Source organism: Burkholderia sp. Ax-1719 (assembly GCF_011753055.1).
Classification (GTDB): domain Bacteria; phylum Pseudomonadota; class Gammaproteobacteria; order Burkholderiales; family Burkholderiaceae; genus Paraburkholderia.
This window is the reverse complement of sequence record NZ_VWWJ01000021.1, coordinates 1-56905: the sequence shown is the minus strand read 5'-3', so window position 1 is coordinate 56905 and position 56905 is coordinate 1. Positions and strand designations below refer to the sequence as shown.

52 protein-coding genes and 5 tRNA genes (1 of these 57 cut by a window edge) are annotated in these 56905 nt (G+C 63.7%); 32 read left to right on the top strand and 25 right to left on the bottom strand.

Annotation, left to right across the window (positions count from 1 at the left end; genetic code table 11):
* Positions 1-349: the 3' portion of an outer membrane lipoprotein chaperone LolA gene (gene lolA / locus F3J17_RS27500; RefSeq protein WP_240161179.1), read on the top strand. The gene continues 332 nt to the left of window position 1, outside the view; 349 of the gene's 681 nt are visible here — the last part of the coding sequence; its start codon lies off the left edge, out of view; its stop codon occupies positions 347-349.
* Between the two features lie 80 nt (positions 350-429).
* On the opposite strand, the gene F3J17_RS27495 is transcribed toward lolA, so the two are convergent.
* Positions 430-1500 carry an MBL fold metallo-hydrolase gene (locus F3J17_RS27495; protein ID WP_167066620.1) on the bottom strand — a complete coding sequence of 357 codons (1071 nt, stop codon included), beginning with the start codon at positions 1498-1500 and terminating at the stop codon, positions 430-432.
* A 225-nt stretch (positions 1501-1725) separates the two neighbouring features.
* On the opposite strand from F3J17_RS27495, the gene F3J17_RS27490 reads away from it, so the two are divergent.
* From F3J17_RS27490 to bioB, 10 genes are all read left to right on the top strand, one after another.
* Entirely contained in the window at positions 1726-2145 is a 420-nt protein-coding gene (locus F3J17_RS27490; protein ID WP_167066842.1) for a MerR family DNA-binding transcriptional regulator, read from the top strand.
* Positions 2146-2171: 26 nt separating this feature from the next.
* The gene (gene aceK, locus F3J17_RS27485; RefSeq protein ID WP_167066617.1) at positions 2172-3986 is read left to right on the top strand and encodes a bifunctional isocitrate dehydrogenase kinase/phosphatase; all 1815 of its coding nucleotides are present in this window, start codon (positions 2172-2174) and stop codon (positions 3984-3986) included.
* A gap of 15 nt (positions 3987-4001) precedes the next feature.
* Entirely contained in the window at positions 4002-5216 is a 1215-nt protein-coding gene (locus F3J17_RS27480) for an acetyl-CoA C-acetyltransferase (RefSeq protein ID WP_167066614.1), read from the top strand.
* Between the two features lie 94 nt (positions 5217-5310).
* Positions 5311-5988: an SDR family oxidoreductase gene (locus F3J17_RS27475; RefSeq protein WP_167066611.1), complete on the top strand. Its 678-nt coding sequence runs from the start codon at positions 5311-5313 to the stop codon at positions 5986-5988.
* Positions 5989-6076: 88 nt separating this feature from the next.
* Positions 6077-6532, top strand: a complete 456-nt coding sequence (locus tag F3J17_RS27470) for a YchJ family protein (protein ID WP_167066609.1) — start codon at positions 6077-6079, stop codon at positions 6530-6532.
* 518 nt (positions 6533-7050) lie between these two features.
* The gene (locus F3J17_RS27465; protein ID WP_345891261.1) at positions 7051-8409 is read left to right on the top strand and encodes a prolyl oligopeptidase family serine peptidase; all 1359 of its coding nucleotides are present in this window, start codon (positions 7051-7053) and stop codon (positions 8407-8409) included.
* A gap of 384 nt (positions 8410-8793) precedes the next feature.
* Entirely contained in the window at positions 8794-10131 is a 1338-nt protein-coding gene (gene bioA, locus F3J17_RS27460) for an adenosylmethionine--8-amino-7-oxononanoate transaminase (RefSeq protein WP_205194992.1), read from the top strand.
* Positions 10131-11324 (top strand): 8-amino-7-oxononanoate synthase, encoded by a 1194-nt coding sequence (gene bioF, locus F3J17_RS27455; RefSeq protein WP_167066600.1) that lies wholly within the window; start codon positions 10131-10133, stop codon positions 11322-11324. Before bioA ends, bioF begins: the two co-directional genes overlap by 1 nt.
* On the top strand, positions 11324-12061 hold the full coding sequence (gene bioD / locus F3J17_RS27450; protein WP_167066597.1) for a dethiobiotin synthase: 738 nt from the start codon (positions 11324-11326) through the stop codon (positions 12059-12061). The genes bioF and bioD overlap by 1 nt, the downstream gene beginning before the upstream one ends.
* A gap of 41 nt (positions 12062-12102) precedes the next feature.
* Positions 12103-13188, top strand: a complete 1086-nt coding sequence (bioB, locus tag F3J17_RS27445) for a biotin synthase BioB (protein ID WP_167066594.1) — start codon at positions 12103-12105, stop codon at positions 13186-13188.
* A 99-nt stretch (positions 13189-13287) separates the two neighbouring features.
* On the opposite strand, the gene cytX is transcribed toward bioB, so the two are convergent.
* Positions 13288-14595, bottom strand: coding sequence for a putative hydroxymethylpyrimidine transporter CytX (gene cytX / locus F3J17_RS27440; RefSeq protein ID WP_167066591.1), 1308 nt, complete (start codon positions 14593-14595; stop codon positions 13288-13290).
* 255 nt (positions 14596-14850) lie between these two features.
* Here cytX and F3J17_RS27435 point away from each other — a divergent pair, with 255 nt between their 5' ends.
* The 3 genes from F3J17_RS27435 (at position 14851) to F3J17_RS27425 (ending at position 17812) form a co-directional block, all read left to right on the top strand.
* A complete protein-coding gene (locus tag F3J17_RS27435; protein WP_167066588.1) occupies positions 14851-16191 on the top strand; it encodes a replication-associated recombination protein A in 1341 nt (446 codons plus the stop codon).
* Positions 16192-16290: 99 nt separating this feature from the next.
* Positions 16291-17583 carry a serine--tRNA ligase gene (gene serS / locus F3J17_RS27430; protein WP_167066585.1) on the top strand — a complete coding sequence of 431 codons (1293 nt, stop codon included), beginning with the start codon at positions 16291-16293 and terminating at the stop codon, positions 17581-17583.
* Between the two features lie 138 nt (positions 17584-17721).
* Positions 17722-17812, top strand: a tRNA-Ser gene (locus F3J17_RS27425).
* 59 nt (positions 17813-17871) lie between these two features.
* Here F3J17_RS27425 and F3J17_RS27420 read toward each other — a convergent pair.
* A complete protein-coding gene (locus F3J17_RS27420) occupies positions 17872-18702 on the bottom strand; it encodes a hypothetical protein (protein WP_240161178.1) in 831 nt (276 codons plus the stop codon).
* Between the two features lie 216 nt (positions 18703-18918).
* On the opposite strand from F3J17_RS27420, the gene map reads away from it, so the two are divergent.
* The 7 genes from map to waaC all read left to right on the top strand — a co-directional run bounded on the left by map (position 18919) and on the right by waaC (position 24657).
* A complete protein-coding gene (gene map / locus F3J17_RS27415) occupies positions 18919-19704 on the top strand; it encodes a type I methionyl aminopeptidase (RefSeq protein ID WP_167066582.1) in 786 nt (261 codons plus the stop codon).
* A gap of 154 nt (positions 19705-19858) precedes the next feature.
* Positions 19859-20395 carry a GNAT family N-acetyltransferase gene (locus F3J17_RS27410; RefSeq protein WP_167066579.1) on the top strand — a complete coding sequence of 179 codons (537 nt, stop codon included), beginning with the start codon at positions 19859-19861 and terminating at the stop codon, positions 20393-20395.
* Between the two features lie 208 nt (positions 20396-20603).
* Positions 20604-21461, top strand: coding sequence for a septum site-determining protein MinC (gene minC, locus F3J17_RS27405; RefSeq protein ID WP_167066576.1), 858 nt, complete (start codon positions 20604-20606; stop codon positions 21459-21461).
* A gap of 98 nt (positions 21462-21559) precedes the next feature.
* Positions 21560-22375 (top strand): septum site-determining protein MinD, encoded by an 816-nt coding sequence (minD, locus tag F3J17_RS27400; RefSeq protein WP_027817436.1) that lies wholly within the window; start codon positions 21560-21562, stop codon positions 22373-22375.
* 14 nt (positions 22376-22389) lie between these two features.
* The gene (minE, locus tag F3J17_RS27395) at positions 22390-22644 is read left to right on the top strand and encodes a cell division topological specificity factor MinE (RefSeq protein ID WP_027795398.1); all 255 of its coding nucleotides are present in this window, start codon (positions 22390-22392) and stop codon (positions 22642-22644) included.
* A gap of 254 nt (positions 22645-22898) precedes the next feature.
* Positions 22899-23216, top strand: a complete 318-nt coding sequence (locus F3J17_RS27390) for a YXWGXW repeat-containing protein (RefSeq protein ID WP_167066573.1) — start codon at positions 22899-22901, stop codon at positions 23214-23216.
* Positions 23217-23652: 436 nt separating this feature from the next.
* On the top strand, positions 23653-24657 hold the full coding sequence (gene waaC / locus F3J17_RS27385; RefSeq protein ID WP_167066570.1) for a lipopolysaccharide heptosyltransferase I: 1005 nt from the start codon (positions 23653-23655) through the stop codon (positions 24655-24657).
* A 542-nt stretch (positions 24658-25199) separates the two neighbouring features.
* On the opposite strand, the gene F3J17_RS27380 is transcribed toward waaC, so the two are convergent.
* The 4 genes from F3J17_RS27380 to F3J17_RS27365 form a co-directional block, all read right to left on the bottom strand.
* A complete protein-coding gene (locus F3J17_RS27380) occupies positions 25200-25379 on the bottom strand; it encodes a hypothetical protein (RefSeq protein WP_167066567.1) in 180 nt (59 codons plus the stop codon).
* 152 nt (positions 25380-25531) lie between these two features.
* Positions 25532-26848, bottom strand: coding sequence for an MFS transporter (locus F3J17_RS27375; protein WP_167066564.1), 1317 nt, complete (start codon positions 26846-26848; stop codon positions 25532-25534).
* Positions 26849-27226: 378 nt separating this feature from the next.
* Entirely contained in the window at positions 27227-27733 is a 507-nt protein-coding gene (locus F3J17_RS27370) for an energy transducer TonB (RefSeq protein WP_345891260.1), read from the bottom strand.
* Positions 27734-27917: 184 nt separating this feature from the next.
* Positions 27918-28130 (bottom strand): hypothetical protein, encoded by a 213-nt coding sequence (locus F3J17_RS27365; RefSeq protein WP_167066558.1) that lies wholly within the window; start codon positions 28128-28130, stop codon positions 27918-27920.
* A 233-nt stretch (positions 28131-28363) separates the two neighbouring features.
* Between F3J17_RS27365 and F3J17_RS27360 the strand changes: the two genes are divergently transcribed.
* Positions 28364-28732, top strand: coding sequence for an outer membrane protein assembly factor BamE (locus F3J17_RS27360; protein ID WP_205194987.1), 369 nt, complete (start codon positions 28364-28366; stop codon positions 28730-28732).
* A 216-nt stretch (positions 28733-28948) separates the two neighbouring features.
* On the opposite strand, the gene F3J17_RS27355 is transcribed toward F3J17_RS27360, so the two are convergent.
* From F3J17_RS27355 to rph, 4 genes are all read right to left on the bottom strand, one after another.
* Positions 28949-29038 (bottom strand) — tRNA-Ser (locus tag F3J17_RS27355).
* A 90-nt stretch (positions 29039-29128) separates the two neighbouring features.
* A complete protein-coding gene (hemW, locus tag F3J17_RS27350) occupies positions 29129-30346 on the bottom strand; it encodes a radical SAM family heme chaperone HemW (protein WP_167066555.1) in 1218 nt (405 codons plus the stop codon).
* Complete coding sequence (rdgB, locus tag F3J17_RS27345; RefSeq protein ID WP_167066553.1) at positions 30343-31008, bottom strand: RdgB/HAM1 family non-canonical purine NTP pyrophosphatase; 666 nt, start codon at positions 31006-31008, stop codon at positions 30343-30345. The genes hemW and rdgB overlap by 4 nt, the downstream gene beginning before the upstream one ends.
* Positions 31008-31742: a ribonuclease PH gene (rph, locus tag F3J17_RS27340; protein ID WP_167066550.1), complete on the bottom strand. Its 735-nt coding sequence runs from the start codon at positions 31740-31742 to the stop codon at positions 31008-31010. The genes rdgB and rph overlap by 1 nt, the downstream gene beginning before the upstream one ends.
* A 312-nt stretch (positions 31743-32054) precedes the next feature.
* Between rph and F3J17_RS27335 the strand changes: the two genes are divergently transcribed.
* The 5 genes from F3J17_RS27335 (at position 32055) to F3J17_RS27315 (ending at position 37097) form a co-directional block, all read left to right on the top strand.
* On the top strand, positions 32055-32990 hold the full coding sequence (locus F3J17_RS27335) for a YicC/YloC family endoribonuclease (RefSeq protein ID WP_167066547.1): 936 nt from the start codon (positions 32055-32057) through the stop codon (positions 32988-32990).
* A gap of 86 nt (positions 32991-33076) precedes the next feature.
* Positions 33077-33790, top strand: coding sequence for a guanylate kinase (gmk, locus tag F3J17_RS27330; protein ID WP_167066543.1), 714 nt, complete (start codon positions 33077-33079; stop codon positions 33788-33790).
* A gap of 39 nt (positions 33791-33829) precedes the next feature.
* Positions 33830-34033 carry a DNA-directed RNA polymerase subunit omega gene (gene rpoZ / locus F3J17_RS27325; RefSeq protein ID WP_027817423.1) on the top strand — a complete coding sequence of 68 codons (204 nt, stop codon included), beginning with the start codon at positions 33830-33832 and terminating at the stop codon, positions 34031-34033.
* A gap of 112 nt (positions 34034-34145) precedes the next feature.
* The gene (locus F3J17_RS27320; RefSeq protein WP_167066540.1) at positions 34146-36512 is read left to right on the top strand and encodes a bifunctional (p)ppGpp synthetase/guanosine-3',5'-bis(diphosphate) 3'-pyrophosphohydrolase; all 2367 of its coding nucleotides are present in this window, start codon (positions 34146-34148) and stop codon (positions 36510-36512) included.
* Positions 36513-36608: 96 nt separating this feature from the next.
* Positions 36609-37097, top strand: coding sequence for a phage protein NinX family protein (locus F3J17_RS27315; protein ID WP_167066537.1), 489 nt, complete (start codon positions 36609-36611; stop codon positions 37095-37097).
* A 78-nt stretch (positions 37098-37175) separates the two neighbouring features.
* Here F3J17_RS27315 and F3J17_RS27310 read toward each other — a convergent pair.
* A tRNA-Arg gene (locus F3J17_RS27310) sits at positions 37176-37252 on the bottom strand.
* A gap of 75 nt (positions 37253-37327) precedes the next feature.
* Positions 37328-37404: transfer RNA gene (locus F3J17_RS27305), tRNA-Arg, on the bottom strand.
* Positions 37405-37593: 189 nt separating this feature from the next.
* On the opposite strand from F3J17_RS27305, the gene greB reads away from it, so the two are divergent.
* Positions 37594-38157, top strand: coding sequence for a transcription elongation factor GreB (gene greB, locus F3J17_RS27300; protein ID WP_167066535.1), 564 nt, complete (start codon positions 37594-37596; stop codon positions 38155-38157).
* 114 nt (positions 38158-38271) lie between these two features.
* Here greB and F3J17_RS27295 read toward each other — a convergent pair whose 3' ends face one another.
* A complete protein-coding gene (locus F3J17_RS27295; RefSeq protein WP_167066532.1) occupies positions 38272-39420 on the bottom strand; it encodes a porin in 1149 nt (382 codons plus the stop codon).
* A gap of 545 nt (positions 39421-39965) precedes the next feature.
* Positions 39966-40163 carry a hypothetical protein gene (locus tag F3J17_RS27290; RefSeq protein ID WP_167066530.1) on the bottom strand — a complete coding sequence of 66 codons (198 nt, stop codon included), beginning with the start codon at positions 40161-40163 and terminating at the stop codon, positions 39966-39968.
* 400 nt (positions 40164-40563) lie between these two features.
* On the opposite strand from F3J17_RS27290, the gene F3J17_RS27285 reads away from it, so the two are divergent.
* Complete coding sequence (locus F3J17_RS27285) at positions 40564-40767, top strand: cold-shock protein (RefSeq protein ID WP_027817418.1); 204 nt, start codon at positions 40564-40566, stop codon at positions 40765-40767.
* A 326-nt stretch (positions 40768-41093) separates the two neighbouring features.
* Positions 41094-42257: an exonuclease domain-containing protein gene (locus F3J17_RS27280; RefSeq protein ID WP_167066527.1), complete on the top strand. Its 1164-nt coding sequence runs from the start codon at positions 41094-41096 to the stop codon at positions 42255-42257.
* Between the two features lie 19 nt (positions 42258-42276).
* Here F3J17_RS27280 and F3J17_RS27275 read toward each other — a convergent pair whose 3' ends face one another.
* A complete protein-coding gene (locus F3J17_RS27275; protein WP_167066524.1) occupies positions 42277-42867 on the bottom strand; it encodes a chorismate mutase in 591 nt (196 codons plus the stop codon).
* Positions 42868-43154: 287 nt separating this feature from the next.
* Positions 43155-43304 carry a hypothetical protein gene (locus tag F3J17_RS27270; RefSeq protein ID WP_167066521.1) on the bottom strand — a complete coding sequence of 50 codons (150 nt, stop codon included), beginning with the start codon at positions 43302-43304 and terminating at the stop codon, positions 43155-43157.
* Positions 43305-43962: 658 nt separating this feature from the next.
* Between F3J17_RS27270 and F3J17_RS27265 the strand changes: the two genes are divergently transcribed.
* Complete coding sequence (locus F3J17_RS27265) at positions 43963-45807, top strand: tetratricopeptide repeat protein (protein WP_240161177.1); 1845 nt, start codon at positions 43963-43965, stop codon at positions 45805-45807.
* Positions 45808-45858: 51 nt separating this feature from the next.
* Here the strand turns inward: F3J17_RS27265 and F3J17_RS27260 are convergent.
* From F3J17_RS27260 to pepN, 3 genes are all read right to left on the bottom strand, one after another.
* A tRNA-Thr gene (locus F3J17_RS27260) sits at positions 45859-45934 on the bottom strand.
* Positions 45935-45999: 65 nt separating this feature from the next.
* Complete coding sequence (locus F3J17_RS27255) at positions 46000-47016, bottom strand: class 1 fructose-bisphosphatase (RefSeq protein ID WP_167066516.1); 1017 nt, start codon at positions 47014-47016, stop codon at positions 46000-46002.
* Positions 47017-47246: 230 nt separating this feature from the next.
* Positions 47247-49937, bottom strand: a complete 2691-nt coding sequence (gene pepN, locus F3J17_RS27250) for an aminopeptidase N (RefSeq protein WP_167066513.1) — start codon at positions 49935-49937, stop codon at positions 47247-47249.
* Positions 49938-50285: 348 nt separating this feature from the next.
* Here pepN and F3J17_RS27245 point away from each other — a divergent pair, with 348 nt between their 5' ends.
* Positions 50286-50996, top strand: a complete 711-nt coding sequence (locus F3J17_RS27245) for a DUF4136 domain-containing protein (RefSeq protein ID WP_167066510.1) — start codon at positions 50286-50288, stop codon at positions 50994-50996.
* Positions 50997-51081: 85 nt separating this feature from the next.
* Here F3J17_RS27245 and guaD read toward each other — a convergent pair whose 3' ends face one another.
* The 5 genes from guaD to F3J17_RS27220 form a co-directional block, all read right to left on the bottom strand.
* Positions 51082-52383: a guanine deaminase gene (gene guaD / locus F3J17_RS27240; protein ID WP_167066507.1), complete on the bottom strand. Its 1302-nt coding sequence runs from the start codon at positions 52381-52383 to the stop codon at positions 51082-51084.
* A 189-nt stretch (positions 52384-52572) separates the two neighbouring features.
* On the bottom strand, positions 52573-53607 hold the full coding sequence (locus F3J17_RS27235; RefSeq protein ID WP_167066504.1) for an adenosine deaminase: 1035 nt from the start codon (positions 53605-53607) through the stop codon (positions 52573-52575).
* A 33-nt stretch (positions 53608-53640) separates the two neighbouring features.
* Entirely contained in the window at positions 53641-54741 is a 1101-nt protein-coding gene (xdhC, locus tag F3J17_RS27230; protein ID WP_167066501.1) for a xanthine dehydrogenase accessory protein XdhC, read from the bottom strand.
* A gap of 472 nt (positions 54742-55213) precedes the next feature.
* The gene (locus F3J17_RS27225; protein WP_167066498.1) at positions 55214-55744 is read right to left on the bottom strand and encodes a disulfide bond formation protein B; all 531 of its coding nucleotides are present in this window, start codon (positions 55742-55744) and stop codon (positions 55214-55216) included.
* A 136-nt stretch (positions 55745-55880) separates the two neighbouring features.
* Positions 55881-56905 (bottom strand): amidase (locus F3J17_RS27220; RefSeq protein ID WP_167066495.1); only part of this gene is annotated, 1025 nt, incomplete at its 5' end.

The window sequence follows — 56905 nt, the reverse complement described above, 5'->3', positions numbered from 1 at the left end:
CCTGAACCAGGTCACCGAGCGCAAGCTGGGCGGCGCACTGGGCGCAAGCCCGGCGGCGATCCTGTTCGGCAGCAACGATCTGGACAAGAACTTCACGCTCTCGGACGCGGGCGTGAAGAACGGCATCGACTGGCTGCAACTGGTTCCGAAGTCGAAGGATACGCAGTTCAAGAGCGTGGGCATCGGCTTCAAGGACGGCAATCTGGAAGCGATGGAACTGCATGACGTGTTCGGCAACGTCACGCTGCTGACTTTCTCGAACATCGAGAAAAACCCGTCGCTGCCGGCGTCGACGTTCAAGTTCGTGCGGCCCAAGGGCGCGGATCTGATCACGGGCGGCGCGAACTGATTCGCGTCCTGGCCTGATGCTCTGAAGCGAAAAGGGGCGGCTCACATCGAGCCGCCCCTTTTGTTTTTCATCGACCAGTCTTAAGCCGAAAAACGGATCATGCCGTCCTCGCCCGTATGGCGCGTGAGCTTGCCGTCGAGCCAGAGCAGATGCAGATGCGCCAGCGCCTCGCCCATCGCGAAGGTCAGCTGGTGCATGTCGAGCTTGCGCTTGAACATGAGCGGCACGATGTCGGCGGCGCATTGCGGCTTGCTCGCGCAGGCTTCCAGCACTTCGGCCAGACGCGCGTCGTGGTGTTCGCGTAACTGCGCGATGCGCGTGCGCACGCCGCGAAACGGCTTGCCGTGCGACGGCAGCACGAGCGTGTCTTCGGCCATCGTCTCGTAGCGGCCGAGCGATTCGAGGTAAAGGCCGAGCGGATTGCCTTCCGGCTCCATGTCGAACACCGACACATTGGTCGAAATGCGCGGCAGCACCATATCGCCGGAAATCAGCACGCCGGTTTCCTCGCACAGCAGCGCGCAATGTTCGGGCGAATGGCCGTAGCCCGTGACGACGCGCCAGTCGCGCCCGCCGATCTTCACCGTATCGGCTTCGCGCAGGCGGCGGTATTGCGGCGGCAGCGCGGGCACGAGATTCGAGTAGTAATTGCGGCGCGTGCGCAACTGGTCGAGCGAGGCTTCATCGGTCACGCCGTGGCGCGCGAAATGACGCGCCGCGCCTTCGCCGCCCGCGTTCGAGCCATTGCCGCCGGACAGCACGCAGGCGCTCATGTATTCGCCGAGCGTGGTCCACAGGCGCACGTCCCAGCGCTTTTTGTCGCCGCCCGCGCAGATCCAGTGCGCGAGGCCAATATGGTCCGGATGGCAGTGCGTGACCAGCACGCGCAGCACCGGCAGGCCTTCGAGCTGGCTGTCGAACACCCGTTCCCAGTGCGCCTTGACGCTGTCGTCGGTGATGCCGCAGTCCACCACGGTCCAGCCCTGCTGGCCGTCGATCTCGTCGCGCAGCAGCCAGAGATTGATGTGGTCGAGCACGAAGGGCAGCGGCATGCGCAGCCATTTCACGCCGGGCGCGACATCGAAGGCGATGCCCGCTTCGGGCAGGGTATCGGCGAAAGGGTAGTCCAGCTGATGTTCGAGGGCGTTCATCGTGGGTCGTGTCTCGTGTCGTTATCGAATCGTTGTCGAATCGTCTTCGTCTGTCAGCATTGTCGCCGCATTGCGTCATTTCTGCTGGCGATTCGAACGATCGTTCCGTTATGCGGAACAACGCCGGGAGGTTGCGCAAGCCAGAAGTTGACGATAACGTAAACGTCGATCCCAACGATAGCCATGCCGCCCGGCCGCATCCGGCTCAAGGCGAAGCGCCCCGACATGAACCAGTACACGATTACCGAGCTTGCCCGTGAATTCGACGTGACGCCGCGCGCGATCCGTTTCTACGAAGATCAGGGCCTGCTTGCGCCAAGCCGCGAGGGCGCGGGCGGCCTCAAGCGCGTATTTTCGGGGCGCGACCGCACCCGGTTGCGGCTCACGCTGCGCGGCAAGCGCCTCGGCTTCACGCTCAATGAGATTCGTGCGCTGCTCGATCTCTACGAATCGCCGACGGACACGCTGCCGCAGTTGCAGGCGTTTCTCGATACCGTCGTGCGACACCGCGAAATCCTGGAGCGCCAGCGCGACGACCTCGACGCCACGCTCGAAGACCTCGCCCAGTACGAAGCACAGGCGCGCGCGCTGCTGGAAAAGAACACCGCGGGCGACGTTCGGCAGCCAGCCTCAGAAGCGAAATAAGCGAATCAGGCCGCCAGGACCGCGCCATGAGACATTTTCCGAAACTGCTTTCCTCGCAGATCGGCTTCGATGTGGCGCAGACCATACTCGACGGTTTCAACCGGCACTATCAGAGTTTTTGTGCGGTGGCGGTGCAGGCGAGGGCGGCCTTCGAAGCCGCCGACTGGCGCGCCATGCAGCAACTCGCGCGCGAGCGCATCGTGTCCTATGACGAGCGGGTACGCGAATGCGTGCGCGCGCTCGAAGACGAATACGACGCCGAAACCATCGACGATGACGTGTGGGAGCAGATCAAGCTGCATTACATCGGCTTGCTGACGACGCACCGGCAGCCCGAATGCGCCGAGACGTTTTTTAATTCGGTGTGCTGCAAGATTCTGCATCGTTCGTACTTCAATAACGATTTCATTTTCATGCGGCCCGCGATCTCGACCGAATATATCGAGAACGACGAGCCCGCCGCGCGTCCGACCTATCGCGCTTACTATCCGGCCAGAGACGGTCTGGCCGCCACGCTCGCGCGCATTGTCACGAACTTCCAGCTGGAAACGCCGTTCGAGGATCTGCAACGCGATGTTGGCTGCCTGATGCAGAGCATGCTGGACACCTTCGGCGTGGTCGAGCCGAAAACGAATTTCCAGATTCACACGCTCGCTTCGCTGTTCTTTCGCAACCAGTCGGCGTATATCGTCGGGCGCATCATTAACGGCGATATCGTCGTGCCGTTCGTCGTGCCGATCCGGCATGTCGAAGACGGTGAAAGCAGCGGCAAGCTTGCGCTCGATACGGTGCTGCTGCGCACCGATCCCGTGCTGATCATGTTCAGCTTCGCGCACTCGTATTGCTTCGTGGATATGGAAGTGCCGTCCGCGTACGTGGAGTTTCTGCGCAGCATCATGCCGCGCAAGGCGAAGGGCGAAATCTACACCTCGCTCGGCCTGCAGAAGCAGGGCAAGAATCTGTTTTATCGCGACCTGCTGCACCACCTCTCTCATTCGAGCGACCTTTTTAGCGCCGCGCCCGGCATTCGCGGCATGGTGATGATCGTGTTCACGCTGCCGTCGTTTCCCTATGTGTTCAAGGTCATCAAGGACCGCTTTCCCGCGCCAAAGGAAACCACGCGCGAGCAGGTGGTGGCGAAGTATCAGCTGGTGAAGCGGCACGACCGGCTCGGGCGTCTGGCCGATACGCTCGAATATTCGAGCGTTGCCTTGCCGATCGCGCGGCTGGACGAGGCGCTCGTGAAGGAACTGGAAACGCTCGCGCCTTCGATGATCGAGTACGAGGGCGACAAGCTGGTGATCCGTCATCTCTACATCGAGCGCCGCATGGTGCCGCTCAACATGTGGCTGCAGCACGGCAGCGACGAAGACGTGGAGCACGGTATCCGCGAATACGGCAACGCGGTGAAGGATCTGATGCGCGCGAATATCTTTCCCGGCGACATGCTCTACAAGAATTTCGGCGTGACGCGCCATGGGCGCGTGGTGTTCTACGACTACGACGAAATCGAATATCTCACCGATTGCAACGTGCGCGCCGTGCCCGCGCCACGTCATGAGGATGACGAACTATCGGACGAGCCGTGGTACGCGGTTGGGCCGCGCGATATTTTCCCTGAAACGTACGGCGCGTTTTTGCTCGGCGATCCGCGCGTGAAGCGGGCGTTTCTCGCGCACCACGCCGACTTCTTCGAACCTGCGCTCTGGCAGGACAGCAAAACGCGGCTGCTGGCGGGCGAGGTGCCCGACTGCCTGCCGTATGACGAAACGGAGCGCTTTCGCGCGCGTTATCCGGAGCGCTTTGCAGCCAATCTTCGCAGCGAATCATCGAACCTATGAACAAGGAGGATGGACATGAGTGAGACACAGAACACCGCGCAAAACCAGCAGCAGGACGCCATCGTGATCGTCGCCGTGGCGCGCACGCCGATGGCCGGTTTCCAGGGCGAATTCGCCGCGCTGACGGCGCCGCAACTGGGCGCGACGGCGATCGCCGCCGCCGTCGAGCGCGCGGGCCTCAAGCCCGAACAGATCGACGAAGTGGTGATGGGCTGCGTGCTGCCCGCGGGTCAGGGCCAGGCGCCCGCGCGTCAGGCGGCGCTCGGCGCAGGGCTGCCGCTGGCGGCCGGTGCGACTACGGTGAACAAGATGTGCGGTTCAGGTATGCGCGCGGCGATGTTCGCGCACGACATGCTGCTGGCCGGTTCCGCTGACGTGATCGTCGCGGGCGGCATGGAAAGCATGTCGAATGCGCCGTACCTGCTGCCGAAGGCGCGCGCGGGCATGCGCATGGGGCACGGCCAGGTGCTCGACCATATGTTCCTCGACGGTCTCGAAGACGCCTACGACAAGGGCCGCCTCATGGGCACCTTTGCGGAGGAGTGCGCGGGCGAATACGACTTCTCGCGCGAGCGCCAGGACGCCTTCGCCATCGAATCGCTCAAGCGCGCGAAACGCGCCAACGAAGACGGCTCGTTCGCATGGGAAATCGCGCCCGTAAAAGTGGCCTCGCGCAGCGGCGAAACCACGGTCGAGCGCGACGAACAGCCCTTCAAGGCCAACCTCGACAAGATTCCCACGCTCAAGCCTGCGTTCAGCAAGACGGGCACGGTGACGGCCGCGAACGCCTCGTCGATTTCGGATGGCGCGGCGGCGCTCGTGATGATGCGCGAATCGACGGCGAAGCGTCTGGGCGTGCAGCCCATCGCGCGCGTCACGGGACACACGACCTTCGCGCAGGCGCCCGCGAAGTTCACGACCGCGCCGGTGGGCGCCATCGCGAAGCTGTTCGAGAAGACCGGCTGGAAGGCCGAGGACGTCGATCTCTACGAAATCAACGAAGCCTTCGCCGTGGTCACGATGGCGGCGATGAAAGAGCACAACCTCCCGCATGACAAGGTCAACGTGAATGGCGGAGCGTGCGCGCTGGGGCATCCGATTGGCGCGTCGGGCGCGCGCATTCTCGTCACGCTGATCGGTGCGTTGCGTGCGCGAGGCGGCAAGCGAGGCGTGGCGAGCCTGTGCATCGGCGGCGGCGAGGCCACGGCAATGGGCGTCGAACTCATGTAGGCTCTTGCATGACGTGCGCCGCAGGGAGGCGGCGCGCGGCAAGACCCCGCACGCGGGGCTGGGTAAAGACCGCGGCATACAAGACAGGTGCAACATGAAGACAGCGTTGATCGTGGGAGCCTCGCGCGGCCTCGGACTTGAGTTCGCGCGCCAGTATGTGAAGGCCGGCTGGCGCGTGCTGGCCACGGCCCGTTCCGAAGCATCGCTTGGCGAATTGCGCGCGCTCGGTGCGCAGACGTATGAGCTGGATATTGCGAATCCCGAAGACATCGCCGCGCTGGGCTGGAAGCTCGACGGCGAGCGTCTGGATGTGGCGCTGATCGTCTCGGGCGTGTACGGCCCGCGTACCGAGGGCGTCGAAGCCATCACCGCCGAAGACTTCGAATACGTGATGAACACCAACGTGCGCGGCCCGATGCAGCTCATTCCGATCCTGCTGCCGCTCGTCGATGCGGCGCACGGCGTGCTCGCGGTGCTGTCGAGCCGCATGGGCAGCATCACGCAGACCACGGGTACGACTGGCTGGCTGTATCGCGCGAGCAAGGCGGCGGTCAACGACGTGCTCAAGATCACCTCGCTGCAGACGCGTCGCGCGACCTGCATTGCGCTGCATCCGGGCTGGGTGCGCACCGATATGGGCGGCGCACACGCGGCCATCGACGCCAGCGCGAGTGTGGCCGGCATGCGCGAAGTGATCGCGGAAGCGGCCGCCGCGCGCGAAGTCTTCAACGGACGCTTCTTCCAGTACGACGGCACCGAACTCGACTGGTAAGCTCCGCAGGTCTGGAAACAGGGCCGCTTCGCTCGCGCGGGCGGCTTTTTATTTTTGATTTTTGTTTCGTCGAAGGAATGGCTTTTTTATGAGTGCTGGTAAGCCCGCAGCTACGCAACGTCCCGTCGAGTGTCCGTGCGGCGGCGCGACGCCAAATCAAAAATCGGGCGCGAAGGCGCCGCGTTTTACCGACTGCTGCGGCCGCTTTATCGATGGCGACGCCGTGCCCGCAACGGCGCTTGAACTGATGCGCTCGCGCTACACAGCCTATGTGCTGGGCGAGGCGCCGTATCTGCGCGCGACCTGGTCCGCCGAAACCTGTCCCGCCGATCTCGACGTCGACCCCAATGAGCCGGGCGCGCCGCGCTGGCTGGGCCTCGCCGTGAAGCGCCACGAGCAGATCGACGAAACGCATGCGATCGTCGAATTCATTGCGCGCCATAAAAGCGGCGGACGTGCGTATCGCCTGCACGAAACCAGCCGTTTCACGCGCGGCGATGACGGCCGCTGGCGCTACGTTGACGGCGATATCCTGGAAGGCTGAAGCACGCGCTTACCTGCAAAAAACGGGGATGTAGGCGGCGCGCGACAGGCCGGATCCGCCATTATTTTCCGTTTTCGTTACTCCCCATTACCTCGAAATCCGCCAATGCGCCGTGCTTAAAGGCATGCGCGCCGTTGGCATGCCTTATGCCGGGTTACCCCTGAATTGCACAACAATTATTTGTCGTGCGAGGATGCAATCACGGTGTCCGTTTCGCCATTAAGAGTTTGTTGAAAAACAATTTCGCGGCGACTTCAAAACGGATGCTGGCGGCGAGTCTGATCGATGACAGAAAGGCGCCGCTCAGGTGTTCCGATCGGTTTTACTTCCCTGCAACGGGTCATGCCACGCCAGGCTTTCGGGCCAGGCGCGCCAGTGTTCCGTTGTGTCCGTCAAGGACGGGGACAGTTGCTCGGTAGTCAGATTCACAGCAGGATTTTCGCAGGCGGGTGTAGCGCATGGCGTTCAGGAAGCTTCTTACCGGATGGGCGGTGGCCGGCACAGCATGCATGCTGTCGGTGGCGCACGCAGCCTCTCTTTCCGATCCGGCCGCTCAGGTGGCGTCGACGCAGACATCGAATACCGCCGCGCACGCCAGCGCCACGACTGGCGCGCAATCCTCATTGAGCGCTAACGCATCCGGCCCGCTCGGCAGCGCGCACGTTCCGCGCATTGCGCTCGACGACGCGTATCTGCCTGTCGTGCATTCGGGCATGAACGCCCAGATCATCCAGATTCCCGTGCCGGGCGAGTCCGACGTGACGCTCGAAACCACGGTGTACCGCCCGGACGGCCCAGGCCCGTTCCCGATGGTGGTCTTCAACCACGGCAAGATCCCCGGCGACCCGCGCATGCAGCCGCGCAGCGACCCGATGTCGTTCGCGCGCGAATTCGTGCGCCGCGGCTACGTGGTGGTCGCGCCGAACCGCCGCGGCTTCGCGGGTTCGGGCGGCACCTACGAGCAGGACGGCTGCGACGTCGCGAGCAACGGCATGGGCCAGGCCGCCGACGTCGCCACCACGGTCGATTACATGTCGAAGCAGCCGTATGTCGACGCGAACCACATCGCTGTGGCGGGCACCTCGCACGGCGGTCTCGCGACCATGGCCTACGGCACCGAAGCCGCGCACGGCGTGCGTGCGCTCATCAACTTTTCGGGCGGCTTGCGCCAGGATGCCTGCACGGGCTGGCAGGACAACCTGACCCAGGCGTTCGGCTCCTACGGCGGCAAGGCCCGCGTGGCCTCGCTCTGGCTCTACGGCGACAACGATTCGGTGTGGACGCCCGACCTCGTCACGAAGATGTTCGCCGCGTTCCGCACGGCTCAAGCTGGCGACACGCAGCCGGGCTCGGGCGCGAAGCTGGTCGATTTCGGCGCGTACAAGAACGACGCGCACCGCCTCGTGGGCGATCGCGACGGCGTGCAGGTCTGGTGGCCGACGGTCGAAGCCTTCCTCGCCAATCAGGGCATGCCGACGTCGGTGCAATACCGCGTGGAAACGCCGGCCGCGCCGCGTGCCAGCGGCTATGCGTCGATCGAATCGGTGGGCGCGGTGCCGTTCCTCGATCAGGCGGGCCGTGACGGCTATCGCAACTTCCTCAAGCAGTACCCGAGCCGCGCGTTCGCGGTGTCCGATTCGGGCGCGTGGTCGTGGGCCGAAGGCGGCGACAATCCGATGGACGTCGCCGTGGCGAACTGCCAGAAGCACAGCTCCGATCCGTGCCGCCTCTACGCAGTGAACGGCAACGTGGTGTGGGCCAACGAAAACGCCGCGACCGCGCAGAGCGATTCCCACGACGACGGCCATGCCGTGGCGGATAACGGCAGCGCTGCGCCTGGCGCGGCGGATTCGTCGCACTCGCTGGCCAGCCGCTAAGCCGCTCAGTCTCCGGTCACACCGAAAGGCGCCCAACGGCGCCTTTTTTCTTGCCTGTTCCTTTTGTCATCAAGTGATAGATCCCCAAATCAGGCGCGCGATACCCACGGCGAGATCGCCTCGCGTGCGCCTCTCCACATATTTTTTTGCATAAGCGCGCGTCACTTTGTCGTCGTCATCTACGTGCATTTCTGGACTTTGCAAACGAAGTGCGCCCAGCTGTGCCGAACCCCGCCAAACCCCGCAGCGGCGGGGCTTGAAAGCCCATTTTGGGGGTAGTGCATTGCGTGATCGAACGCGCTAAATTCGGCTGCGCTGTCGTATCGGGAGCCGTAAGTGGACTCGCAACACAAGAATTCGCAACATCAAAACTCGCAAGCCAACCTGGGCAACGATGCCTGGATCGCCCGCAGCCTGCGCGCGGTCTGGCACCCTTGCACCCAGATGAAACACCATGAGCGACTGCCGCTCGTCGCGGTCTCGCGCGGCGCGGGCCCGTGGCTCTATGACCACGAGGACCGGCGCTATCTCGACGCCATCAGTTCGTGGTGGGTGAATCTGTTCGGCCACGCCAATCCGGCCATCAACGCCGCGCTCAAGGCGCAGCTCGATACGCTTGAGCACGTCATGCTGGCGGGCTGCACGCACGAACCGGCAGTCGAACTGGCTGAACATCTGGCCGCGCTCACGGACAACGTGCTGGGCCACGCGTTCTTTGCCTCGGACGGCGCATCGGCGGTCGAAATCGCGCTGAAGATGAGCTTCCACGCGTGGCGCAATCAGGGCGCGAGCGACAAGCGCGAGTTCGTCTGCCTCGCCAACAGCTATCACGGTGAGACCATCGGCGCGCTCGGCGTGACCGATGTGAAGCTGTTCCGCGATGCCTACGATCCGCTGCTCACGCACGCGCATGTGGTGGCTTCGCCGGACGCGCGCCTGGCGCAGGAAGGCGAAAGCGCCGCCGATGTGGCGCGCCGCGCGCTCGCGGACGTGGAACGACTCTTCGCCGAACGCGAAGGCCGCATCGCCGCGCTGATCGTCGAGCCGCTGGTGCAGTGCGCCGCCGGCATGGCGATGCACGATCCCTCGTATCTGCGCGGTCTGCGCGCGCTGTGCGACCAGTACAAGGTGCACCTGATCGCCGATGAAATCGCCGTGGGCTGCGGTCGCACCGGCACCTTCTTCGCCTGCGAGCAGGCCGGCATCTGGCCCGATCTGCTGACGCTTTCGAAGGGCATCAGCGGCGGCTATCTGCCGCTCTCGATCGTGCTCTCGCGCGACGAAATCTACGCCGCGTTCTACGACGACGACACCACGCGCGGCTTCCTGCATTCGCACTCGTACACGGGCAATCCGCTCGCGTGCCGCGCGGCGTTGGCGACGCTCGACCTGTTTGCGCGCGAAGGCGTGCTGGAGTCGAACGCGCGTAAATCCGTGCAGCTGCGCGAAGCGTTCGCGCCGCTCGACGCGCATCCGCTGGTGCGCAACATGCGCCAGTGCGGCACGATCCTCGCGTTCGACGTGGCGCTCGACGATGCCGAACGCGCACGCACTTTTTCGCGCCGTTTCTTCGAAAACGCCTTGCAGCGCGAATTGCTGCTGCGCCCGATCGGCACCACGGTCTACGTCATGCCGCCCTACATTCTGGACGCCGAAACGCAGGCGCTGCTCGCGACGCGCACACGCGAGACATTCGACGCCACCGTCGCGGAGGACCTCTGATGCATTTGCTGGACACGCTCGAACAGAGCCTGAGCGAACTCGACGCGCACGGTTTGCGCCGCCGTCGCCGCACCATCGACACGCCGTGCGACGCGCATATGACGGTCGATGGACGCGAGACCATCGGTTTTGCGAGCAACGATTACCTGGGCCTCGCCAACCATCCGCAACTCATCGCGGCGCTGGCCGAAGGTGCGCAGCGCTACGGCGCGGGCAGCGGCGGCTCGCATCTGCTGGGCGGCCATTCGCGCGCGCACGAGCAGCTTGAAGACGATCTCGCTGCGTTCGCGGGCGGTTTCGTCGATGCACCGCGCGCGCTGTACTTCAGCACCGGCTATATGGCGAACCTCGCCGTGCTCACCGCGCTGGCGGGCCGCGGCACGACGATCTTTTCCGATTCGCTGAACCACGCCTCGCTGATCGACGGCGCACGGCTGTCGCGCGCCGAAATCCAGGTCTATCCGCACGCCGACATGGACGCGCTGAGCGCGATGCTCGACGCAAGCGATGCAGGCGCAAAGCTGATCGTGAGCGACACCGTCTTCAGCATGGACGGCGATGTCGCGCCGCTCGCGCGTCTGGTCGAACTGGCCGAACAACATGGCGCGTGGCTCGTCGTCGACGATGCGCACGGTCTGGGCGTGCTCGGCCCGCAAGGCCGCGGTGCGATCGCCGAAGCCGCGTTGCGCTCGCCGCATCTGGTGATGGTCGGCACGCTCGGCAAGGCGGCGGGTGTGTCGGGCGCGTTCGTCTGCGCGCACGCCACCGTGATCGAATGGCTGGTGCAGCGCGCGCGGCCGTATATCTTCACGACGGCATCGTCGCCGGCGGTGGCGCATGCGGTCAGCGCGAGCCTGCGCGTCATCGCGGGCGAAGAGGGCGACGCGCGGCGCGCGCATCTGGCGCATCTGATCGCCCGCACGCGCGCCATGCTCAAGGAAACCTGCTGGATGCCGGTCGATTCGGCGAGCGCCGTGCAGGCGCTGGTGATCGGCTCGAATGACGCCACGCTCGCGCTGCAAGCCACGCTCGAAAGCGACGGCCTGTGGGTGCCCGCGATCCGCCCGCCGACCGTGCCGGTGGGCACCTCGCGCCTGCGCATTTCGCTGTCGGCGGCGCATTCGGATGCCGATCTCGACCGTCTCAACGATTCACTGCAACGCGCCAGCCGCGCCGCACAGGAGGGCGCGTAATGTCCGTCGCCAAAGTTTCTTTTTTCGTCACCGGCACTGACACCGAAATCGGCAAGACCTTCGTGAGTGCGGCGCTGTTGCGCGGCCTCACGCACGCGGGTCTGCGCGCGGCCGCGCTCAAGCCGATCGCGGCAGGCGCGTACGAGCGCGACGGTGTCTGGCACAACGAAGACGCCGATCAACTCGACGCCGCCGCCAGCGTGCTGCTGCCGCCCGAGATGCGCACGCCGTTCCTGCTGAAGGAACCGGCCGCGCCGCATATCGCCGCTGCGCTGGAAGGCGTGACGCTCGATATGGCGCGCATCGTCGATAGCCATCGCGCTGCGTGCGAGCTTGCCGATGCGGTGGTGGTGGAGGGCGTCGGCGGTTTCCGCGTGCCGCTCACGCCGACCGAAGATACCGCCGATCTGGCGGTCGCGCTCGGTTTGCCGGTGGTGCTGGTGGTCGGCATGCGGCTGGGCTGCATCAGCCACGCGCTGCTCACCGCCGAAGCCATCGCCGCGCGCGGCCTGAAGATCGCGGGCTGGGTCGCGAATCGCATCGACCCGAACATGACCTTCCCGGAAGAAAACATCGACACCTTGCGCACGCTGCTGGGTGCGCAATCTGGTGGCCAACCCGGCGCGCCGCTGCTGGGCGTCGTGCCGCATATGCGCGGCGCGAGCGCCGACGACGCTGCCGAACACCTGAACATCGACACCTTGCTCGCGCGCCTGGCCGCAGCGGCAGGGCGTTGAAGCCAAACCACAAGTCACACGTCACGAAGGACTTCGACACCATGACGCAAACCCACATCGACATCACCTCGCTGAAGGCCACCGCGCCGAGCGCCCAAGCTGCCGCCGAAGCCGCAGCGCGCTGGAAAGTCGCCGACGTCGCCGAGCTCTACGAACTGCCGTTCAACGATCTGATGTTCCGCGCGCAGCAAGTGCATCGCGAAAACTTCGACGCCAATGCCGTGCAGCTCTCCACGCTGCTGTCGATCAAGACCGGCGGCTGCGAGGAAGATTGCGCGTACTGCCCGCAGTCGTCGCACTACGAAACCGAACTCGAAGCCGGCAAGCTGATGGCCGTCGACGCCGTGCTGGACGCCGCACGCGCGGCCAAGTCCAACGGCGCGACGCGCTTTTGCATGGGCGCGGCGTGGCGCAATCCGAAGGATCGCCACCTGGAGCCGATCAAGGACATGATTCGCGGCGTGAAGGCGATGGGTCTGGAAACCTGCGTGACGCTCGGCATGCTCGAAGATCACCAGGCGAAGGAACTCGCCGATGCGGGCCTCGACTACTACAACCACAACCTCGATACCTCGCCGGAGTACTACGGCAAGATCATCACCACGCGTACCTACGACGACCGTCTGGAGACGCTTGAGCGCGTGCGTGACGCGGGCATCAACGTGTGCTGCGGCGGCATCGTCGGCATGGGCGAGTCGCGCCGCGAGCGCGCGGGCCTGATCGCGCAGCTGGCGAACATGGAGCCGTATCCGGAATCGGTGCCCATCAACAATCTGGTGCAGGTGACGGGCACGCCGCTCGAAGGCACCGAGCCGATCGATCCGTTCGAATTCGTTCGCACGATTGCGGTTGCGCGCATCACCATGCCGAAGGCGATGGTGCGTCTCTCGGCGGGCCGCGAGCAGATGGACGACGCGCTCCAGGCGCTGTGCTTCATGGCCGGCGCGAACTCGATTTTCTACGGCGACCAACTGCTGACGACCAGCAATCCGCAAGCCGAAGCGGACCGCAAGCTGCTGCAACGTCTGGGCATCTCGGCGCAGTCTGCGCAACATCTGCCCGCTGACGATCATGGTCACGCGCATGGCCACGATCACGCGCACGGCGGCTGCGGCCACTGCGAGTAACACGCGAATCAGCCTTTTTCGAAGGGCTAAAAGCAAAAACGCCACGCTGATGCAAACAGCGTGGCGTTTTTTATTGCGCTTCTGGAAAGCGTGCGAGCGTTACGCGTAAGCCGCGCGACGACGCCCCGCAAGCACCAGATAGCACAGCGCGCCGATCACCAGCGACGGCAGCGTCGCGCCCAGATTCGGCAGCCATTGATTGAGCGCCTGGTACGCGCCAAAGCCGACCACCCACGCGGCAAACGCGCTGACGTGCCAGCCGCCCGAATAGCCGTACGCGCCGTTGAGATCGGCGAGCGCCTGCGGATCGATGCGGCGACGGCGCACGATGAAGTGATCGGCGAGCACCACGCCAAACAGCGGCGCAAACACCGAGCCGATAAACAGCAGGAAGTTTTCGTACTTCGCCATCGGCACGATGAGGGCGATCAGCGTGCAGATCGCGCCGAACGCCGCCGAGAGAACCGGCACGCCCGCGCGCGTCCAGACCGTACCCGTCGAGACGGCCGCCGAGTGGATATCGGCGAAAGCGTTGTCGATTTCGTCGATCAGCACCAGCAGCAGCGCCAGACCGCCGCCCGCCTGCGCGAGCGCGGTGGTCAGCAGCGCATCGCCGCCACCGGCCGCCAGACCGTAGATCGCGCCCAGCGCATAGAACCACAGATTCGCGATGCCATAGCCGAACAGCGTGCCGCGGAAGGTTTCGCCCGCTTTACGGCCGAAGCGCGTGTAATCGGCGATCAGCGGCAGCCACGAGAGGGGCATCGCCACCACGAGGTCGATGGCGCTGCCGAACGGCATGTCGCCGGTGCCGGGACGCTTCATCAGCGCGGCGATGTCGTGCTGCGCCAGCAGGCTATACGTCAGCCAAGCCGCGCCCGCCAGCAGCAGCCAGATGCCCCACGTGCGCAGGAAGCGGCGCACGAACGAGAGCGGGCCGCTCACGGCCAGCAGCGTCGCCAGCACGCCGAAGATCACCGTCCAGACGAGCGGCATCGACAGGTTGAACGCCTGTTTGGCGAGCGCATCGGCGGAATCGCGCATCACGATGATCTCGAACGAGCCCCAGCCCACCAGCTGCACCATGTTGATGACGGCGGGCACCGAGGCGCCGCGAATGCCGAGCGTCGGGCGCAGCGAAGACATCGCCGCCAGCCCCGTATCCGTGCCGATCACGCCCGCGAGCGCGAGTAGCACCACGCCGATCACGCTGCCGATGCCGATGGCGAGCAGCGCGTGCGGCAGCGACAGGCCGGGTACGAGCAGGGCGCCCGCCTGCGCCACCAGCAGGCCAATGCCGAGGGAGAACCAGAGCGCGAAGGCGTCGCCGGTGCGGAACTGGCGGCGCGCGTCGGGTACCGGCACGTTGGGCGCGTAGGCCGAACCGGCCTGGGTGTTTTCAGTCATGGGAAAAGCTGTCCTCTGTGTCGTCTGCTGCGTTGCTTGTATTGAATTCGTATGGTGTGCGTAGGGATTACGCAAAACTCGTGCGGGCGCGCGTCTCAGGCCTTCGGCCTCGCGTGGCGGCGCGGACTGTCATAATGCACGACTGACTCCGGCGCGGCGGCCCATTTTCAGGGGCGCGAACAATGCGTTCGATGTGCGTCCAGCGCGCCCTCCCGACCGCATCCGCCGGAAAGCCGACATTATCGCGAAAACGACATGTTTGAAGAAACCCGTGCCAACGTTCCGCTCGCCGAGCGGCTGCGCCCACGCACCATCGACGAAGTCATCGGCCAGAAGCATCTGCTTGGGCACAACAAGCCGCTGCGCGTCGCCTTCGAGTCGGGCGAAGCGCATTCGATGATCCTGTGGGGGCCGCCGGGCGTCGGCAAGACCACGCTCGCGCGCCTCATGGCCGATGCCTTCCACGCCGAATTCATCGCGCTGTCGGCGGTGCTGTCGGGCGTGAAGGATATCCGCGAGGCCGTCGAGCAGGCGCAACTGCACCGCGCGCATGGCCATCAGACGCTGGTGTTCGTCGACGAGGTGCATCGCTTCAACAAGAGCCAGCAGGACGCTTTCCTGCCGCACGTGGAGTCGGGCCTGTTCGTGTTTATCGGCGCGACGACGGAGAATCCGTCGTTCGAGGTGAACAGCGCGTTGCTGTCGCGCGCGGCGGTCTACGTGCTTCGCAGTCTCGACGAGGACGAGCAGGGCGAACTGCTCGCGCGCGCCGCCGAGGAACTGGGCGGCCTGACCTTCACCGATGAAGCGAAACAGGCGCTGATCGGTTCCGCCGACGGCGACGGGCGCAAGCTGCTCAACAATCTGGAGATCGTCGCGCGCGCGGCGGCCCAGCAGAAGAAGACGGAAATCGACGGCGAACTGCTCGGCAGCGCGCTCGCCGAAAACCTGCGCCGCTTCGACAAGGGCGGCGACGCCTTCTACGACCAGATCAGCGCGTTGCATAAGTCGGTGCGCGGCAGCAATCCGGATGGCGCGCTGTACTGGTTCTGCCGCATGCTCGACGGCGGCGCGGACCCGCGCTATCTGGCGCGCCGCATCGTGCGCATGGCGTGGGAGGACATCGGTCTGGCCGATCCGCGCGCGGCGCGCATTACGCTCGACGCCTCGGAAACCTATGAGCGGCTGGGCTCGCCGGAAGGCGAACTGGCGCTGGCGCAGGCTGTGATCTATCTGGCCGTCGCGCCCAAGTCGAACGCCGGCTACAACGCCTACAACGAAGCGCGCCGCTTCGTGAGCAAGGATCAGTCGCGCGCGGTGCCTATCCACCTGCGCAACGCGCCCACCAAACTCATGAAGGAACTGGGCTACGGCCACGAGTACCGCTACGCCCACGACGAGCCGGACGCTTATGCCGCCGGGGAAACCTATATTCCCGATGGCATGCGCGAGCCGAACTGGTATCGGCCCACGCCGCGCGGGCTCGAAGGCAAGATCGGCGAGAAGCTGGCGCGCCTGTCCGAACTCGACGCGCAATGGCGCGAAGCGCATCGCGACGAAATCCGCGAACGTAACGAACGCAAGCGCAAGAGTTAAAGCGCCGGGCTAAAGCACGTCGGCACGCTGCGGGCGGCGAGCCCGCGCCGGTGCGCTAAAATCGACTCCTCACACAACGAAACTGCGTCTCACAATCCCATGCTCGACATCCAGCTGCTGCGCAAAGACCTCGACGGCGTCGCGAAGCGCCTCGCCGACCGCGGCTACACCCTCGACGTCGCGGCTTTCTCCGCGCTCGAAGCGGAACGCCGCGCCATCCAGACCCGCACCGAAGAACTCCAGGCACGCCGCAACAGCCTGTCGAAGCAGATCGGCGCGATGAAGGGCCGCGGCGAGGACACCTCGGCGGTCATGGCCGAAGTGGGCGGCATCGGCGACGAAATGAAGGCGTCGGCGGCCACGCTCGACGACATCCAGACGAAGCTCTCCGACCTGCTGCTCGGCGTGCCGAACCTGCCGCACGAAAGCGTGCCGGTGGGCCGCGACGAAAGCGGCAACGTGGAAGTGCGCCGCTGGGGCACGCCGCGCACGTTCGACTTCGAGGTGAAGGATCACGTCGACGTCGGCACGCCGCTGGGTCTGGATTTCGAGACGGGCGCCAAGCTCTCGGGCGCGCGCTTCACGATGCTGCGCGGCCAGATCGCGCGCCTGCATCGCGCGCTCGCGCAGTTCATGATCGACACGCACACGCTGCACCACGGCTATACGGAAACCTACACGCCGTACATCGTGAACCCGGAAATCCTCTACGGCACGGGCCAGCTGCCCAAGTTCGCCGAAGACATGTTCCGCGTGGAGAAGGGCGGCGACGAGAACAAGGTCACGCAATACCTGATTTCGACCTCGGAAATTTCGCTCACGAATACGGTGCGCGAGAGCATCGTCGAAGGCGACGCGCTGCCGATCAAGCTGACGGCGCATTCGCCGTGCTTCCGCTCGGAAGCCGGTTCGTATGGTCGCGACACGCGCGGCCTGATCCGTCAGCACCAGTTCGACAAGGTCGAAATGGTTCAGGTCACCACGCCGGAAACCTCGTATAACGCGCTCGAAGAGATGGTGGTCCACGCTGAGACGATCCTGCAGAAGCTCGGCCTGCCGTATCGCGTGATCACGCTGTGCACGGGCGATATGGGTTTCTCGGCCACCAAGACTTATGACCTCGAAGTCTGGCTGCCGGCGCAGAACACCTATCGCGAAATCTCCAGCTGCTCGAACACCGAAGCGTTCCAGGCGCGCCGCATGCAGGCGCGCTATCGCAACGCGCAGGGCAAGCCGGAACTCGTGCATACGCTCAACGGCTCGGGTCTCGCGGTTGGCCGCACGCTCGTGGCCGTGCTGGAAAACTACCAGGAAGCGGATGGCTCGATCACCGTGCCGGAAGCACTGCGTCCGTATATGAACGGCGTGGCGCGTCTGTCGGTAGGCGCGTAAGAAGAGACCTGGAACAGGATTCTGCAGGCCTTCGAAAAATTTTTCGAAAAAGGGCTTGCAGGATCCGAAATATGTTCTATAATCTTCGCTTCTCTGGTCGCCGACCAAGACCTGAGAAGCAGTAAATAGCAGTACCCCGGAGAGGTGGCAGAGTGGTCGAATGTACCTGACTCGAAATCAGGCGTACGGTAACCCCGTACCGTGGGTTCGAATCCCACCCTCTCCGCCAAATTTAGAAAACCCCGTAAGTCGAAAGACCTACGGGGTTTTTGCTTTTCCAGGCCGTTTTCAGGCGCTGTTGCCTGTCATCGACGGCACATGCCCGCGCTGCTCCAGCGAGCGCATGAAGGTCCCCGAAATCGCCGATTGACCGTGATGGACGATCTTCTCGTCGATCAGCGCCCACACCGGCATGCCCGCCGCCCGCGCGCGCTGGCAGAACGACAGGTCTTCCGAGAGATACACGCCTCTTTCGCCAACCGTGTCGAAGAACGCATAGAAGCGGCCGTCGGGCAGATACGAGGCGTACTGTGCGGGCGGTCGGTAGAGCTGCGTGAGCGGCGCCAGCGCCTGCATGGCGTCGCGGCGCACGAGGAAGATGCCCGTGCCGATGTGATTCACCTCGGCCCAGCCGCCTTCGACGCTGCGGTTGCCGTTCGCATCGGCGCGAATCGCGGTGTTGTAGTCCACGGTCTTTTCCTGCCACTCGCGCAGCGTGAGGCCTGCGTCTTCGGCTGTGATGCGCTTTTCCACGTCGAAGAAGCGATACGGGCACGCAATGCCCGCCACGGGTTTATTGCCCGCCAGCAGTCGCGGGATGGCCTCGCGCGAAAAGTCCATGTCCGTGTCGAGGAACAGCACGTGCGTGAATTCCGGATGGCTCAGGAAGTAATTCGCAAAGAAGTTGCGCGCGCGGATGATGTGCGACGACGCCGTGTGGATGTACTTGAAGCCGATGTCGCGCTCCTTGAACGTCTCCATCAGACCCGCCAGCGCCATGGCGAAGTCGAAGTGCACGGAATTATCGTAAGTGGGCAGCGCGATGAGGATATTGAGCGGCGCCTGGCTGGGCGCGTCGATGCCTGTTGCGGCGCTGGAAGAAGTGGGGGTGGGATTCATGGTCTGGCGTTCTGCTCACGTCGTTGTAAGATATTTCCCATTCTTGTTGGCGGCTTGCTCCCGGACAATCGGACGTATCCGAATATCGCCGGTCCTGGCTTGCGCCGGCGTGCCGGTCAGGCTGGCTACGGCAGTTACAATGGCGCCTTCGAGCGGCGCTCCCATGAATTCGCGGCGAGGCGCTACGCGCGCCGTCGCGCCTACTTTGGTTCTCAGATGGCTATCACCTATAAATCCGCCGGCGACATCGAGCGTCTGCGCATTTCCGGCCGGCTTGCCGCCGATGTGCTCGCCATGATCGGCGAACACGTCAAGCCCGGCGTCTCCACCGACGATCTCGACGCGATCTGCAACGACTTCATCGTCAATACGCTCAAGGCCGTGCCGGCCAACGTCGGCTATCTCGGCTTCCCGAAGACGATCTGCACGTCCGTCAATTCCGTGGTCTGCCACGGCATCCCGAGCCGCAACGAAGTGCTCAAGGACGGCGACATCATCAACATCGACGTCGCGGTCATCAAGGACGGCTATTTCGGGGACACGAGCCGCATGTACACGGTCGGCACGCCCAGCTCGGTGGGCCGGCAGCTGATCGACACCACTTACGAGGCGATGCTCGCGGGCATCCGCCAGGTGAAGCCCGGTGCGACGCTCGGCGATGTGGGTCATGCGATCCAGAAGCGCGCGCAGGCCGACGGCTTTTCGATCGTGCGCGAGTATTGCGGCCATGGCATCGGCAAGGTCTATCACGAGGAGCCGCAGGTGCTGCACTACGGTCAGCCTGGGCAGGGTGTGCGTCTGAAGCCCGGCATGGTCTTCACGATCGAACCGATGGTCAACGCCGGACGCGCGGGCACGGCGGTGCAGCGCGACGGCTGGACCGTGGTGACCAAGGACCGTTCGCTCTCCGCGCAGTGGGAGCACATGGTCGCTGTGACCGATGACGGTTATGAATTGCTCACGCCCTGGCCGGACGGCACGGGTGCGTACGAAGCTCCGTGAGGGCCGCGGCACAAGGGGCTGTGCGGGGCATCGACGGGTCTGTCAAGACCCGTGCGCGCCGTGCACAAGGAACTTTTTTGTCAAATAAGGATTTGACTCTCTGGCCAGTTCGGTTAAAGCTACGCGTTAGTGCTTTATTGGGGTTTACGACTGCATGAGTCCGTCACTGACCGTTCGCCGTATTGTTGCCGATCAAGGTGCCGTGCTCCGCGAGCTTCGAACCGCTTCGCTGCGCGACGCGCCTTACGCGTTCGGCGACTCGCTCGAAGACGCGTTGTCTGCCGATGCAGCTGTCTTCGACGCCGCGGCCGCCCGTCATGCGGATTCGCATACCGCCACCACGTTCATCCTCTACACGGAAGGCCATCCGGCCGGCCTGATCGGCGCGAACTTCGAGAGCGCGCCTGCGCGCCGGGCGTTCGTGTTCGCGTTGTGGGTGGCGCCGGCGGTGCGGCATCTGCGTGGCGGCGAGCTGCTCGTCAACGCGGCCATCGACTGGCTCACGAGCGAGAGCGCCACCCAGATCTACGCATGGGTGACCGATAGCAACACCACCGCAATGCGCTTCTACGAGCGCATGGGTTTTGTCGCCACCGGCGATCACGCCCGCAGCACGCAGACGCCCGAGCAATGGGAAACGCTGCTGATGCGCGACCTCGCCGGCGCTGCGCCGGTTGCGTCGGCGCAGTGAGCATCGCTGCAAGCGCAGTGCGATTTTGAGCGCGTTGCGCCGGTTTTTTCCGCCCTGACGCGCGCAACGCGCGTCATGTGGCGGCTCCCCTCGGCGTTTTTTGCGCCGTTCCTTTGTCTTTCCCTTCGCTGCAGCATTTTGGGCCATTAAAAATAATGGCCGTGCGCGTCGACGCCTGTAAAATACGCAAAATTTTTCGCCGATCGCCATGTCGCCCAAGAAATCGCCATATTTTGAACTGAAGAGCGGTTCAGTCGATACGCTTCTGTTCGTGGTCAAAACGACTGAACTCGATGCGATGCGCGCCGAACTCACGCGGCGCTTCGAGGCGACGCCGGAATTCTTCGCCAACGATACCGTGGCCATCGATCTGCGCCGTCTTGCCGACGGCGAACAGGTCGCACTGGGCGACATCGCGCGCCTGCTGGAAAGCGTGCGCATGCGTCCCGTGGGCGTGGTCGCGCAGCCCGAGCAGCATGGCTGGGCCGCCGAAGCGGGCCTGCCGTTCCTCGAAGCGCGCGACAAGCGCGTGGCGGGCGGCAACGCTGTGGCAAAGAGCGAAGCCGAAGACAGCGCCGCCGAAGCCACCGCAGAAGCCCCCAAAGCGAACACGTCGGCCAGCGCCGGCGCCGCACAACCCGAACTCTTCCCGACGGACCCCACGCAGGACATGCCTGCGGACGCGAGCAGCGATGCCGATGCGGACAGCAACGCCCGCAACGTGCCGCGTGCGGCGACGCTGGTGGTCGACCGTCCGCTGCGCTCGGGCCAGCGTGTCTATGCGAAGGGCGATCTGGTGGTGCTCGGCATGGTGTCCAACGGTGCGGAAGTGATCGCCGAAGGCAACATCCATATTTACGCGCCGTTGCGTGGCCGCGCGCTCGCGGGCGTGCACGGCAACCACGACGCACGTATTTTCTGCACGAGCCTCGAAGCGGAACTGATTTCGATTGCGGGCATCTACCGTACCACTGAAGTTCCGCTCTCAGACGATGTGCGTGGCAAGCCGGCGCAGATCCGGCTCGACGAAGAAAAGCTGTTGATCGAACCGTTGAGGCTCACCTGATCCGCCGCTGACGCGTTGCGCATTCAATGTGTGTGCGTAGCGTGCGAGCGGCGCGCGATGAGACCAAACTGGGAAACTGACGAACGCAAGGTAAGGGAATGGCAAAAATCATTGTGGTGACTTCGGGCAAGGGTGGCGTTGGCAAAACGACCACGAGCGCGAGTTTCGCATCGGGCCTCGCGTTGCGTGGCCACAAAACCGCGGTCATCGACTTCGACGTCGGCCTGCGCAATCTCGACCTCATCATGGGTTGCGAGCGCCGCGTGGTGTACGACCTGATCAACGTGATCCAGGGTGAAGCGAACCTGAACCAGGCGCTCATCAAGGACAAGAAGTGCGAAAACCTCTTCATCCTGCCGGCCTCGCAGACGCGCGATAAAGACGCGCTCACGAAGGAAGGCGTGGAGAAGGTGATCGAAGACCTGCGCAAGATGGACTTCGAATACATCGTCTGCGATTCGCCGGCGGGTATCGAATCGGGCGCGATGCTGGCGATGCACTTCGCCGACGAAGCGCTGATCGTGACGAATCCGGAAGTGTCGTCGGTGCGCGACTCGGACCGCATCCTCGGCATGCTGTCGTCGAAGACCAAGCGTGCGATCGACGGCAAGGATCCGATCAAGGAGCATCTGCTCATCACGCGCTACAGCCCGAAACGCGTCAACGAAGGCGAAATGCTTTCGCTCGCGGATATCTCGGAAATCCTGCGCATCGAGCTGATCGGCGTGATTCCGGAATCGGAAGCGGTGCTGCACGCATCGAACCAGGGCCTGCCCGCTGTCCATCTGGACGGCACCGACGTCGCTGAAGCCTACAAGGACGTCGTCGCGCGCTTTCTTGGCGAAGACAAGGCGCTTCGCTTCACCGATTACCAGAAGCCGGGGCTCCTGCAGCGCCTGTTCGGTAGCAAGTAAGGGAGGCGCACGTCATGTCGTTTCTTTCGTTTTTTCTCGGCGAGAAGAAGAAGTCCGCCTCGGTAGCGAAGGAACGCCTGCAGCTCATCATCGCTCACGAGCGCGCAGGCGGTCATCCGCCCGCCGATTATCTGCCGGCCCTGCAACGCGAACTCGTCGCCGTGATCTCGAAGTACGTGAAGATCTCCGACGAAGATATCCGCGTGAGCCTGGAGCGTCAGGACGACCTCGAAGTGCTTGAGGTCAAGATCGAGATTCCGCAGGCCTGATTCGTAGCGAGTGCGGTGCACGCGTGTGCCGCACTTGTCTCGATATAGCTGGGCGCCGTTTTCAACGCGCGCGCAGCCTGTTTTTTTCCCGCTGAACCCTCGCTGAATCCCCGCCTCGTCGCATTCCTTACCTTACCGAAATATTCGGTTTCACTTCACCCCCTGCGGTTACACGGCCGCTGTCAGCGCAGACGCCTGCTCGCGCATTGATCGGGTAACGCCACTCATGGCGTCCTACTCAAAGGGTGAACTACATGAACAACTCCATCCGCCTGCTGATCGCCAAGGCCGCTATCGTCGCCGCGGGTACGTGCGCCGTTGCCGCGCCGGCCTTCGCTGAAATCGTCGTCGTCGAGCCGAGCGCGCCGCCGCCCGTCGAACGCATCGAAGTCGTGCCCGCGCCGCGCGTCGGCTATGTCTGGGACAAGGGCCACTGGCGCTGGGACCACGGCCGCTACGTCTGGATCGCCGGCCACTGGCAAGCCGAACGCGTGGGCTATCACTGGGTGCCGGGCCACTGGATCGCGCACGGCCCGAACTGGCACTGGGTCGAAGGCCACTGGGCCGCTTAAGCCGCCTGGTTTCGCCTGAATTTGCTTAACCAGTTTGATCGGCAAGGAGAAACACCATGAGCAGAAAACTGCTCGCTGCGGCGGCGCTCGCGATCGTGCTCGCCGGCTGCGTCGTCGTTCCCGCGCGGCCGATGTACGTTCGGCCCGCGCCCGTCGTGATCTATTGACGTCGTGATCGATTGATTCTGGCGGCAGGCTCGCTGGCGTAGATCAGCACAGCCGCGCCCGGCCCGGCGCATGTCAGCGGTTCGAGCAATCGACCATCGACATGCCGCCGGGCTTTTTTTTCGCCCCGACTCGACGCCCCGCCAAAGCGGGGACCGATGAAATGCGCAAACGTTCGCAGATTTCGCCTGTTGCGAACGGCTCCGTCCGCTAGAATCTCGGGAAAAATGCCGGCAAATCATCGAAATCGGGCCTCCGCGTCCGCAGCACAATGAAACGAGTTTTGATAGTCAAGGTGACCTCGCTCGGCGATGTCGTCGAGGCCCTTCCCGTCGTCGCCGATGTCCAGCGCAAATTCCCCGGCGTCAAGGTCGATTGGGCCGTGGACGAGGCGTTCGCGGGGATCGTCCACTGGAACGCGGGGATCGACCGCGTGCTCTGCGCGCCGCTGCGCCGTTTCAAGAAGGCGCGCAAATGGAGCGACTTCAAGGCGATCTGGGATTCGATCTCCGAATTGCGCCGCGAACGCTACGACGCCATCATCGATATTCACGGCGTGTACAAGAGCGCCATCATCGCGTTCATTGCGCGCGGCAAGCGCCGTTTCGGCTATCTCGGGCAGGATCTTGGCGAGCGGGGCGCGGCCTTCGCCTATAACGGCCGCTTTGGGCCGCGTCCGAAATGCGACGCGTGGCTGGGCATGCGTATCAGCACGGGCGAGGCGCTCGGCTATACCATCGATACGCCGCCCGATTTCCAGATGCGCATTCCGCGCGACGGCGACGCGCTGCCGACGCCCGATGCGCCCACCGCGCTGATCTTTCACGCCACGTCGAAGGAAGAGAAGAAGTGGCCTGTCGCGCACTGGGGCGAGCTGTGCAACGAACTGGTCAAGCGCGGTCTGCGTATCGAGCTGCCGTGGGGATCGGATGCCGAGCACGCCACCGCGAAGGAAATTGCCGCGCTCGTGCCGGGCGCGACCATCCTGCCTCGCCTGACGGTCACGCAGGTGGCGCAGCGCATCGAAGATAGCGCGCTGGTGGTCGGCACGGATACGGGCTTCGTGCATCTGGGCCACGCGCTGCTCAAACCCACCGTGATGATTTTCATCGCGACCAACGCCGAACACCTGGGCGTGCGCGCGCCCGATCGTTCGATCTCGATCGGCGACGGTCGTCATGTGCCGCCGGTATCGGTGGCGCTCGATGCGGTCGATCGCGTTTATCCCGCACGCACGGGCGATGCATCGAAAGGCCCCGCGGTGACGGCTGCCTGAGTTTTACGCGTTTTCGCCGGCTTTGTTTGCCACGGCCCGCTCGTCTCACACAGACGGGCGGGCCGTTTTCATTGCGGCGTGCGTCACGGCAGCGTCACGTTGTGCGTGAATCCGCGCGTTCAGCCGATCATCAACTCGATTACCAACTTGTTAAAAGTGTCGCCGTTGCGTGCGGTATGCGGCGCGAATCGCACGTGGCGCTGCGCAGGCGCGTGAAGCCTGTAACACGGGCCACACCGCTACTTACAAATTGCAACGCATAGGGGATTCGCCGTCGAGTTAAATCTGAACTGTCCACCGCACGCCATGCGAGGCACGGCCGGGCAGGACATCAGACATTGACTCGATGGGAGAACGAAGTGAAACGATTGACGCTTACGCTGATTGTGGGTGCAGTGCTTGCAGCGTCGCTGGCCGGATGCATCGTCGTGCCGGCGGGCGGCGGCTACTATCACCACGGCTACTACAACTGATAGACGCTCTCCCGGACACGCAAGGCGCGGCGTCCATGCGTAATCAACGGATCGCTGTCGCGGCCGCCGTCACGCCAGCAGCATTTCGACGGCGACGACCGCTGCAACGGCAGCGGCGTTAGCGACCAGGGCTTCGACCACGACGGCGCGCCACGTGGTCGTGCGCAGCCGGAAGGCGAGGAACAGGGAGATGCCCAGCGCAAGGGCAATCATCAGGACGACATCGGCGTTGCTTAGATGCAGGTTCATCGTCGGCCTCCTGTTCATGCCTTGAATCCAGCGCGTTGAATTCAGCGCGTTGATTTCAGTATAGGCACGTCGCGCGCGTGTCCAAAGTGATCAAAAAAAAGCGGAGTCCGGCTGGCGGACTCCGCTTTTTTGTCTGGATGACGCGGGCTGGATCAGCTCAGCGACGTGTGGCGCGTCTCACGCATGCACAGCACGCCGACAAGACTCACGCACGCCGCGATCGACACATACGCGCCGACCCACGTGAGCCCGCCGCGCGCCGCCAGTTGCTGTGCGATGTACGGCGCGACCGACGCGCCCAGAATGCCGCCCAGGTTGTAGGCGACGCCCGCGCCCGTATAGCGCACGCTGGTCGGGAACAGTTCGGGCAGCAGAGCGCCCATCGGAGCGAACGTCGCGCCCATCAGGAACAGCTCGATCACGAGAAACAGCAGCACGAGCGGCAGCGAACCACTGCCGAGCAGCGGCTGCATCGTGAAGCCCGAGAGAATCGCCAGAATGCAGCCGACGATCAGCACCGGCCTGCGGCCAAAGCGATCGCTCAAAGCGGCTGAAATCGGCGTGGCGATGCCCATGAACACCACCGCGATACACAGCATGCCGAGGAAGGTCGGACGCGGAATATGCAGCGCCGTCACGCCGTGCGAGAGCGAGAACACCGTGGCGTTGTAGAACAGCGTGTAGCAGACCACCATGGCCAGCGCGCCGAGGATGGTCGGCCACCAGTAGCTGCCCAGCAGCGTTGCGACCGGCACCTTGACGCGCTCCTCGCGCTCGATGGCGGCCTTGAACGCGGGCGTTTCGGCGATCTTCAGGCGCACGTAAAGACCGAGCGCCACCAGCACCGCCGAGACCACGAACGGCACGCGCCAGCCCCAGTCGCGGAACTGCTGGTCGGAGAGTGTGGAGGCAAGACCGAAGAACAGCCCGTTCGAGGCCAGAAAGCCCACCGACGGCCCAAGCTGCGGAAACATGCCGAACCAGCCGCGCTTGCCCTGCGGCGCGTATTCAGTGGCGAGCAGCGCCGCGCCGCCCCATTCGCCGCCCAGACCGATGCCCTGGCCGAAGCGCAGCACGCACAGCAGGATCGGCGCGAGGCTGCCGATCGAGTCATAACCGGGCACGAAGCCGATCAGCGTGGTGGACAGACCCATCACGAGCAGCGAGGCCACCAGCGTCGATTTACGGCCGATACGGTCGCCGAAATGTCCAAACAGGAACGAGCCGATCGGACGCGCCACGAAGGCGATGCCGAAAGTCACGAACGCCGACAGCGCCTGCGCCGTCGCCGAGCCGTGCGGGAAGAACACCGGGCCGATCACGAGCGCCGCGGCCGTTGCGTAGACATAGAAGTCGTAGAACTCGATGGCGGTGCCGATGAAGCTCGCGAAGATCACGCGCGCGGTGCTCTGCTGGCGGGCGGCGTCGGGCTGATCGGCGCTCGCCGACGAAAGCGGTGAGGTGGACATCGAAGGGTCTCCAGTCGTTTTGACGCGCGCTGACGGGCTCGAGCGAAGCGCGGCGCGGGCGTCTTTGTTCAAAGCTCGAAGCGGCAGGGCGGTGCAGCGCGGGCGCAGGCAGCGCCACGACGGCATCCTTGATCCGGCAACGATTCGTCAGTATGCATCGCACAGCGGCAACTGTGCGCGCGAAAGCGGGACCGGCAGGCGCGCGCGCCGGATTGGCGCGATGCGGATCTCAAGCACGGTCGATGGGCGCTGCGGCGCGGCGTGGGTGACGCGGCGCGCAGGCAGGATCGGCACAAGGCCGACAGGGGATAGCCAAAAATTATAACGAGCGGGGAGGGCCGCCAGCAAGGCGGCCGTAAGCGACGATCAACCCGGCGATCAGTTGTAGTTCTGCGCCTGCGGTGAGGCGAGCGTGCGCAATTGGAACTTGCCGTCGTCGTTGAAGAGCCAGTCCTCGAACAGCTCGATCTGGCCGACCGAGTTGAGCAGGCGCGGCGGCGGCGCGGGCAGTGGCTGCGCGCGCCGCAAGGTGGCGAGCGCGGTGGTTTCAGCGCCGTCGTCGCCATTGGTGCGATAGACCGAGGACTTCACCACCTGACCGTCGCGATTGACCGTGAACGACACCACCACCAGCGAGCGCAACATCGCTTGCGGCGAGCCGTGCAGGACATAGGTCGGATTGCGCTCGACGATGCGCTTCGCGATCTGCGCGCGATAGTCGTCGAGCGTGGTGCTGTTGATGGCCTGCGGTGGAATGATGAGCAGAGGTCGAGGCGGCGGCGTGATCGTGCAGGCGCTTGCGAGCGCAAGCATCAGAGCCGGGCCGAGGCGGCGGAGAGCGGCGGCGCTCACGGCCGCAAGGCCGTTGCGCAGACAGGCGCGGATGAGCATGGCGAGCAGGCTCGGAGGCGAGACAGATTCGAGCTTAGTTCAAACGCGAAGGGAATCAATCCGCAGTCACCCGTGGCGGGTGAAAGTACCTCGGAGGGGGGCGCTATGCCCATGCGCCGCGCAGGATAGGCGACGCGAAGTTGCTTTGCCGGCGCCGATTCGATCGGCTTACACCGGCTTACTCAACCGGGAACTGGGCGCAGGGATCGGCCACTACGGTGGAGCAGGCGTACGAATATTCGCCGCTCTTCAGGAACAGCTCCTTGCCCACCTGGACGTTCTCGCGCAGATCAGGCGAGCTTTCCCACGCGATGTAGCTCGAGCACATCACGGCAAACAGGACGACGATAGAAAAAGCAAACTTTTCAAGCAGTTGGTAACGGTGCGGCATGGCGGTTGATCCCATCGAAGGTTGGGATTTTACCGCAATACTAGGGTTTTCACCTAGTCAAATGCCGGAAAGCAGGAATGGCGTATGACTAAAAAAACGTCATGACCCTTAATTTTTACATTCCCTTACCGATAACCCGTGCGGAGACTCGCAATTCGACGTAGCGATGCTCCAAAAAATATTCAATATGCATTTATTTACGTTAAATCGGGGGAAGTGTGAAGAAGATCGCTTTGTGCGCTGTCATTCTGGCTCTGGCTGGCTGTGCCGGCACGGGTAACGACAGTCTGCGTTCGGAGACCGAAGAGTCCGTATCGACGAAGGTTGTCGAAGGCAAAACGACCAAGGATCAGGTTCGCGAAATGTTCGGCTCGCCGGCCAAAACCGAGTTCACCGACGGTGGCCTCGAAATCTGGCGCTACGAGTTCGCGAAGATGCACGGCGACGCCGTCAACTACATCCCCGTCGTGAACCTGTTCGGTTCGAGCGCGAGCGGCAAGAAGAAGGAACTCGTCGTGATGTTCGACCAGAAGAACGTCGTGAAGCGCTACTCGATGAGCGTGTCGGACGTCTCGCAGAAGACGGGCGTTTTCAACCAGTAAGCAGCCGGGAGCAGGGCGCGTTTGGCCCGTCCTTTTCGCCAGCGGGTTTCGCGATGGATGTGCGGAGCTCGTTGGCGTCTGTCGCGATGGACGTCGGCATGGATCCCATCGACCGTGCGAGGTCGGGGTATCGGGAACATGGCGATTGGCAGACAGGCAGCGGACTGAAGCCGCGAAAGAGATCCAGATTGTGTCGGCGCAGACGATGCGCGAATCTGGCGGAGGCGGTGAGATTCGAACTCACGGAAGGGTTACCCCTTCGCCGGTTTTCAAGACCGGTGCATTCAACCACTCTGCCACACCTCCGGAGCCGCGCATTGTAACCTGGAATGTGCCCCCACCGGCAGTCTCACCGATGGGTGCAGATCAAAACATCACGCCAGAATTGCGTCGGGCTTAAGAAGCATCCTTCAAAAACAGCTCCTGCAGATCGTTGAGGAAGCGCTGACCCAGCTCCGTCGGCACGATCTTCTCGTAATCGCGCGTGATGAGGCCGCGCTTTTCCGCTTCCTGCAGTTGCGGCTCGATCGTGGTGATTGGCAGGCCCGTGCGTTCGGCGAAGCGATACACCGGAAAACCTTCCACCAGACGCAGAGCATTGAGCATGAACTCGAAAGGCAGATCCTTCGCGCTCACCTCGTGCTCTTCCTGGATCGGCTTGCCCGCGCGCGCTTCTTCGATGAAAGTCGCCGGATGCTTGTAGCGCACCTGCCGCACGATGCGGTTCGGGAACGACAGCTTGGTATGCGCGCCCGCGCCGATGCCCAGATAATCGCCAAAACGCCAGTAGTTGAGATTGTGGCGGCTCTGGCGGCCCGGCTGCGCATACGCCGACACCTCATAGCGCCTATAACCGGCTTCCGCCGTGCGCGCGTGAATCCACTCCTGCATATCCGCCGACTGGTCGTCATCGGGCAGCACGGGCGGGAACTTCGCGAACATGGTGTTCGGTTCGAGCGTGAGGTGATAGAGCGACAGATGCGGCGGCTTGAACGCGAGCGCCGTTTCGATATCGGTCTGACATTCGGCGAGCGTCTGCGTCGGCAGCGCGAACATCAGGTCGAGATTGAAGTTGTCGAAGGTGTTCGCCGCGACTTCCACCGCGTGGCGCGCCTGCGCCGCGTCGTGAATGCGGCCGAGCGCCTTCAGATGCGCCTCGTTGAAACTCTGGATGCCGATCGACAGCCGGTTCACGCCGCTGGCGCGAAATTGCGCGAATTTATCGGCTTCGAAGGTGCCGGGATTCGCTTCGAGCGTGATTTCCGCGTCGGCGTCCAGCGGCAGCAGCGCGCGGATATCCGAGAGCATGCGATCAAGCCCCTTCGCCGACAGCAGACTGGGCGTGCCCCCGCCGATGAAGATCGTATGCACCTGGCGGCCCCACACGAGCGGCAGCGACTGTTCGAGGTCGGCGCGCAGGGCGTCGAGATAATCGTCCTCGGGGAAGCGCTCGCCTTTCCATTCGTGCGAGTTGAAATCGCAGTACGGGCATTTGCGCACGCACCACGGAAAATGCACGTAAAGCGAGAGCGGCGGCAGCGACGTGAGGCGAATGCTGCCCGGCATCGTGAACGATTGCACGACGTCGAGGCCGGTCTGGTGCTGCTGGCTCACGCTTCTTCCTCCAGCCGTGCGAGCAGTTGCCGCAGGGCGATGGCACGATGGCTCGACGCGTTCTTGAGCGCCGGGTCGAGTTCCGCGGCCGTGGCTTCGAGGCCCGGCACGTAGAAGTAGGGGTCGTAGCCGAAGCCGTGGTCGCCGCGCGGGGCGTCGATCACTTCGCCATGCCAGCGGCCTTCGGCGATCAGCGGTTCGGGATCGTCGGCGTGGCGCACGAGCACGAGCACGCAGAAGTAGTACGCGCGGCGGTCGGCCTGATCCTTGAGGTTCTGCACCAGCAGCGCATTATTGGCCGCGTCGCTCTTTTCGCCGCCCGCGAGTTGCGCGTAGCGCGCCGAATACACGCCCGGCGCGCCGCGCAGCGCACGCACGCACAGGCCGGAATCGTCGGCGATGGCGGGCAGGCCGGTGAGCTTCGACGCATGGCGCGCCTTGGCGAGCGCGTTCTCGACGAAAGTGGCGTGCGGCTCTTCGGCTTCGGGCACGTTCAGCGAGCCTTGCGGCAGGAGCTCGATCCCCGCGGCTGCGAGCAGCGCCGCGAATTCGCGCAGCTTGCCCGCATTGTTCGACGCCAGCACGACGCGGCCGAGCGGCGGGGTGCCGTGATTCGCGCCCTGGGTCGCATCATTGCCGGCGGTTTCAGGCGTAGCAGCCATTACGCAATCTCCAGCGCAGCCTTCTGCATGCCGATCAGCGTGGCGATGCCGCCTTGCGCGAGGTCGAGCAGCGAGTTCAGTTCCGCGCGCGAGAACGGCGCGCCTTCGGCCGTGCCCTGGACTTCGACCATGCCGCCCGAACCCGTGATGACCACGTTCATGTCGGTGTCGCACTGCGAATCTTCGGCGTAATCGAGATCGAGCACCGGCAGGCCTTCATACACGCCGACCGAAATCGCGGCGACGTAATCGGTGATCGGCGAGCGTTCGATGCGGCCCTCGGCAAGCAGTTTCGACACGGCGTCGTGCGCCGCGACGAAGGCGCCCGTGATGCTGGCGGTGCGCGTGCCGCCGTCGGCCTGCAGCACGTCGCAGTCGAGGTTGATGGTGCGCGCGCCGAGCACTTCCAGATCGAACACCGCGCGCATCGCGCGGCCGATCAGGCGCTGGATTTCCTGGGTGCGGCCCGTCTGCTTGCCGCGCGCGGCTTCGCGGTCACTACGCGTGTGGGTGGCGCGCGGCAGCATGCCGTATTCGGCGGTGAGCCAGCCCTGACCCTTGTCGCGCAGGAACGGCGGCACGCTTTCCGACACGCTCGCGGTGCACAGCACTTTCGTATCGCCGAATTCGACCAGCACCGAGCCTTCGGCGTGCTTGGTGAAATGGCGGGTGATGCGGACGTCGCGAAGCTGGTCGGCGGCGCGGCCGGAGGGGCGCAGGAGGGTTTGGGTCATCGTGGAGGGTGCGCGAGGGCACGGCAAGGAAGGGGAAAACGCAATTTTACCGCCTTCGCGCGACAGGCGATGAACGCGGGCGAAGGCGTGGATTGCGCGTGGCCCGCGCGCGGATCGCCCATGCGCGATGCTGCCGATCTCACGCAATCGCCGCTGCGGCGGGCGCGCGGCCAAAAATGGGATAATACGGTTTCTCCGCCCCGCGTCATCGAGCGTCACAGACAGTACGCGTACACGCCGGGCGCCTCGAATCCCCTCGCCGTGGCCGGCGCCTTTCAGGTGCGCCGACGCGGCTTTATCGCGAGACGAACCATGATTTACAGCATGACCGGCTATGCCAGCGCCACGCGCGAACTGGTTGCGGCATCGGGCACGGGCGGCGCCAGTGTCTCCGTCGAATTGCGTACCGTGAACTCGCGCTTTCTCGACCTGAACTTCCGCATGCCCGAAGACGTGCGCGTCATCGAGCCGACGCTGCGCGAAATGCTGATGACGAAGCTCTCGCGCGGCAAGGTCGACATCCGCATCAACATCCAGCGCAGCGAGCAGGCCGCCAACGCGGGCGCGCTCAACCGCGATGCGCTCGAACAGCTGGCCGTGCTCGAACGCGCCGTGCTCGAAGCGTTCCCGGAATCGGGCCGTCTGCGCACTGGCGAAATCCTGCGCTGGCCCGGCGTGCTGGCGGAAAGCGGCGTCGCGCCCGAAGTGCTGCGCGACGCGGTGCTGGGCTGCGGCAAGCAGGCCATCGCCGATCTGATCGACGTGCGTGCGCGTGAAGGCGCGCAGCTCGCCAACATGCTGCTCGCCAATGTGGCGGAGATGGAAGCGATCGTCGCGAAGATCACGCCGCTGGTGCCGGACCTGATCGTCAAGCATCAGCAGAAGATCGTCGAGCGTCTGCAGGAAGCGCTTGGCATCGCCGCGCCGGATGCGAACGGCAATGGCAACATCGGCAACGTTTCGCGCGAGGAAGTCTCGGAGCGCATCCGCCAGGAAGTGACGATGTACGGCATCCGCATCGACATCGCCGAAGAACTGTCGCGTCTGACCGCGCACCTGAACGAAACGCGTCATGTGATCGAGAAGGGCGGCCGCGTGGGCAAGCGTCTGGACTTCATGATGCAGGAGCTCAACCGCGAAGCGAATACGCTCGGTTCGAAGGCCGCGGCCAAGGAACTCGCCGATGCGTCGATGACGCTCAAGCTGCTCATCGAACAGATGCGCGAGCAGGTGCAGAACCTCGAATAATGGCATGCGTGTGTGTGGATGCGTGCGCATGCACACACACGCTTTGTCGAGCAACGAAGAAAGTAGCAAAACAGGAAGCAACGAACATGACCGACCAGACCAGCGCACCCGGTGCGCACAAGGCTGAAACGAAACCGCGCAATCCGTACGCGGGCGTTTATCCGGGCAATCTTTTCATGGTGGTCGCGCCTTCGGGTGCGGGCAAGTCCACGCTCGTGAACGCGCTGCTCGCCGAAGACAGCGCGATCCGTCTGTCGATTTCGTACACCACGCGCGCGCCGCGCTCGAAGGAGCGTGACGGCGAGCACTACCACTTCACGACCGTCGACGATTTCCTCGCACGCCACGCCGAAGGTGAGTTTCTCGAAAGCGCGGAAGTGCATGGCAACTACTACGCCACCTCGCGCGTGTGGATCGAAGACCAGATGAAGAAAGGCCACGACGTGCTGCTCGAAATCGACTGGCAAGGCGCGCAGCAGGTCAAGAAGCAGTTCCGCAATGCGGTGGAGATTTTCATCCTGCCGCCGTCGCTCGACGCTCTCGCGGAACGCCTGAAAAAACGCGGTGAAGACGAACCCAACGTCATTACGCGACGCCTGCTCGCAGCCGGTAGCGAGATGGCGCACGCAAGCGAATCGGAGTATGTCGTCATCAACGAAAACTTCGATACCGCGCTGCAAGAACTGCGCAATATCGTGAGCGCGACGCGCATGCGCTTCGCTTCGCAATATGCGCGACACACCGAGCTCTTCGTACAGCTCGGCATCCACCTGCCGCAGCCCGGCGCATCGGGCACATAAGGTAGAATAAGAACCTGCTGAGAATAGAAGGAACCCGACATGGCCCGCATCACCGTCGAAGATTGTCTGAAACAGATTCCGAACCGCTTCGAACTGGCGCTCGCCGCGACGTATCGCGCACGCCAGCTCGCACAGGGTCATACGCCGAAGATCGAAAGCCGCGACAAGCCGACCGTCGTAGCGCTGCGCGAGATCGCGTCTGGCCAGGTGGGTCTGGAAATGCTGAAAAAGGTGCCCGTTTAACGGCGCCTTGTAGTTTTGTTGTCGTTGTATCGCAGTAACCGCAATCGCTTTACATGTCGTGTAATTCGCGCTGTGCGCCAACCGTCAACGCCTGCCTGAAACGGAGGGGAACATGAGCACCACGCCCTCGCCGGCCACCGACGTGGACCAGGAAGCCGAGACCTCAAGCCCTGCGCGCAATTACATCGACGCGGTCCTCGAACAGTCGTTTCGACATCTGTTCGGGCCAACCGCCACTCCGGAACAGCCCCGCAAACACGGGGTCGTCTCCATCGCCAATCTGACCGCTGTGCTTTCCGGTTACCTCACACCTGAGGAAATCAAGGAGATCAAGGCGGCGTTTCACTTCAGCGACGAAGCCCACCTCGGGCAATATCGTCAGAGTGGCGAACCCTACATTACGCATCCCGTCGCCGTCGCGGAAATCTGCGCCGGCTGGAAGCTCGACGCCCAGGCCATCCAGGCGGCGCTGCTTCATGACGTGATCGAAGACCAGGGTGTGACCAAGGCGGAAATCGCCGAACGCTTCGGTGCGAAGGTCGCAGAACTGGTCGATGGTCTGTCGAAACTCGACAAGATGGAGTTTCGCAATCGCGAGGAAGCGCAGGCGGAAAACTTCCGCAAGATGCTCCTCGCGATGGCGCGCGATGTGCGCGTGATCCTGGTGAAGCTCGCCGATCGCCTGCACAACATGCGCACGCTCGGCGCGGTGCCGCCCGAAAAGCGCCGCCGCGTGGCGCGCGAAACGATCGACATCTACGCGCCGATCGCGCACCGCCTGGGTCTGAACAATACCTATCGCGAGCTGCAGGATCTCAGCTTCCAGAACTTCAACCCGAATCGCTACGCCACGCTCGAAAAGGCGGTGAAGGCGGCGCGCGGCAATCGTCGCGAAGTGGTCAGCAAGATTCTGGAGGCGGTGCAGCGCGCAATCGCCGAAGCCAAACTCGATGCCGAAGTCACCGGCCGCGAAAAGACCATCTTCAGCATCTACAAGAAGATGCGCGACAAGCAGCTGTCGTTTTCGCAGGTGCTCGATGTTTATGGTTTTCGCGTGGTGGTGGATTCTGCGCTCGAATGCTACACCTGCATCGGCGCGCTCCATGCGCTCTACAAGCCCGTGCCGGGCAAGTTCAAGGACTACATCGCCATTCCGAAGGTGAATGGCTATCAGTCCCTGCACACCACGCTGGTCGGTCCGTTTGGCGCGCCCATTGAATTCCAGGTGCGCACGCGCAAGATGCACGAGATCGCGGAAGCGGGCGTGGCCGCGCACTGGCTTTACAAGAATGGCGGCGCCGACCTGAACGACGTGCAAAAGCGCGCGCATCAGTGGCTCAAGTCGCTGCTCGACATCCAGAGCGAAGCGGGCGACTCCAGCGAATTCCTCGAGCACGTCAAGATCGACCTGTTCCCGGACGCCGTCTACGTCTTCACGCCGAAGGCGAAGATCATGGCGCTGCCGCGCGGCGCCACGGCTCTCGACTTCGCGTATTCGATCCACAGCGACCTGGGCAACCAGTGCGTCGCCGTGAAGATCAACAACGAACTCCTGCCGCTGCGCACGGAGCTCAAGAGCGGCGATATCGTTGAAGTCATCACCGCGCCGTATTCCAAGCCGAACCCCGCGTGGCTCGGCTTCGTGCGCACCGGCAAGGCGCGCTCGGCGATCCGTCACTATCTGAAGACGATGCGCCTCACGGAATCCGTGCAGCTGGGCGAACGACTCGTCGATCAGGCGCTCAAGGGCTACGGCTACCAGCTTTCGGAAGTCACGCCGGAAACCTGGGAAAAGCTGGTGCAGTGGACCGGCAACAAGAATCGCCAGGAAATCTTCGCGGATATCGGCCTGGGCCGGCGCGTGGCCGCGGTCATGGCCAAGCGCATCGAAGTGCTGATGAAGGGCCTCGACGCCGACGACGAAGAACACCATCATCCGCCGCGCGACCCGAACGCGCCGCAGGCGCCGCCGGTCGTCATTACGGGCACCGAGGGCATGTCGGTGCAGCTTTCGGCGTGCTGCCGCCCGATCCCGGGCGACGACATCATGGGCTACATCGGCATTGGTCTCGGGATGGCGATCCATACCACCGACTGCCGCGTGGCGCAGCGCATCCATCGTCGCGATCCGGGCCGCTGGATCGACGTCGCCTGGGCGCCGCAGCCTGGCCGCCTGTTCGACGTCGCCGTGAAGGTGCTGGTGAAGAACACCAAGGGCGTGTTCGCGCGCGTAGCCGCGGATATCACTTCGGCCGACGCCAACATCGTGCACATCGCCATGGACGACGACCTCGCGCAGGAGTCGAACATGCTGCGCTTCGTGATTCAGGTGAGCGACCGTGTGCACCTCGCGAACGTGATGCGGCGCGTGCGCACCAATCCGGACGTCATGCGCATCACGCGCGAACGTCCGAGCGACGAAGGGCATCATCGCCACGACGGCGGCATGCGTATCGATCGCGAACGCGCAGATTATTGAGCGCAGTGTTAAAGCGGGCAGCCTTTAAGGTTGCCCGTTTCGCATCTGGCGCCTGCGCGCCCCTCGAACACTTTCCAGCGGAAACGAGGACAAGCCATGAACGTAGCGGATCTGAGCGGCCTCGAACTCGATTACTGGGTGGCGCGCAGCCTCCCAGACTTCGTGCGCGAGATCTATTTCACCGATAGCGGCGAAACCGTCGCCGTGCGCGGCAATGACCGTGGCAAGCCCTGGGACGGACGCTTCGAGCCATCGACATCATGGGATGCGGCGGGCGTCGTGCTCGACCGCGCGAGGCGAGTCGAACTACGTGAGCGGCGTGAGGGTGAGCCGGCGCTCTGTGTCGCGGAATTCGTGGGCAGCCAGCATATCGCCGAATCGTATGGCGCGACCCCGCGTGAAGCGTTGCTGCGCGCGTTCGTGAAGAGCCGCTTTGGCGAGAGGGTGGAGGCGATGCTGCGCCAGCCTCAGGCGCTGACTGGCATGGATTCAGAGCTCGCGGCGGAACCGAGCGACGTTGGCGACGTAGAAGACTTGCCGAGGCCCGATGCGCAGATCGGCGATATTGGCTCGCCGCCGCGTTGAAGCGAAAGAGACGCGCGCGCAAAAAAGCACGCTACAAAGACAAAGGGCCTTCCTGAATCAGGAAGGCCCTTCGAGAGGTGGCGCGGCTGGCAGGATTCGAACCCACGACCCCTTGGTTCGTAGCCAAGTACTCTATCCAACTGAGCTACAGCCGCACGCTAAAACGATACTACATACTGCAGTGTTACTGGAGACCTGCGTTTAACAACTTACGCAAAACTCTTAATAGGTGGCGCGGCTGGCAGGATTCGAACCCACGACCCCTTGGTTCGTAGCCAAGTACTCTATCCAACTGAGCTACAGCCGCACACAGAAAGGAGAGTATAGCACCTATTTCGGAAAAGGGAAGCCCCTTATCGCGATTTGTTTAAAAGCATGCTTCGTGTAACCTCAGGGGGAGGGGCGCATAGACCTTGCGGGACATGAGTGCGCGCCCGCTACAACGAGTCGAAGCCGGCATATTGAAGTCGCAAGCAACGCAGTCAATCGAACCATCATGAACAAGGCCTTTGTCAAAGAATCGACCGACAACGACGATGACGATCTCGAGTCCGGTCATCCCGAAATTCCCGCGGGCGCGAAGAACTACATCACGCCGGCCGGTTACGAGCGCATGCGCAGCGAACTGCTGCATCTGATCGACGAGGAACGGCCCGAAGTGGTCAAGCTCGTCTCATGGGCCGCTTCCAACGGCGATCGCTCCGAGAACGGCGACTACATCTACGGCAAGCGCAGGCTGCGCGAGATCGACCGGCGCATCCGCTTCCTCACCAAACGCCTGGATCTGGCCGAGGTGGTCGACAGCAGCCGTCAGGAGAGCGTGGATCAGGTGTTCTTCGGCGCGACCGTGGAATACGGCACGGAAGACGGTGAAGCGCACACCGTGACGATCGTGGGCGTGGACGAGGTCGATCTGGATGTTGGCCACGTGAGCTGGGTTTCGCCAATCGCGCGCGCGCTCATCAAGGCGAAGATCGGCGATCAGGTGACGCTGTACACGCCTGCGGGCCCGGAGCCGATCGACGTGCTGGACGTGCGCTATCCGCCGCGAGCGGCCTGAGCGGCCTGAGCGGCGTGTAACGGCACTGCATACGCGCCGTAGAAACGAAAAAAAGCCGCCCGAGGGCGGCTTTTTCAGCTGCACGGCTGGCCGCAAGGGCCAGCGATGTGCATCTTAGAAGCGGTGACGCATACCGACCGTCACAGCAACCTGGTCTTGACGACCCGATGCGTTGCTCAGACCGTTCAGGAATGCCGTCACGCCGCCGGTGTTCGACGACACGTGTTGCCAGTCGCCTTGCAGGTACACGTCCGTGCGCTTCGACAGGGCGTAGTCCGACTGCAGAGCCACCGTGTGGAAGTTCGGGTTCACGCCGCCGCCGAAGTTCGAGCGGGTGTACGTGTACGCGCCTGCCAGGCTCAGAGCCGGCGTCAGAGCGTAGTGAACGTTGCCTTCGATGTTCTGGAAGCGTGCGCTGTTGCCGTGGAAGTTCACGCCAGCGATGCCTGCTTGCGTCGTCGAAATGCCGACTGCCTGGTTCAGCTGCGTCTGCGTGTACACGAGGCCAGCCGTTGCCGGGCCGAACGTGTAGTTCACGCCGCCGCCGAACGTGCGTTGACGGCCTGCTGCGAACGTGTAGTCACCTGCTTCCGCGCCCGAGAACGACGAAGCGTTGAATTGCGGGTTGTTGATGTTGTTGTTGATCTGCAGGTAACCAGCAGCAACGTTCAGGCCAGCGTAGTTGTACGACGCGCCGAAGCTGTATGCACGGTTGTTCGCGAATTCGGTGCTGTTCGAGAACGAGTACGTGCCGCCGAACTTGAAGCCAGCGTAGTTGACGCTCGAGTACTTGACCGTGTTGTTGAAACGAACCGAGTTGTTCAGGTTGTCGTTATCGAACGGGTGAGCAGCGATCGTGCCGCCGTATTGCGAGCCCGTGTTCGACAGCGGTGCCAGGTAGTCAACGACGGAGTCGTACTGACGGCCGAGGGTCACAGCACCGTACTGGTTGCTTGCGAGACCGACGAATGCTTGACGACCGAACAGACGGCTCTTCTGACCGAGGTTGCCGTTATCGATGTTGAAGCCGTTTTCCAACGTGAAGATTGCCTTCAGGCCGCCGCCGAGGTCTTCAGCGCCGCGCAGGCCGAAACGGCTGCCGTTGATCGTGCCGCTCGTTGCCTGGTAGGCAGCGTGGCCGTTCTGTGCGCTCGAGTAGGTGATGCCAGCGTCGATCAGGCCGTACAGCGTAACGCTGCTTTGTGCGTGAGCAGCCGTTGCAAAAACGCCCGTGAGGGCAGCGACCATGAGAGTCTTTTTCATCTTTGTAAACTCCGAGAACAGAGGTGGGTTTCGTCGAACCCTGTTTGGGAAACCGTCCACACGAATCGCAGCGAGAGGCAAAAGCCGCGTGGCGCGTTAAATTCGTCGCTGTCGGTTTCCGGACAGGCAGAGTGTAGAAGAGGGTCACTGCGATCAAGGCATTCCGATTTGCGCAATAAAGTATTGCGAATTGCGGAATGATATTTGGGCCGGCTTCAAGCCTTACTGGTTGGGGCTTTCAGCGGATTTATGTAAGAGCCTGGAAGAAGTGTCAACCGAATGGCGTTGTGCGATCGCTACAATAATTGATTGCACAAAACGGGGGTAATCGGTGTCAACCCCGATTATTGCGTCGCACGTAACAGATGATTGTGTGCCGCAGAGTTAATGGGCCAGAACCCTGCGGCTATACTGCAATGGCTGCTTTCCGAAGCAGACTTTTTCGTTGACGAAAAAGATCTCCAAACCTTTGTCGGCGCGGCCTTGGCTGCGCTTTTTTTTTGCCTGTCGTGCGCGCACGCGCACATTCCGCCAATCAGCACGTCTTAACGTGATGGGTTCTCAGGCGGTTCAGACTGCAGGCTCCAGTCTTCCATCACGTAATGCCGGGCGTCCATCGGTGAGCACAGCAGGTTATGCCAGTGATCGCCGTGCCACGATCCGTAGGTTTCGACATCGTTCGACGATTCCGGACTGTCGATTTCAACCAGCCAGTGAAAACAGCGTCGTAGTAACGTCAGCATGGTTGCCTCCCATAGCACGCTAACTGTATTCATCATGGGTGGATTGATTTACGCGAACAACCGGTAAAAACACTTACGTTTGACACTAATTGTTACACTTCGCGTAGTTTTTCCCGAATGCGGGCAATGCGCGGCATTAAACGAGTAAAAAGGTACTCGCGCGCGTCCCCATTTCAATTGCATATGTTTTTGCGGGTTTTTTGATGCACGCCGGTTTATCTCGGAAACGGGATTGCTGTTATAAAAAATTCGCTTGACTGGCGATTGGCGTTCCCCGTATAACGGCAATTCTGAATTGACCTTTCAGCTTCAATTGCATTGGCATTGCGGTGAGGGCGGCTCAGTTTGAATTCGGCGTGAGGGTATGCCCGCGTCATTTTATTTCGAGGGAAACGGAAACATGGAAACCGGTATTGTCAAATGGTTCAATGATGCTAAGGGCTTTGGCTTCATCACGTCGGATGCCGGCGGCGACGATCTGTTCGCGCACTTCTCGGAGATCCGTTCGGAAGGCTTCAAGTCGCTGAAGGAAAACCAGCGCGTCTCGTTCGACGTCAAGGTTGGCCCGAAGGGCAAGCAGGCAGCGAACATCCAGCCGCTGTAAGCGTGCTGGCGTCTGGTGTCGCTTAGGCTCAGGTTTAAGCTTCATCAGGCACGCGGGTCGAGCGCATTTCGCATTCGCTCTCCGCATAAAGAAGAGCCCTGGTTATCCAGGGCTTTTTTGTTTCTGGCGTAAAACGTGGCCGTAAAAGACGAGTGGAGTTTTTTATAACAACCGGGTTTTAACGGGAAAACCCCAATTCAAAAAAATCGTCAATCGCGTCATTAAAATGCAATCTCGAAAGCGGTCGGCCTCGTGAAAACGCTGCGCGCTTTGCCCAAACGGTGCATACTTGGGCCGATTTCTTCTCTTCGCTCTACCGCTGCATCATGTCCGACACCTTCTTGAGCGCCGAACAGCCGTCCGGCGACGTCCCCCTCGTCTTTGTTGATCTTGAAACGACGGGAGGCTCGGTGGGCGAACACCGCATCACCGAAGTCGGCATCGTCGAGGTGATGAATGGGCAGGCCACGCGCTGGAGTTCGCTGGTCGACCCGCAACAACCGATTCCGCCCTTTATCCAGCAACTCACCGGCATCAGCGATGCCATGGTGCGGGGCGCCCCGACTTTCGCCGACATCGCCCCCGCGCTGTTCGAGCGCCTCGAAGGCAAGCTTTTCGTCGCCCACAACGCGAGCTTCGACCGGGGTTTCCTGCGCGCCGAGTTCGAACGCGCCGGGTTGACGTTCAATCCCGACGTGCTCTGCACGGTGCGGCTGTCGCGCGCGCTCTTTCCCGCTGAGAAGCGGCATGGACTCGATGCGCTGGTCGAGCGTCACGCGCTGGTGGCTGCCGACCGTCACCGCGCGCTGGCCGATGCCGATCTGCTCTGGCAATTCTGGCAACGCCTGCCCGGTCTCGTGCCCGACGAGATGCTCGCCACACAGATCGAGCGTCTTACGCGCCGCCATCGTCTCGCAGGCGACATCACCGACGATCTGATCGAAACCGCGCCGGCGGGGCATGGCGTCTACGCTTTCTTTGGCGAAAACGACGCCCCTCTATATGTAGGACGCAGCGTGCGCGTGCGTCAGCGTGTGCGCTCGCATTTGTCGGGCGAGCGCAGGTCGTCGCGCGAGCAACGTATGGCGCAACTCATCCGTCGCGTCGAGTGGCAGGCGACGGGCGGCGAGATCGGTGCGTTGCTGGTGGAAGCGCGTTGGCTCGCGCAAATGCGTCCGTCGTTCAACCGGGCGGTGCGCGCTTCGAAGCTCGATCCCGTTTCCGCGCCCTGGCCGTTTGGCTCGGCGGTGTTGATTGAAGAGCAGGACGCCGTGCGTGGCACGACGGTATTTCATGTGATCGACCGCTGGTGCTATCTCGGTGCGGCGGCGAGTGCGGCGGAGGCGGCCACGCTGGCCGCGTCGGCGAGCGCTGCGGAAGCGCCGTTCGAACTCACCACGTGGAAAATCCTGCAGACGCGGCTCGATCGCGGCCTGCGCGTGCAGCCGCTCGAACCGCTTGCGACCGAGGGTGTCGCGAGCGCGGTCTGAACGGCGGCCCTCCAGCATATCAGGCGGTGCCGCCCACGCCGCCTGCTTCGCACACATGGCCGAGCGCACGTGTCATGGCGTCCGCGCGCGTGGAGTCGTAGCGCGTCAACTCCTTCCAGTTTGCGACAGCCCGCGCCACGCGCGCCGGGCAGTCATCGGCTGTGCGCGTGGGCTGCACGCGTGCGAGCGCGCCGATCAACTGGCCCGTCAGACGATCGAGTTGCGGACGCGTGACGCTCGCGAGGTCCGGCGCCGGAGCGCTGGGCGCCTGCGAATTGCGCCAGTTGGCAAACAGCGCCTGCTGAACCTGCGTACTCGCATCGATCTGATCGCGGAAGAATGCGCGCGCGAACGACGGATCGACGCCCGCAGCCGTGGCGCGCTTCTGCACGTCGACGAGTAGGGCGTTTTCGCGCGGTGTATCGGTGATCGGCTTGTGATTCAGCCACTTCCATTGCGCAACGGGTTCTGCCAGCGCGAGGCGTTGCGAGACGAGTGCGACGAGATTGGTGAGGGAAGTATCGTCGCCGTCGGCATGAGCCGAAACGGCAGGCAAGGAAAAGAGCAGGGCGGCGGCGCAGGACGCGAGCGCGCGAAAGCGAAAAGTCATTGCGTGTGGACTGGATGAAGGCCGGCTGGCCGCGAGGAGAAAAGCGAAGGATAGCCGGTTATCAGGCGCCGTATCGTGTTGTGATTACACAGCGCAACGCACCGGCGAGCTTGAACGGCACGCGCTAGGACGCGACGTGCGTATTTAACGTTGGCAACCGCGATCTGAAGCGCGCAACGAAAACTCCGCGCCACGCGACCGTGGTGCGGCGTTCGTGCGCAGACAACCGCGGCGGTCGAAACTGACCGCCGAACTCACTGCCCCGTTAGCGCCAACGCGCTTTGCCATTACTGCTGTTCGTGTGCCTTGCGTTGCTCGTCGAGAAATGCCCGGACATGTGCGGGCAATTCATCGCCGAGAAACTCAACGGCCACCGGTTCCGGATCCGGGCTGAAGACTTGGTCCGGGGTCGGAATCCTTGGCGGTTTGGCGTCCATGATCTTTCTCCTGTGTAAGGCGATTATCCGACTCAGCGCTTCAGGCACGCTAGTAGCGCCAAACGTAAAAGTGCTTTTCAGGTGCGTGTGTTGCTTTATTCGCACAGGAAGCGGATTTATTAAGCGAGCAGGAATATACTTATTCAGTTAGCGGGTTAATACCGCCGAAGCCCTCGCATTGAGTCGAGGGCTTTTTGCATTGGGCGTTGCGTGGCGCATCGACGTGTTGCACTGCCGCACTTCCTGGCGACAGATGCCGCGCCCGTCGGGGCTGGCCTGAGGCCGGCCAGGCCAGCCGCACGGTGGGCAACGCCGCAAATTCCGCTCTCGTTCATGCCGCCAAAATCCTCGCTCTTCCACTAGAACGGACGATTATGCGTAATCGTTGACTCGTGCACAGTTAACACAATTAAAAGTATGTAAGCGGGGGTTTCTTCGCATGTCGCTGATTAAAAGCAAGGGAAGGCGTGTGCACGTGAATTTAAGTGAGGGCGAGAGATACCAGACGAATGCGCAGAAAAATGAGAATGGTTCGCAGATCGTCTTACATGCACGTTAGCAGTTGAGTGGGTTTTCGGATCCGTCCGATTCGAAGCGCGGTCGCCTTTCGTTATCTTCAAAAGATCGTAAGACGTCCACCCACAGCTTCTGCCCCTCGATGATGAACTCCACTGAAATCGCGCCTCGTGCTCAGGTCGCTGGCGATCCTTCGCCGCCTGAACAGCTCGCCCTCGCTGACAGACACTTCGCCGCTGGTCGCAACGACGAGGCCATCCAGCAATATGAACGCCTGCTGGCGCTCGAACCTGATCAACCCGTTGCGTTGCACCGTATGGCGCTCGCCTGCATGCGCTCGGGGCGCGCGGCCGACGCGCGCGGTTATCTCGATCGCGCGATCCGCATTTCGCCCAACAATGCGCAGCTTTGGGAGCACGGCGGGCTGATGGCGGCGCTCGCGGGGGAGCATGAAGCTGCGGAAGCGGCCTATCGCCGCGCGCTGGCGCTGGCCGGCAGCACGTCCACGTTGCATCGCAATCTCGCCGATGTGCTCAAGTTGTCGGGGCGCCGGGCCGACGCGCGCCATCACTATGAGAAAGCGCTCGCGCTCGATCCGGCGCTGCATCACGCGGCGCGCCGTCTGGCCGATCTCAGCCTCGAAGCCGGCCACGACGAAGCCGCCGGGCGCTATCTGAAGCAGGCGTTCCAGCTTGGCGGCGCACGCCTGACCGACGGACTCGACTTGCTCAAGCTGGTGTCGCGGCTCGATCGCCGGGAAGAGGCCGATGCGCTGATCGCGCAACTGCGCACCGAATTTGCCGCCGACGCCTACGCCCTCAAGGAACTCGCTTTCGCGTTGAACCAACTCGATCGCTTCGATCTTGCGCTCGATGTGTCGAAGCAAGGTCTCAGCGTCGATCCATCGCTGGCGCTGCTGCATCACAACGCGGCCTACGCGTCGCACATGCGAGGTGACTTCGCCGCCATGCATCAGCACAACGTCGAGGCCGCCAGGCTCGCGCCCGATGACGCGCCTATCCAGTTCAATCTGGCCGTTTCGCTGTTGCGCGAAGGCTTGTTCGAGGCCGGATGGAAGCAGTACGCATGGCATGAGCGTCTGCCCGAAAACAGCACGCTCGTACGGCCACCCTTTGCCGAGTGGGCCGGTGAGCCCGTCGCGGGCAAGCGCATTTTGCTGGTCGGCGAGCAGGGTCTGGGCGACCAGATCCAGTTATTGCGCTGCGCCGACTGGCTGCATCGCGCGGGTGCAGTGGTCGATGTCTGGGCGGATGCGGCCATCGTTGGCGTGACGCGCTGCGCCAGGGGCGTACGTGAAGTCTTCGATAGCCTGCCGCGCGGAGAATACGACTTCTGGTGCCGCATGTTTCGCGCGCCCGAGCATATGAAGCTCGGCTTGGGCGACCTTCCCGTTGCGATGCCCTATCTGCAGGCGCCTGCGCAGGCAGTCGCACGCTGGCGCACGCGACTCGACTCGCTGTCGCCGGCGCGCTCCGGTGTGCTGCGTGCCGGGCTGGTGTGGGCAGGCAACCCTGAATATCTGCTTGATCGATATCGGTCGATGGCGATCGACACGTTGATTCCGGTCCTCGCGCAGCCGGGTGTGTCGTGGTTTGCGTTGCAGAAGGGCGGGGCGCAGCGCGCGCTCGATACGTTGCCGCCCGCTATCGACATGACAGCGCTCGGCGAGCAGATCGCCACCTTCGAGGACACGCTTGCGATCGTGCAGTCGCTCGATCTGGTGGTGACCGTCGATACATCGGTTGCGCATGTGGCTGCGGCGTCCGGCGTGCCGGTCTGGGTGTTGCTGCCGGCCTGCACGGATTGGCGCTGGATGGCGGCTCGCGCCGACAGCCCGTGGTATCCGTCGGTGCGGCTCTTCAGGCAGCGTGAATTGGGGCAATGGGGGCCGGTGCTGGATGAGATGCGCGAAGCACTGGCGCAGTGGGTCGCGGACGTTGACGCGAACAAGTCAGCGAAACGCTAGCCGCAAAGCAAAAAGCCCAGTCAGAGACTGGGCTTTTTGTTGAAACTTTGGTGGTGCCGGAAAGAGGAATCGAACCCCCGACCTTCGCATTACGAATGCGCTGCTCTACCGTCTGAGCTATTCCGGCCGCACATCAGAGAAGAAAGATTATAGGAAAGTGCTCAGAAGAACGCAAGCACTTTCTGCATCTTTTTACTTTTTCGCTTCGTGGTGATAGCGGGTGACGCGCTCAACCTCGTTCTTCGAGCCGAGGAACACCGCGACGCGCTCATGCAGGCTGGTCGGCTGGATGTCGAGAATGCGGTCTTCGCCATTGGTCGCCACGCCGCCCGCCTGCTCGACGATGAACGACATCGGGTTCGCTTCGTACATCAGACGCAGCTTGCCCGGCTTGGACGGATCGCGCTTGTCGGCCGGGTACATGAAAATGCCGCCGCGATTCAGGATACGGTGCACGTCCGCGACCATCGAAGCGATCCAGCGCATATTGAAGTTTTCGCCGCGCGGGCCGTCCTTGCCTTCGTTCAGTTCGCCGATGTACTTCTGGACCGGCTCATACCAGTGGCGCGCGTTCGATGCGTTGATCGCGTATTCGCGCGTGTCTTCCGGAATGCGCATATTGCTCTGCGTGAGCACCCACGAACCCAGCTCGCGATCGAGCGTGAAGCAGTTCACGCCGTTGCCGGTCGTGAGCACGAGCACGGTTTGCGGGCCATACACGGCGTAACCGGCTGCAACCTGCTGCGTGCCGGGCTGCAGGAACGATTCTTCGGTGGCCTGCTTGCCGTCCGGGCAGCGCAGCACCGAGAAGATCGTGCCGATCGACACGTTGACGTCGATGTTCGACGAGCCGTCGAGCGGATCGAACACCAGCAGGTATTCGCCCTTCGGATAGTTGGCGGGGATCGGGAAGAAGGTTTCCATTTCTTCGGAAGCCATCGCCGCGAGGTTGCCGCCCCATTCGTTGGCGTCGAGCAGGATTTCGTTCGACAGGATGTCGAGGTTCTTCTGCACTTCGCCCTGGACGTTTTCGCTGCCGGCGGTGCCGAGCGCATCGCCGAGCGCGCCCTTGCTGACGTTGAAGCTGATCGCCTTGCACGCGCGGGCGACGACTTCGATCAACAGACGCAGATCGGCGGGCAGATTCTTATGTTCGCGCTGCTGCTCGATCAGGTATTTCGTGAGAGTGGTACGACGGTGCAAAGCCATTGCATTACTCCGGGGAGCTTGGGGAATAGCGCAATTCTACCCGCTGGGCTGTGACTGCCCGGTGCGCAAAGCTGTAAAAAAGCCGTTGGCGCGTGGCCTGGCGGGCGAGGCCGGCATGTTGGCAACTGCGCGCTGGCTAAAAATATTCGAAAAAAAGTACGAAAAAAAGCCGGCGCTGCGAAGTTCGCAGGGCCGGCTCGTTTCGCTGCGCTCAGCGCATCACGCCATCGTCAGGCGAGCGCCTTTTCCACGATCTCGCGCACGTCGCGCGATTTCACGCGTGCGGCGACCTGTTCGAGCGCGGCGCGCATCTTGTCGCGCAGGGCGGGCGTGAAGCGGCGCCACAGTTCGAGATTGCGGGCCAGACGCGCGGCCACCTGCGGATTGATGGCGTCGAGCGCGATCACCTGTTCGGCCCAGAACGCGTAGCCCGAACCGTCGGCGGCGTGGAATTGCGCCGGATTGGCCGCGCAGAAGCTGAAAATCAGCGAGCGCGCACGGTTCGGATTCTTCAGATTGAAGGCCGGATGGCGCATCAGCGCGCGCACCGTGTCGATCACCGGACGTTGCGCCGTGCCGCGCTGCGTGGCCTGGAGCGAGAACCACTTGTCGATCACGAGCGGCTCTTTCTCGAAGCGCGCGTAGAAGTCCTCCAGCGCCTTCTTCGCGTAACCCGCGCCGGTGGCCGCCGAGGCGTTCATCAGCGCCGACAGCGCCGCCGCGCGATCGGTCATGTTGTTGGCGGCGTCGTACTGGGCGGTGGCGAGGCGCACGGCGTCGGCGGGATCGTCGAGCTCGCTGAGGTACGAGAGCGCGAGGTTCTTCAGACCGCGATGACCGGCCGCTTCCGGCGTCGGCTCATAGGCGCCCGGCGTGAGGTTCGCCTGATAGGCGGCAAGCCATTCGGCCTTGAGCGCCGTCGCCAGACGCTTGCGCACGAACTGGCGCGCGGCGTGCACGGCGGCCGGATCCGATTCCGCCATCTGCTCGGCCAGGTACGTTTCCGACGGCAGCATCAGCGCGAGTTCGCGGAACGACGGCGACAGCGACGTATCGGTCAGCACGCGGCTGAAGGCCTGCACGAGCGCATCGTTGGCTTCGAGCGGCTGACCGGCGGACGCACGCGTGGCCAGCGCGAGCAGTTCGCGCGTGGCCAGACGCTGACCCGCTTCCCAGCGGTTGAACGGATCGCTGTCGTGCGCGAGCAGGAAGGCCAGCTCGTCGTTGCCGTAGTCGTACTCGACGATCACCGGCGCGGAGAAGTTGCGCAGGAGCGAGGGCAGGGGCTTCGCCTCGACATCGACGAAGGTGAAGGTCTGCTGCGTTTCCGTCACTTCGAGCACGCGCGTGGTGCCGTGCGATGCGCTTTCGCCTTCGAGCTTGAGCGGCAGATCGCGGCCGTCCGGCCCGATCAAACCGATCGCAAACGGAATCAGCAACGCTCCCTTCTGCGTTTCGCGCGCGGCGGGCGAGCCGTTCGCATAACCCTGCGAGAGCGTCACGCTGTAGCGCTTTGCCGCCGCATCGTAGTGCGTCGTCACGCTCACGCGTGGCGTGCCCGCCTGGCTGTACCAGCGCTCGAATTGCGCGAGGTCGCGGCCATTGGCGTCGGCCATCGCGGCGCGGAAATCGTCGCAGGTCACGGCCTGGCCGTCGTGGCGCTGGAAGTACAGGTCCATGCCCTTGCGGAAGCCGTCGCGGCCAAACAGCGTCTGATACATCCGCACGACTTCCGAGCCTTTCTCGTAGACCGTCATCGTGTAGAAGTTGTTGATCTCGACGTAGCTTTCGGGGCGCACCGGATGCGCCATCGGGCCCGCGTCTTCGGCGAACTGCATCTGGCGCAGCACGCGCACGTCCTCGATGCGCTTGGTGGCGCGCGCCGCTTCGTTTTCGTCGCCGCCCGACATCGCCGCCGAGAATTCCTGGTCGCGGAACACCGTCAAGCCTTCCTTCAGGCTCAACTGGAACCAGTCGCGGCAGGTCACGCGATTGCCGGTCCAGTTGTGGAAGTATTCGTGGCCGACCACGGCTTCGATATTGGCGAAGTCGACATCGGTGGCCGTTTCGGGGTTCGCCAGCACGTACTTCGTGTTGAAGATGTTGAGCCCCTTGTTCTCCATCGCGCCCATATTGAAGTCGCTCACGGCGACGATCATGAAGCGATCGAGATCGAGTTCGAGGCCAAAGCGCGACTCGTCCCAGCGGATCGAGTGGATCAGCGAATCCATCGCGTGACGCGTCTTGTCGAGGTCATGCGGTTCGACCCACACTTGCAGCAGCTTTTCCTTGCCCGAACCGCTCTTGATGCGCTCTTCCAGCGCCACCAGCTTGCCTGCGACCAGCGCGAACAGATAGCTCGGCTTGCGGAACGGGTCTTCCCATTTCGCATAATGGCGGCCGTCGGGCAGATCGCCTTCGGCGATCAGGTTGCCGTTCGAGAGCAGCACCGGGTACGAGGTTTTGTCCGCGCGCAGCGTGACCGTGTAGGTGGACATGACGTCCGGACGGTCGAGGAACCAGGTGATGCGACGGAAACCTTCCGCTTCGCACTGCGTGAAGAAGTTGCCGCTCGACACATACAGGCCGGAGAGCGTGGTGTTGGCCGCCGGATCGCACGCGCCGGTGAGCGTGAGCGTGAAGGTGTCGGGCACGTTTTCGACCGTCAGGCCGTGCTCGTGCGCGCGCACCTGCTCCCAGGGCTGGCCGTCGATGGCCGCGCCGATGAATTCCAGTTGCTCGCCCATCAGTTCGAGATGCGCGGCGTGGCGGGCGTCCGGGTTGCGGCGCACGACCAGCGTGCTTTTGACGATAGTGCGCTCGGGCACGAGATCGAATTCGAGATCGACGGTATCGATCAGGAAGGCGGGCGGCGCGTAGTCTTCGCGGCGGATCACGGTAGGCGTAGCAGTATCGGACATGGTCTCGTGCGGGGAAACGTCGGGTCGTCGGAGTCTGGGGGCCGCCTGCTGGGCGTCTTGCCCGTGTTGCGCGAGGCGGCCGGTCGTCCCATTGTACAAAGGCTCGGGCGGCTTGTCCGGAGGGTGGCGCGGCGCGAACTTTCACGACGGGGCGCGAGTCAGTATGATCGGGCCTGGCGTATCGCATTGCGCATACCCGGGAAGCCGTTCGGAGCGCGAAAGAATCCTGCAAAAAAACACCCAGCGACGCCCGCCCGATGGAATAAACGCTGCGGCAGATTCGTACCGGAAGAGGCGGCCCCCACGACTGCGCTTTCACAACCACTGGCAAGAATGCAAGAGAAGACCATGATGCCCGACCGATGGACCCGCCGCGCCCTGCTGATGCTGGCCGCGCTTGCCGTGACGCTGTCCGGCTGTACGACCTACGTGACCAGCCAGGTGACGGCGTTTTCCGCGTGGGAAGGCGGCAGCGACGCCACGCGCACCTATGCGTTCACGCGCAACCCCGACCAGCAGCACAGCATCGAACAATCGACCTATGAAAACCTGGTCGCCGATGGTCTTTCGACCCAGGCGTTCCATCAGGTGCCCGATGCGAGGGCTCACTATCTCGTGGGTCTCGCCTACGGCAGCCGTATGGACACGGTGACGGTCGCCCAGCCCGTGTTCTACAACCCGTGGCCGAGCCCGTACTGGGGGCCGTTCAATCCGTGGGGCCCGTGGGGTCCGTACGGTCCGGCCTATGTGAACCAGAGCTATCCGGTCTATTCGCACGTGCTGGCGATCCGCATCACGGACAAGGCCTCGGGCAAGGAGCTCTATAACGTCTCCGCGCGCGCCTCGGGCGACGATCCTTCGCTCGTGCGCGTGATGCCGTATCTGGTGCGCAGCGCGCTCGCCAACTTCCCGTTGCAGAACGGCACGGTGACGCAGGTGAAACTGCCGGTCGACAAGAACGGCGGGGCGCCGAATGAAGCGCCGGGTGCCGCGCCAGCCTCGCCAGCCGCGCCAGCCGCGGCGATGCCGCCGTCTGCCGCCGCCGCGCCGGCGAAATAAGGCGACTCACCAGGCGTAAAAAAAGCGCGCCGGACCTCCCAGTCCGGCGCGCTTCGCATTGAAGCCGAGCGTTTCTGCTGCGTTCTTAAGCCGCGTCGCGGCTATGCACGCGCGCACCCGCCGCATACGTCTCGAACACGGCGCGATCGTCGCCGAGCAGCGCCAGCGCGAACAGCAGTTCTTCGAGCGACTCCGCGCGCGCGGTGCGGCGCGCGAGCAGCGGCGTGGCCTTCGGGTCCAGCACGACGAAGTCGGCTTCCGATTGCGGCGCGAGCGTGCCGATCTTGTCGGCGAGATCGAGCGCCTGCGCCGCGCCCGCCGTGGCGAGCCAGAACATGCGCGTGGCGGTCAGATGATGGCCGCCCATGCGCGCGACCTTGTGCGCTTCGTTCATGGTTTGCAGCATCGAGAACGACGTGCCGCCGCCCACGTCGGTGGCGAGCGTCACGGGCATCTGCGACTCGTTGGCCTTGTCGAAGTCGAACAAACCGCTGCCGAGGAACAGGTTCGACGTGGGGCAGTGCGCCGCGACCGTGCCGGTTTCAGCCATACGCCGACGATCTTCCTCGTCGAGCCAGATGCAGTGGCCGTACACCGCGCGCCGACGCAGCAGGCCATAACGATCGTAGACATCCAGATAGCTGCGCTGACGCGGGAACAGTTCCTTGACCCACTTCACCTCGTCGAGATTTTCCGCGACGTGGCTCTGGATAAAGATGTCGCCGTGCTCTTTGGCCAGCGCCGCGCAGGCTTCGAGCTGCGCTTCCGTGGAAGTCGGCGCGAAGCGCGGCGTGAGCGCGTACATCTGGCGGCCCTTGTTGTGCCAGCGGCCGATCAGTTCCGCGCTGTCGTCGTAGCCGGTCTGCGGCGTGTCGCGCAGGAATTCGGGGCAGTGGCGATCCATCAGCACCTTGCCCGCGACCATGCGCAGATTCTTCGCCTCGCTGGCCGTGAAGAGCGCATCGGCGGACTGCTTGTGCACCGTGCAATAGACCAGCGCCGTGGTGGTGCCGCTCTTGAGCAGTTCGTCGACGAAAAAGTTTGCTGTGTCCTGCGCCACCGCCTCGTTTTCGAAACCGCGCTCGGTCGGGAACGTATAGGTCTCCAGCCACGGCAGCAGGCCTGGCGCTGGCGACGCGATCATGTCGGTCTGCGGGTAGTGGATGTGCGTGTCGATGAAGCCCGGCACGATCAGCTTGTCGCGCAGGTCGTGCACCGTCGCGCCTTCGTGCACACGATCCTTGAGCGCCGACCAGTCGCCGGACGCGCTGACGCGGCCATCCTCGACGATCACGACGCCGTCCTCATGGAATTGGGCCGCATCGGGCGACTGCGCGGGGTCGCCGGTGAACGTCAGGAGTTGTGCGCGAAAAGCCGATTGAGTCATGGGAACATCGTCTCCGAAAATTTCAGGTATGCAGGCGCAGGATGCTCACGCGCTTCATGGTTGGCGCGCGCTGCACGCGCCGCTCCTGAAAACGCGGCGCGCAAAAATTGGGCGCGAGCGATCCCCCGGCCCGACGCATGCGCGTGGGGCCGTGATGGGAAAGACTCGGGCTAAAACGTCCTGCGCGTATTAAGCCGCGGCGCTCCAGTACTGATCGAGCTTCGCGATCAGCGCGGCGCGTTCTTCCGGCCTCACGAACGACGCCTCGAAGCCATTGCGCAGAACCGTATAAACCTCTTGATCGTCGAGCTTCAGCGCTTCGATGATCGCGCTGTAGTTCTCGTTGACGTAGCCGCCGAAGTAGGCCGGATCGTCGGAATTGATCGTGACCGCCACGCCTTGATCCAGCAGTTGCTTGAGCGTGTGCTGGGTCATGTCGTCAAATACGCAGAGCTTGGTGTTCGACAGCGGGCAGACGGTCAGCGCGACGCGCGAATCCGCCAGACGCGTGACGAGCGCCGCGTCCTCGATGCTGCGCACGCCGTGATCGACGCGATCGACCTTGAGCAGATCAAGCGCTTCGTAAATGTAGGCCGGCGGGCCTTCCTCGCCCGCATGGGCGACGAGCTTGAGGCCCTTGGCGCGCGCCTTCTCGAACACGCGCTCGAACTTCGAAGGCGGATGACCGCGCTCCGACGAATCCAGACCCACGCCGATCATGCGCGGATAGCGGTCGAACACCGGCAGCGCGGCTTCCCACGTCGCGAGCGCATCGTCTTCGCTCAGATGGCGCAGGAAACACAGGATCAGCTTGCTCGTGAGGCCGCGCTTTTCAGCGTCGGCGAGCGCTCGGTCGATGCCCGCGACCACGGTGTCGATCGACACGCCACGCTCGGTGTGCGTCTGCGGATCGAAGAAAATTTCGGTGTGCACGACGTTGTCCGCGAGCGCGCGCTCGCAGTAGGCCATCGTCATGTCGTAGAAGTCCTGCTCGTGCAGCAGCACGCTCGCGCCCGCGTAATAGATGTCGAGGAACGACTGCAGATCGGTGAACGCGTATGCCGCGCGCAGGGCGTCGATCGACTCGTAGGCGAGCGTGACGTTGTTGCGCTGGGCGAGCGCGAAGATCAGCTCGGGCTCAAGCGAGCCTTCGATATGGATATGCAGTTCGGACTTGGGCGCGCCGAAGGCTTTCTGGACAAGCGGGTTAGTCGTGATGGTCATGATCTGGTCGGTCAAGGTATTCGATGGGTGACATCACGCGGAATGGGGCAGGGCGGCCGACGCATGCGCATGGCTGTGCGCGTTCGTCCGGGCGGCCTCGATCGCCTGCAGCAACTGGGCGGCGGCCGAAATCGCGATCACCTCGGGCGACTTGTCGACGATGCCGTCCACGCCGAGCGGGCAGTTCATGCGCGCGATCTGCATCGGGTCGATGCCGCGCGCGGCGAGCCGGTGCTCGAACTGCTGGCGCTTGCTGTGCGAGCCGATCATGCCGAAGAACACGAAGTCGCCGCGGCGCAGGATGCGTTCGGCGAGATCGAGATCGTGGGCGTGGTCGTGCGTCATCACGATGAAACTGCTGCCTGGCGGCGCGGCTTCGACGGCCTCGTCGGGCGCATCGCTGGCGTCGATCGCGACATTGGCCGCACCGAGCGCGGCAAATTCCACCGGCGAGGGAAACGCGGCGTCGCGCTCATCGACCCAGCGCACCCGGCAGGGCAAGGTGCCGAGCACGCGCACGAGCGCTGCGCCCACATGGCCCGCACCGAACAGCACGACGGGAAAATCGTTGGGCGCGATGGTTTCAGTGAGCAGCAGCGTGGCATCGCCGCCGGTGTTGCCGGTTTCCCAAAGCAGGCAGTCAGGCGATTCGACGCCCGGCTCCGGTTCCGAGAGCATGACGGCCCCAGCATCGGCATTGCTGGACGTGCTGGAAGCGGCCCCATTCCGCGAGGAGCGGAATGATACGCTACGAACGGTCGACGCGCCTGCGGCGAGCCGGCGCGATAGCGTGGCCAGCCAGCCCAGATCGGCCACATCGAGCCGCTCGAACGCGAGCACCACCGCACCGCCGCAGCACTGGCCGAGGCTCGGCCCAAGCGACAGGCGCTCCAGCCGCCGGGCGTGCCCGTGGTGGGATAGCCGCATGCCGTCGCGCAGCACCTGGCGCGCGATTTCGATGGCCTTCCATTCCAGATGTCCGCCGCCAATGGTGTGACGCGCCGATTCGCGCGTGACGATCATCTTCGTGCCGGCCTCGCGCGGCACCGAGCCCTCGGCGCGCGCCACCGTGACGAGCACGGCGGCGTCGCCATGCGCGAGCAATTGCTGAAGATCGGTGACCCAGGCTTGCATCTGCGATTCTCCTACGCGGCGGCCGTGAAGGCGCACTCGCTCACAACGCCGCGCGCGAGGCGCACACGCTGGTCGATGGCAGGCAGAGGCTGGACGTGCGCGAACGCTGGGCGCTGGCGACTTGCGATGGGCGCGTCATGAAATTCATGCACGACGCCACGAGGGACGGATCGGATGGTTTGCGTTGTCATGTGAAACCCAGGAGACATTGCGGATCAGGCGCGCGTTACGCAGGGGAGCCAGGGCGAGCCCAGGCCGGCCTCGCGCACGTAGATCGCCATCCAGTTCCGAATGTAACACTGACAGCGCCAGGAAACTATTCCCTGCGAATAATGGAGGTCATGTGACGGCGGCCATGACCGGATGATGCATTGATCCGGCCCCGCGTCAGCAGAAAGACGACAGAAAAACGGGGGAGAGCGGCGGGCGCGCCGCTCGCTGATGGAGCGGCGCTGTAACAACGAAGCCGTGCTTAACGGCGGATGCCGGGCCACGACACCTGACGGCGACGGTTACGCCACAGGCTCGCCAGCACCGCGATGAACACCACGACGAACGCCACCACCGACCAGAGCGGCAGCGTGAGGCCGAGGATCGGCGGATAGGTGGTTTCGCACAGGCCCTGAACCTTGAAGACGCCCGGCAGCCAGTGCGCGGGCGGCAGGGCGTCGACGATGGGCTGCAGCGTATCGAAGCCGCAGCTGAAGCTCGGGAACGCCTGCACCCAGGCGAGTTTCGCGGAGGCGACGATGCCGCCCACCGACGAGATCACGATCAGCCCTTCGAGTGCGCGCACACCGCGCCAGCTCGTGAAACGCGCGCCAAGAAACGCGAAAACGGCAATCAGGATGAAGAAGTAGCGCGTCAGGATGCACAGCGGGCACGGGTCCTGGCGCTCGGCGTACTGCATATAGAGTGCGCCGCCGAGCAGCGCGAGGCAGAGGATGCCGAGAAGGACCAGCAGGCTGCGTTCGCGGCGCAATAGCGCGTTATCGTCGTTCATGTGGTTGTGTTTTCTTCGGGTTGGAGGCGCAGCGGCGCACGCGGGGGCGGCTGCAACGGCGTGCCCCGGATTCTAGCGCGAAGGCCGGGCGTCGCGAGAAAGTGCACGGCGAGCGCCCAGCGTGGTCTACAGACGCCTAGCGCAGCGGCGCGAGCACGGCCTCCACGCCGCGTCCGATCGCCAGCAAGGCGTCGTCGGCGTACGGTGCGGCGGCCAGCATCAGGCCGACCGGCGCCGCGCCGTGCCGGTGGACCGGCAGGGAAAGCGCGCAGGCATCGAGGAAGTTGAACGCGCTGGGGTTGCGCAGCACGAGCGCGTTGGTGCGCGCGAAAACATCGTCGTCCGCGGCGAGCGGGGCGACGGCGGGCGGCTCGATCGGCACCGTTGGCGCGATCACCACGTCGAAGCGCGACCAGAGCGCTGCCTGCGCTTCCTCCATCACGGCCGCGCGCGCGGCGACGAGGTCGAGATAGTCGGCGGCGCTCGCGGGCTCGCCCTTGAGGATGCGCGCGAGCACGCGCGGATCGTATTGATCGCGATGCCCGGCGATCAAGGCGCGATGCCACGTGTAAGCCTCCATCGACGAAAAGCCGATGCGATTGATCTCGCTCAGGCGCTCGAATGCCGAAAAACGCACTTCATTGACGATTGCGCCTGCGGCGTCGAGATGTTTGAGCGCGGTGTCGATGGTATCGGCCACTTCGGGGTCGACGCCGTCCGTCACGTAATTCGTCAACACGCCGATGCGCACGCCTTCGAGATGACGCGCGGCCGGCACGTGCGGCGCGAGGCCGGCGAGGATGCGATCGACCAGTGCGCAGCACGCCACCGTATTGCCGATCGGGCCGAACGAATCGAGCGTCGGGGAGAGCGGCACGCCGCCCGCCTTCGGGATGCGCGCGGCGGTGGGCTTGAAGCCGGTCAGGCCGCAGAACGCGGCGGGAATGCGGATCGAGCCGCCGGTATCGGTGCCGAGCGCGACGGCGGCCATGCCGTCCGCCACCGAGGCCGCCGCACCCGACGACGAGCCGCCCGCGACGCGTTCATCGCCCTTCACGCTGCGCTGCCACGGCGAAAGCGGCGTGCCGTAGTGCGGATTGAGCCCAAGGCCCGAAAACGCGAACTCGCTCATATTGGTGCGGCCCACCAGCACCGCGCCCG

Coding starts and splice junctions, on each gene's coding strand:
- F3J17_RS27495 (WP_167066620.1), bottom strand. CDS start 1,500: ATGAACGCCCTCGAACATCAGCTGGACTACCCTTTCGCCGATACCCTG.
- F3J17_RS27490 (WP_167066842.1), top strand. CDS start 1,726: ATGAACCAGTACACGATTACCGAGCTTGCCCGTGAATTCGACGTGACG.
- aceK (WP_167066617.1), top strand. CDS start 2,172: ATGAGACATTTTCCGAAACTGCTTTCCTCGCAGATCGGCTTCGATGTG.
- F3J17_RS27480 (WP_167066614.1), top strand. CDS start 4,002: ATGAGTGAGACACAGAACACCGCGCAAAACCAGCAGCAGGACGCCATC.
- F3J17_RS27475 (WP_167066611.1), top strand. CDS start 5,311: ATGAAGACAGCGTTGATCGTGGGAGCCTCGCGCGGCCTCGGACTTGAG.
- F3J17_RS27470 (WP_167066609.1), top strand. CDS start 6,077: ATGAGTGCTGGTAAGCCCGCAGCTACGCAACGTCCCGTCGAGTGTCCG.
- bioF (WP_167066600.1), top strand. CDS start 10,131: ATGCATTTGCTGGACACGCTCGAACAGAGCCTGAGCGAACTCGACGCG.
- bioD (WP_167066597.1), top strand. CDS start 11,324: ATGTCCGTCGCCAAAGTTTCTTTTTTCGTCACCGGCACTGACACCGAA.
- bioB (WP_167066594.1), top strand. CDS start 12,103: ATGACGCAAACCCACATCGACATCACCTCGCTGAAGGCCACCGCGCCG.
- cytX (WP_167066591.1), bottom strand. CDS start 14,595: ATGACTGAAAACACCCAGGCCGGTTCGGCCTACGCGCCCAACGTGCCG.
- F3J17_RS27435 (WP_167066588.1), top strand. CDS start 14,851: ATGTTTGAAGAAACCCGTGCCAACGTTCCGCTCGCCGAGCGGCTGCGC.
- serS (WP_167066585.1), top strand. CDS start 16,291: ATGCTCGACATCCAGCTGCTGCGCAAAGACCTCGACGGCGTCGCGAAG.
- F3J17_RS27420 (WP_240161178.1), bottom strand. CDS start 18,702: ATGAATCCCACCCCCACTTCTTCCAGCGCCGCAACAGGCATCGACGCG.
- map (WP_167066582.1), top strand. CDS start 18,919: ATGGCTATCACCTATAAATCCGCCGGCGACATCGAGCGTCTGCGCATT.
- F3J17_RS27410 (WP_167066579.1), top strand. CDS start 19,859: ATGAGTCCGTCACTGACCGTTCGCCGTATTGTTGCCGATCAAGGTGCC.
- minC (WP_167066576.1), top strand. CDS start 20,604: ATGTCGCCCAAGAAATCGCCATATTTTGAACTGAAGAGCGGTTCAGTC.
- minD (WP_027817436.1), top strand. CDS start 21,560: ATGGCAAAAATCATTGTGGTGACTTCGGGCAAGGGTGGCGTTGGCAAA.
- minE (WP_027795398.1), top strand. CDS start 22,390: ATGTCGTTTCTTTCGTTTTTTCTCGGCGAGAAGAAGAAGTCCGCCTCG.
- F3J17_RS27390 (WP_167066573.1), top strand. CDS start 22,899: ATGAACAACTCCATCCGCCTGCTGATCGCCAAGGCCGCTATCGTCGCC.
- waaC (WP_167066570.1), top strand. CDS start 23,653: ATGAAACGAGTTTTGATAGTCAAGGTGACCTCGCTCGGCGATGTCGTC.
- F3J17_RS27380 (WP_167066567.1), bottom strand. CDS start 25,379: ATGAACCTGCATCTAAGCAACGCCGATGTCGTCCTGATGATTGCCCTT.
- F3J17_RS27375 (WP_167066564.1), bottom strand. CDS start 26,848: ATGTCCACCTCACCGCTTTCGTCGGCGAGCGCCGATCAGCCCGACGCC.
- F3J17_RS27365 (WP_167066558.1), bottom strand. CDS start 28,130: ATGCCGCACCGTTACCAACTGCTTGAAAAGTTTGCTTTTTCTATCGTC.
- rdgB (WP_167066553.1), bottom strand. CDS start 31,008: ATGGCTGCTACGCCTGAAACCGCCGGCAATGATGCGACCCAGGGCGCG.
- rph (WP_167066550.1), bottom strand. CDS start 31,742: ATGACCCAAACCCTCCTGCGCCCCTCCGGCCGCGCCGCCGACCAGCTT.
- F3J17_RS27335 (WP_167066547.1), top strand. CDS start 32,055: ATGATTTACAGCATGACCGGCTATGCCAGCGCCACGCGCGAACTGGTT.
- gmk (WP_167066543.1), top strand. CDS start 33,077: ATGACCGACCAGACCAGCGCACCCGGTGCGCACAAGGCTGAAACGAAA.
- rpoZ (WP_027817423.1), top strand. CDS start 33,830: ATGGCCCGCATCACCGTCGAAGATTGTCTGAAACAGATTCCGAACCGC.
- F3J17_RS27320 (WP_167066540.1), top strand. CDS start 34,146: ATGAGCACCACGCCCTCGCCGGCCACCGACGTGGACCAGGAAGCCGAG.
- F3J17_RS27315 (WP_167066537.1), top strand. CDS start 36,609: ATGAACGTAGCGGATCTGAGCGGCCTCGAACTCGATTACTGGGTGGCG.
- greB (WP_167066535.1), top strand. CDS start 37,594: ATGAACAAGGCCTTTGTCAAAGAATCGACCGACAACGACGATGACGAT.
- F3J17_RS27295 (WP_167066532.1), bottom strand. CDS start 39,420: ATGAAAAAGACTCTCATGGTCGCTGCCCTCACGGGCGTTTTTGCAACG.
- F3J17_RS27290 (WP_167066530.1), bottom strand. CDS start 40,163: ATGCTGACGTTACTACGACGCTGTTTTCACTGGCTGGTTGAAATCGAC.
- F3J17_RS27285 (WP_027817418.1), top strand. CDS start 40,564: ATGGAAACCGGTATTGTCAAATGGTTCAATGATGCTAAGGGCTTTGGC.
- F3J17_RS27280 (WP_167066527.1), top strand. CDS start 41,094: ATGTCCGACACCTTCTTGAGCGCCGAACAGCCGTCCGGCGACGTCCCC.
- F3J17_RS27275 (WP_167066524.1), bottom strand. CDS start 42,867: ATGACTTTTCGCTTTCGCGCGCTCGCGTCCTGCGCCGCCGCCCTGCTC.
- F3J17_RS27270 (WP_167066521.1), bottom strand. CDS start 43,304: ATGGACGCCAAACCGCCAAGGATTCCGACCCCGGACCAAGTCTTCAGC.
- F3J17_RS27265 (WP_240161177.1), top strand. CDS start 43,963: ATGATGAACTCCACTGAAATCGCGCCTCGTGCTCAGGTCGCTGGCGAT.
- F3J17_RS27255 (WP_167066516.1), bottom strand. CDS start 47,016: ATGGCTTTGCACCGTCGTACCACTCTCACGAAATACCTGATCGAGCAG.
- pepN (WP_167066513.1), bottom strand. CDS start 49,937: ATGTCCGATACTGCTACGCCTACCGTGATCCGCCGCGAAGACTACGCG.
- F3J17_RS27245 (WP_167066510.1), top strand. CDS start 50,286: ATGATGCCCGACCGATGGACCCGCCGCGCCCTGCTGATGCTGGCCGCG.
- guaD (WP_167066507.1), bottom strand. CDS start 52,383: ATGACTCAATCGGCTTTTCGCGCACAACTCCTGACGTTCACCGGCGAC.
- F3J17_RS27235 (WP_167066504.1), bottom strand. CDS start 53,607: ATGACCATCACGACTAACCCGCTTGTCCAGAAAGCCTTCGGCGCGCCC.
- xdhC (WP_167066501.1), bottom strand. CDS start 54,741: ATGCAAGCCTGGGTCACCGATCTTCAGCAATTGCTCGCGCATGGCGAC.
- F3J17_RS27225 (WP_167066498.1), bottom strand. CDS start 55,744: ATGAACGACGATAACGCGCTATTGCGCCGCGAACGCAGCCTGCTGGTC.